This window comes from Leifsonia aquatica, from assembly GCF_014190775.1.
Classification (GTDB): Bacteria; Actinomycetota; Actinomycetes; order Actinomycetales; family Microbacteriaceae; genus Leifsonia; species Leifsonia aquatica.
Window position 1 is genome coordinate 166183 of record NZ_JACHVP010000004.1, and the last position, 55122, is coordinate 221304.

55 protein-coding genes (2 of these 55 cut by a window edge) are annotated in these 55122 nt (G+C 72.2%); 30 read left to right on the forward strand and 25 right to left on the reverse strand.

The annotated features are described in order from the left end of the window. Positions 1 to 55, forward strand: partial view of an ROK family transcriptional regulator gene (locus FHX33_RS16820; protein ID WP_183428751.1) — the final stretch only. Its footprint begins 1154 nt before the window's first position; only the last 55 of its 1209 coding nucleotides appear in the window; its start codon lies off the left edge, out of view; the stop codon is at positions 53 to 55. A gap of 4 nt (positions 56 to 59) precedes the next feature. On the opposite strand, the gene FHX33_RS16825 is transcribed toward FHX33_RS16820, so the two are convergent. Then, positions 60 to 1382 carry a hypothetical protein gene (locus FHX33_RS16825; RefSeq protein ID WP_021765627.1) on the reverse strand — a complete coding sequence of 441 codons (1323 nt, stop codon included), beginning with the start codon at positions 1380 to 1382 and terminating at the stop codon, positions 60 to 62. 220 nt (positions 1383 to 1602) lie between these two features. Between FHX33_RS16825 and alr the strand changes: the two genes are divergently transcribed. The 3 genes from alr to FHX33_RS16840 are packed head-to-tail and all read left to right on the forward strand — an operon-like array spanning position 1603 to position 5910. Next, on the forward strand, positions 1603 to 2778 hold the full coding sequence (gene alr / locus FHX33_RS16830) for an alanine racemase (protein WP_021765628.1): 1176 nt from the start codon (positions 1603 to 1605) through the stop codon (positions 2776 to 2778). Next, positions 2771 to 3760 (forward strand): D-alanine--D-alanine ligase family protein, encoded by a 990-nt coding sequence (locus FHX33_RS16835; protein ID WP_021765629.1) that lies wholly within the window; start codon positions 2771 to 2773, stop codon positions 3758 to 3760. The genes alr and FHX33_RS16835 overlap by 8 nt, the downstream gene beginning before the upstream one ends. Further along, complete coding sequence (locus FHX33_RS16840) at positions 3757 to 5910, forward strand: CapA family protein (RefSeq protein WP_183428752.1); 2154 nt, start codon at positions 3757 to 3759, stop codon at positions 5908 to 5910. The genes FHX33_RS16835 and FHX33_RS16840 overlap by 4 nt, the downstream gene beginning before the upstream one ends. Before the next feature lie 63 nt (positions 5911 to 5973). Here the strand turns inward: FHX33_RS16840 and FHX33_RS16845 are convergent, their stop codons facing one another. The 6 genes from FHX33_RS16845 to FHX33_RS16870 all read right to left on the reverse strand — a co-directional run bounded on the left by FHX33_RS16845 (position 5974) and on the right by FHX33_RS16870 (position 11963). After that, positions 5974 to 6861, reverse strand: coding sequence for a 1-phosphofructokinase family hexose kinase (locus FHX33_RS16845; protein ID WP_021763436.1), 888 nt, complete (start codon positions 6859 to 6861; stop codon positions 5974 to 5976). Then, positions 6858 to 7808 carry a carbohydrate kinase family protein gene (locus tag FHX33_RS16850; protein ID WP_338092042.1) on the reverse strand — a complete coding sequence of 317 codons (951 nt, stop codon included), beginning with the start codon at positions 7806 to 7808 and terminating at the stop codon, positions 6858 to 6860. Before FHX33_RS16850 ends, FHX33_RS16845 begins: the two co-directional genes overlap by 4 nt. A gap of 5 nt (positions 7809 to 7813) precedes the next feature. Beyond that, positions 7814 to 8698: a carbohydrate ABC transporter permease gene (locus tag FHX33_RS16855; protein WP_021764302.1), complete on the reverse strand. Its 885-nt coding sequence runs from the start codon at positions 8696 to 8698 to the stop codon at positions 7814 to 7816. After that, a complete protein-coding gene (locus FHX33_RS16860) occupies positions 8698 to 9651 on the reverse strand; it encodes a carbohydrate ABC transporter permease (RefSeq protein ID WP_021764303.1) in 954 nt (317 codons plus the stop codon). Before FHX33_RS16860 ends, FHX33_RS16855 begins: the two co-directional genes overlap by 1 nt. A 19-nt stretch (positions 9652 to 9670) precedes the next feature. After that, positions 9671 to 10993: an ABC transporter substrate-binding protein gene (locus tag FHX33_RS16865; protein WP_021764304.1), complete on the reverse strand. Its 1323-nt coding sequence runs from the start codon at positions 10991 to 10993 to the stop codon at positions 9671 to 9673. A gap of 88 nt (positions 10994 to 11081) precedes the next feature. Then, on the reverse strand, positions 11082 to 11963 hold the full coding sequence (locus tag FHX33_RS16870; protein ID WP_039923202.1) for an SIS domain-containing protein: 882 nt from the start codon (positions 11961 to 11963) through the stop codon (positions 11082 to 11084). Positions 11964 to 12102: 139 nt separating this feature from the next. Here FHX33_RS16870 and FHX33_RS16875 point away from each other — a divergent pair, with 139 nt between their 5' ends. After that, on the forward strand, positions 12103 to 13185 hold the full coding sequence (locus FHX33_RS16875) for an amidohydrolase family protein (RefSeq protein ID WP_021764306.1): 1083 nt from the start codon (positions 12103 to 12105) through the stop codon (positions 13183 to 13185). A 106-nt stretch (positions 13186 to 13291) separates the two neighbouring features. Here the strand turns inward: FHX33_RS16875 and FHX33_RS16880 are convergent, their stop codons facing one another. Both FHX33_RS16880 and melA read right to left on the reverse strand, forming a co-directional pair. Next, positions 13292 to 14152, reverse strand: a complete 861-nt coding sequence (locus FHX33_RS16880) for a class II fructose-bisphosphate aldolase (RefSeq protein WP_183428754.1) — start codon at positions 14150 to 14152, stop codon at positions 13292 to 13294. Further along, entirely contained in the window at positions 14149 to 15462 is a 1314-nt protein-coding gene (melA, locus tag FHX33_RS16885) for an alpha-galactosidase (RefSeq protein WP_183428755.1), read from the reverse strand. Before melA ends, FHX33_RS16880 begins: the two co-directional genes overlap by 4 nt. Before the next feature lie 141 nt (positions 15463 to 15603). On the opposite strand from melA, the gene FHX33_RS16890 reads away from it, so the two are divergent. Continuing rightward, a complete protein-coding gene (locus FHX33_RS16890; protein ID WP_021765722.1) occupies positions 15604 to 16419 on the forward strand; it encodes a DeoR/GlpR family DNA-binding transcription regulator in 816 nt (271 codons plus the stop codon). An 85-nt stretch (positions 16420 to 16504) separates the two neighbouring features. Here the strand turns inward: FHX33_RS16890 and FHX33_RS16895 are convergent, their stop codons facing one another. Then, positions 16505 to 16975: a hypothetical protein gene (locus FHX33_RS16895; RefSeq protein WP_021765723.1), complete on the reverse strand. Its 471-nt coding sequence runs from the start codon at positions 16973 to 16975 to the stop codon at positions 16505 to 16507. A gap of 354 nt (positions 16976 to 17329) precedes the next feature. On the opposite strand from FHX33_RS16895, the gene FHX33_RS16900 reads away from it, so the two are divergent. Further along, positions 17330 to 17761 carry a hypothetical protein gene (locus FHX33_RS16900; protein WP_021765724.1) on the forward strand — a complete coding sequence of 144 codons (432 nt, stop codon included), beginning with the start codon at positions 17330 to 17332 and terminating at the stop codon, positions 17759 to 17761. A gap of 83 nt (positions 17762 to 17844) precedes the next feature. Here the strand turns inward: FHX33_RS16900 and FHX33_RS16905 are convergent, their stop codons facing one another. From FHX33_RS16905 to FHX33_RS16930, 6 genes are all read right to left on the reverse strand, one after another. Next, positions 17845 to 18366 (reverse strand): hypothetical protein, encoded by a 522-nt coding sequence (locus tag FHX33_RS16905; protein ID WP_021765725.1) that lies wholly within the window; start codon positions 18364 to 18366, stop codon positions 17845 to 17847. Between the two features lie 97 nt (positions 18367 to 18463). After that, positions 18464 to 20089, reverse strand: a complete 1626-nt coding sequence (locus FHX33_RS16910; RefSeq protein ID WP_021765726.1) for an MFS transporter — start codon at positions 20087 to 20089, stop codon at positions 18464 to 18466. Continuing rightward, positions 20086 to 21141 (reverse strand): glutaminase A, encoded by a 1056-nt coding sequence (gene glsA, locus FHX33_RS16915; protein ID WP_051337091.1) that lies wholly within the window; start codon positions 21139 to 21141, stop codon positions 20086 to 20088. The genes FHX33_RS16910 and glsA overlap by 4 nt, the downstream gene beginning before the upstream one ends. Before the next feature lie 143 nt (positions 21142 to 21284). Then, the gene (locus tag FHX33_RS16920; RefSeq protein WP_183428756.1) at positions 21285 to 22526 is read right to left on the reverse strand and encodes an RNA polymerase sigma factor; all 1242 of its coding nucleotides are present in this window, start codon (positions 22524 to 22526) and stop codon (positions 21285 to 21287) included. Positions 22527 to 22731: 205 nt separating this feature from the next. Continuing rightward, the gene (locus tag FHX33_RS16925; protein ID WP_021764218.1) at positions 22732 to 23148 is read right to left on the reverse strand and encodes a YciI family protein; all 417 of its coding nucleotides are present in this window, start codon (positions 23146 to 23148) and stop codon (positions 22732 to 22734) included. A gap of 98 nt (positions 23149 to 23246) precedes the next feature. After that, positions 23247 to 23759, reverse strand: coding sequence for a hypothetical protein (locus FHX33_RS16930; RefSeq protein WP_039923131.1), 513 nt, complete (start codon positions 23757 to 23759; stop codon positions 23247 to 23249). Positions 23760 to 23873: 114 nt separating this feature from the next. On the opposite strand from FHX33_RS16930, the gene FHX33_RS16935 reads away from it, so the two are divergent. The 5 genes from FHX33_RS16935 (at position 23874) to FHX33_RS16955 (ending at position 28024) form a co-directional block, all read left to right on the forward strand. Then, entirely contained in the window at positions 23874 to 24842 is a 969-nt protein-coding gene (locus tag FHX33_RS16935) for a Gfo/Idh/MocA family protein (protein ID WP_021764220.1), read from the forward strand. A gap of 57 nt (positions 24843 to 24899) precedes the next feature. Further along, the gene (locus FHX33_RS16940) at positions 24900 to 25229 is read left to right on the forward strand and encodes a hypothetical protein (protein ID WP_021764221.1); all 330 of its coding nucleotides are present in this window, start codon (positions 24900 to 24902) and stop codon (positions 25227 to 25229) included. A gap of 85 nt (positions 25230 to 25314) precedes the next feature. Continuing rightward, complete coding sequence (locus FHX33_RS16945) at positions 25315 to 26061, forward strand: 3-hydroxybutyrate dehydrogenase (RefSeq protein ID WP_021764222.1); 747 nt, start codon at positions 25315 to 25317, stop codon at positions 26059 to 26061. A gap of 11 nt (positions 26062 to 26072) precedes the next feature. Beyond that, positions 26073 to 26930: an alpha/beta hydrolase gene (locus FHX33_RS16950; protein WP_246397480.1), complete on the forward strand. Its 858-nt coding sequence runs from the start codon at positions 26073 to 26075 to the stop codon at positions 26928 to 26930. A gap of 41 nt (positions 26931 to 26971) precedes the next feature. Beyond that, a complete protein-coding gene (locus FHX33_RS16955; RefSeq protein ID WP_021765225.1) occupies positions 26972 to 28024 on the forward strand; it encodes an alpha/beta fold hydrolase in 1053 nt (350 codons plus the stop codon). A gap of 57 nt (positions 28025 to 28081) precedes the next feature. Here the strand turns inward: FHX33_RS16955 and FHX33_RS16960 are convergent, their stop codons facing one another. Continuing rightward, positions 28082 to 28723, reverse strand: a complete 642-nt coding sequence (locus FHX33_RS16960; RefSeq protein ID WP_183428758.1) for a TetR/AcrR family transcriptional regulator — start codon at positions 28721 to 28723, stop codon at positions 28082 to 28084. 80 nt (positions 28724 to 28803) lie between these two features. Here FHX33_RS16960 and FHX33_RS16965 point away from each other — a divergent pair, with 80 nt between their 5' ends. Together FHX33_RS16965 and FHX33_RS16970 are read left to right on the forward strand one after the other, a co-directional pair. Beyond that, positions 28804 to 29871, forward strand: a complete 1068-nt coding sequence (locus FHX33_RS16965; RefSeq protein ID WP_039922861.1) for an agmatine deiminase family protein — start codon at positions 28804 to 28806, stop codon at positions 29869 to 29871. Continuing rightward, on the forward strand, positions 29868 to 31580 hold the full coding sequence (locus tag FHX33_RS16970) for an amidase (protein ID WP_183428759.1): 1713 nt from the start codon (positions 29868 to 29870) through the stop codon (positions 31578 to 31580). The genes FHX33_RS16965 and FHX33_RS16970 overlap by 4 nt, the downstream gene beginning before the upstream one ends. A 92-nt stretch (positions 31581 to 31672) precedes the next feature. Here the strand turns inward: FHX33_RS16970 and FHX33_RS16975 are convergent, their stop codons facing one another. Continuing rightward, positions 31673 to 32350: a hypothetical protein gene (locus FHX33_RS16975; protein WP_183428760.1), complete on the reverse strand. Its 678-nt coding sequence runs from the start codon at positions 32348 to 32350 to the stop codon at positions 31673 to 31675. Between the two features lie 109 nt (positions 32351 to 32459). Between FHX33_RS16975 and FHX33_RS16980 the strand changes: the two genes are divergently transcribed. Then, complete coding sequence (locus FHX33_RS16980) at positions 32460 to 33026, forward strand: M15 family metallopeptidase (protein ID WP_039922530.1); 567 nt, start codon at positions 32460 to 32462, stop codon at positions 33024 to 33026. A 35-nt stretch (positions 33027 to 33061) separates the two neighbouring features. On the opposite strand, the gene FHX33_RS16985 is transcribed toward FHX33_RS16980, so the two are convergent. After that, positions 33062 to 33682: an NAD(P)-dependent oxidoreductase gene (locus FHX33_RS16985; protein WP_183428761.1), complete on the reverse strand. Its 621-nt coding sequence runs from the start codon at positions 33680 to 33682 to the stop codon at positions 33062 to 33064. A 59-nt stretch (positions 33683 to 33741) separates the two neighbouring features. On the opposite strand from FHX33_RS16985, the gene FHX33_RS16990 reads away from it, so the two are divergent. The 4 genes from FHX33_RS16990 (at position 33742) to FHX33_RS17005 (ending at position 37216) form a co-directional block, all read left to right on the forward strand. Continuing rightward, the gene (locus tag FHX33_RS16990) at positions 33742 to 34233 is read left to right on the forward strand and encodes a MarR family winged helix-turn-helix transcriptional regulator (RefSeq protein WP_021764620.1); all 492 of its coding nucleotides are present in this window, start codon (positions 33742 to 33744) and stop codon (positions 34231 to 34233) included. A 10-nt stretch (positions 34234 to 34243) separates the two neighbouring features. Continuing rightward, the gene (argG, locus tag FHX33_RS16995; RefSeq protein ID WP_039923446.1) at positions 34244 to 35680 is read left to right on the forward strand and encodes an argininosuccinate synthase; all 1437 of its coding nucleotides are present in this window, start codon (positions 34244 to 34246) and stop codon (positions 35678 to 35680) included. Positions 35681 to 36039: 359 nt separating this feature from the next. Continuing rightward, the gene (locus tag FHX33_RS17000) at positions 36040 to 36762 is read left to right on the forward strand and encodes an alpha/beta hydrolase (protein WP_021764618.1); all 723 of its coding nucleotides are present in this window, start codon (positions 36040 to 36042) and stop codon (positions 36760 to 36762) included. Positions 36763 to 36766: 4 nt separating this feature from the next. After that, the gene (locus tag FHX33_RS17005) at positions 36767 to 37216 is read left to right on the forward strand and encodes a MarR family winged helix-turn-helix transcriptional regulator (protein WP_021764617.1); all 450 of its coding nucleotides are present in this window, start codon (positions 36767 to 36769) and stop codon (positions 37214 to 37216) included. Here the strand turns inward: FHX33_RS17005 and FHX33_RS17010 are convergent. Together FHX33_RS17010 and FHX33_RS17015 are read right to left on the reverse strand one after the other, a co-directional pair. Then, positions 37179 to 38156 carry a diacylglycerol/lipid kinase family protein gene (locus FHX33_RS17010; protein WP_021764616.1) on the reverse strand — a complete coding sequence of 326 codons (978 nt, stop codon included), beginning with the start codon at positions 38154 to 38156 and terminating at the stop codon, positions 37179 to 37181. The two genes, FHX33_RS17005 and FHX33_RS17010, sit on opposite strands and share 38 nt — an antisense overlap. A gap of 244 nt (positions 38157 to 38400) precedes the next feature. Beyond that, the gene (locus FHX33_RS17015) at positions 38401 to 39687 is read right to left on the reverse strand and encodes a serine/threonine-protein kinase (RefSeq protein WP_338092043.1); all 1287 of its coding nucleotides are present in this window, start codon (positions 39685 to 39687) and stop codon (positions 38401 to 38403) included. Between the two features lie 150 nt (positions 39688 to 39837). On the opposite strand from FHX33_RS17015, the gene FHX33_RS17020 reads away from it, so the two are divergent. Genes FHX33_RS17020 through FHX33_RS17030 form a run of 3 tightly spaced genes read left to right on the forward strand, consistent with a single transcriptional unit; the run spans position 39838 to position 40833 of the window. Continuing rightward, positions 39838 to 40353 (forward strand): MarR family winged helix-turn-helix transcriptional regulator, encoded by a 516-nt coding sequence (locus FHX33_RS17020; protein ID WP_039923582.1) that lies wholly within the window; start codon positions 39838 to 39840, stop codon positions 40351 to 40353. A 50-nt stretch (positions 40354 to 40403) separates the two neighbouring features. Continuing rightward, positions 40404 to 40568 carry a hypothetical protein gene (locus FHX33_RS17025; RefSeq protein WP_169730356.1) on the forward strand — a complete coding sequence of 55 codons (165 nt, stop codon included), beginning with the start codon at positions 40404 to 40406 and terminating at the stop codon, positions 40566 to 40568. A 13-nt stretch (positions 40569 to 40581) separates the two neighbouring features. Beyond that, a complete protein-coding gene (locus FHX33_RS17030) occupies positions 40582 to 40833 on the forward strand; it encodes a DUF6458 family protein (RefSeq protein WP_021764808.1) in 252 nt (83 codons plus the stop codon). Between the two features lie 81 nt (positions 40834 to 40914). On the opposite strand, the gene FHX33_RS17035 is transcribed toward FHX33_RS17030, so the two are convergent. From FHX33_RS17035 to FHX33_RS17045, 3 genes are all read right to left on the reverse strand, one after another. Then, positions 40915 to 42309 (reverse strand): pyridoxal phosphate-dependent decarboxylase family protein, encoded by a 1395-nt coding sequence (locus tag FHX33_RS17035; protein WP_039923581.1) that lies wholly within the window; start codon positions 42307 to 42309, stop codon positions 40915 to 40917. Positions 42310 to 42430: 121 nt separating this feature from the next. Next, on the reverse strand, positions 42431 to 43783 hold the full coding sequence (locus tag FHX33_RS17040) for an MFS transporter (RefSeq protein ID WP_183428763.1): 1353 nt from the start codon (positions 43781 to 43783) through the stop codon (positions 42431 to 42433). Between the two features lie 53 nt (positions 43784 to 43836). Continuing rightward, positions 43837 to 44388 (reverse strand): XRE family transcriptional regulator, encoded by a 552-nt coding sequence (locus FHX33_RS17045; RefSeq protein ID WP_183428764.1) that lies wholly within the window; start codon positions 44386 to 44388, stop codon positions 43837 to 43839. Positions 44389 to 44419: 31 nt separating this feature from the next. On the opposite strand from FHX33_RS17045, the gene FHX33_RS17050 reads away from it, so the two are divergent. From FHX33_RS17050 to FHX33_RS17065, 4 genes are all read left to right on the forward strand, one after another. Continuing rightward, positions 44420 to 45343, forward strand: coding sequence for a DMT family transporter (locus tag FHX33_RS17050; protein ID WP_039923879.1), 924 nt, complete (start codon positions 44420 to 44422; stop codon positions 45341 to 45343). A gap of 45 nt (positions 45344 to 45388) precedes the next feature. After that, positions 45389 to 46336, forward strand: a complete 948-nt coding sequence (locus tag FHX33_RS17055; RefSeq protein WP_179701138.1) for a GlxA family transcriptional regulator — start codon at positions 45389 to 45391, stop codon at positions 46334 to 46336. Between the two features lie 223 nt (positions 46337 to 46559). Then, positions 46560 to 47558 carry a type I glyceraldehyde-3-phosphate dehydrogenase gene (gene gap / locus FHX33_RS17060; RefSeq protein WP_021765174.1) on the forward strand — a complete coding sequence of 333 codons (999 nt, stop codon included), beginning with the start codon at positions 46560 to 46562 and terminating at the stop codon, positions 47556 to 47558. 69 nt (positions 47559 to 47627) lie between these two features. Then, positions 47628 to 48533: an aminoglycoside phosphotransferase family protein gene (locus FHX33_RS17065; RefSeq protein WP_338092044.1), complete on the forward strand. Its 906-nt coding sequence runs from the start codon at positions 47628 to 47630 to the stop codon at positions 48531 to 48533. Positions 48534 to 48611: 78 nt separating this feature from the next. Here FHX33_RS17065 and FHX33_RS17070 read toward each other — a convergent pair whose 3' ends face one another. Continuing rightward, positions 48612 to 50807, reverse strand: coding sequence for a DEAD/DEAH box helicase (locus FHX33_RS17070; RefSeq protein ID WP_183428765.1), 2196 nt, complete (start codon positions 50805 to 50807; stop codon positions 48612 to 48614). A 263-nt stretch (positions 50808 to 51070) separates the two neighbouring features. Here FHX33_RS17070 and FHX33_RS17075 point away from each other — a divergent pair, with 263 nt between their 5' ends. From FHX33_RS17075 to FHX33_RS17090, 4 genes are all read left to right on the forward strand, one after another. Further along, on the forward strand, positions 51071 to 52534 hold the full coding sequence (locus tag FHX33_RS17075; RefSeq protein ID WP_021764215.1) for a phytoene desaturase family protein: 1464 nt from the start codon (positions 51071 to 51073) through the stop codon (positions 52532 to 52534). Positions 52535 to 52538: 4 nt separating this feature from the next. Further along, entirely contained in the window at positions 52539 to 52997 is a 459-nt protein-coding gene (locus tag FHX33_RS17080; protein WP_183428766.1) for an SRPBCC family protein, read from the forward strand. Between the two features lie 27 nt (positions 52998 to 53024). After that, positions 53025 to 53858 (forward strand): hypothetical protein, encoded by an 834-nt coding sequence (locus FHX33_RS17085; RefSeq protein ID WP_021764574.1) that lies wholly within the window; start codon positions 53025 to 53027, stop codon positions 53856 to 53858. A 63-nt stretch (positions 53859 to 53921) separates the two neighbouring features. Next, positions 53922 to 55122, forward strand: the 5' portion of a protein-coding gene (locus FHX33_RS17090) for an ATP-binding cassette domain-containing protein (protein ID WP_021764573.1). The gene runs 1193 nt beyond the window's last position; only the first 1201 of its 2394 coding nucleotides appear in the window; its start codon is at positions 53922 to 53924; its stop codon lies off the right edge, out of view.

Genomic DNA, 55122 nt, shown 5'->3' on the forward strand with positions numbered 1-55122 from the left:
GGATGCGTTCCCCAGCCCGGCGGAGTCGGTGGAGCTGCTGCGCGCGGCGGGGTGACCGCCTACCGGCACTGCCCCGCGACGGCGATCTGCTCGTCGCTGGGACGCCCGTAAGCCTCGATGCCAGAGCCGCCGGTGTCGAAGCCCATGGCGATCGCCCAGGCTGTCGCCCACATCTCATCGTCCTCATTGAAGGTGGAGCTCCGGAAGAGCGCGTCGCACTCGGGTCGCACGACCTGAGCGTGGCCGACCTCGTGGGTGACGAGCGCTCGCGCGTCGACGTCGCCGCTCGACCAGCCGTCCTGCAGGGGGAAGTTGAGGTCGATGGTCGCCCAGCCGCCGTCCTCCCTGTGGTAACTCGTCGTGCCCGAATACCATCCCTCGCCGAGCCCGCTGACCTGGGCGTGCCACTCGAAGTCGAGGGTGACGCCGTGCGCGATGGACCGCGCGTATTCCTCGATCTGCGCTCGCACGGGGTAGGCCGGGTCCTGCCTTGCCGCCAGCCCCGCGGTGTTCGCGGCATCCACTCCATCGATCGCCGCGATGACCTGCACGAGGCCGGCGCCGCCGAACGTCGAGGTCGTCACCCCGGCCCCGCCGGCATCGATCGCGTGCCGCAGCCCGATCTTGCTGGCGTAGGTGGCGGCGTCGTCGGCGGTCATGACCTGCTCGCCGTGGGCCTTCAGCTCCGCGTAGACCGCGTCCGCGCTCGCGTTCAGAGCCTTCTGCGCCGCGTCGAGCGATGCCAGGTCGGCGGCGCGTGTGCGGCGGTCGGCATTCTCGTCCCGTGTCAGCGTCCGTTTGGCCGCGACGTCGGCGATGACCGTCCAGGGCATCAGATCGGCGCTCGGCGACGACACCGTCGGCGGATCGAACCGCACGGGATCGAGTCCGGCGGTCGCCGCCTCCAGCTTCGTCCGGGCATCGGCGAGTGCGGCCGCCGTCGCCTCTCCGAGGTAGGCCGGCCGGGCGTGGTCGGTGAACTCCTTCATCGAGGTGACCGAGTACTTCGCCTTGCTCAGCGCGGTCCCGCGCGCATCGGTCACCTCCGCCAGCGCCTTCGAAGCGGCCGTGGCCTCCTGATAGGCGACGGCCGTCCGGGAGGTCGCATACGCGTGCCACCCCCACCCGACTCCGGCGATCGCTCCGGCCGAGAGCAGTACCGACGCGACGATCCCGAGCACGAGGCCGTGCCGACGACGCTTCGCAGGTACCGCAGAAGGATCGCCCGGACCGTCGCTGTCGCTCTCGCTCGCGACCACGGCCTCGGGTATCGGCGTCTCCTCGTCGATCCCGTCGATCGCCGCGCGGCCGCCCGCGTCCACCTCGTCCATGTGCTCCCCCGTCACGCGCACCGCCTCCTCGGCGGTGCGGCATACCGTCATCAAAGATAGGACACCGTTGCGCTCCCACCCCGCCGCGGCTCCACCCCTTTCCGAGGGTCCGCCGCACGCGGTGATCGCCCGCGGTACGCAGATGGATCTCGCCCTCGCGGATGAAGCACGTCAACCGCTCGGATGACGATCCCGGCCCCGAAACCCGGAACGCTGAAGCCATGGGAAACGGGATGGTGCGACGGGGCGTCGATCGTGAGCGGGTCGGTTGATGGCCTGGACATCGGAGCTGGTCGTGCACGACGAGGCGATCCGGGCGAACACGGCGTACTTCGCGTCCGCCACGGGCGGTCGGCTGATGGCGGTGCTGAAGGCCGACGCGTTCGGGCACGGGGCGATCGCGCACTCGGTCCTGGAGGCCGGCGCCACCTCCATCGGCGTCACCTCCATCGACGAGGCGCTCGCCCTGCGTGCCGACGGGGTGAGCGCGCCCATCCTGAGCTGGCTCAACCCGGTCGACGCCGACTTCGCCGCCGCGGTGCTCGCGGATGTCGACCTCGCGGTGTCGAGCCCCGTGCTGCTGCACGCGGTCGCGCAGACGGCGGCACGGCTCGGGCGGCGCGCTCGCGTGCACCTGAACATCGATGTCGGCATGGCCAGGGAGGGCGCGCCCGTCGAAGCGTGGCCGGCGCTGTGCGCGATGGCCCGCGAGCTGGAGCACCTGGGCTCGCTCCACGTGGTCGGGGTCATGGCGCACATGTCGTGCGCAGACCGGCCCGGCCATCCCCAGAACCGACGCGAACGACTGCTCTTCGAAAACGCCGTCCGAACGGCGCGGCGTCGCGGGCTCGCGCCGTCGGTCACGCACCTCGCCGCGACCGCCGCCACGCTGACCGGAGTCGCGGAGGGCTTCGAGTTGCACCGCATCGGGGCGGGGCTGTTCGGAATCGACCCGTCGGGCACCTCCCGCGAGCTCCTGCCGGCGCTCTCCCTGACCACGCACGTCGTCACGTCGCGGGAGGTCGGGCCGGGGACCGGCATCGGCTACGGGCTCGACCATGTCGCCGAGCGGCGCACGCACCTCGCTCTGCTCCCGCTCGGATACGGCGATGGACTGCCCCGTGCGGCGTCCGAGCGCGCCGACGTGCTCGTGCGCGGCCGCCGCAGGCCCCTGGTCGGCCGGTTCTCGATGGACATGGTCGTCGTGGACACCGGGGAGGAGGAGGTCGCACCCGGCGAACCGGTCACGGTGTTCGGTCCCGGCGCGCACGGCGAGCCCACGGTCGCCGAGTGGGCCGGCTGGGCGGACACGATCGAGCACGAGATCGTCACGCGAGTGGGGAGCCGGGTGGCGCGCGTCCATCGCACCTCGACCACCGAGACGACAGAGACGGGCCGGACGACCCAGACGCCCGCGTCGACCCGTCAGGAGGCGGTCGATGCGTGAGCGGGAGGCGCTGCGGGTGGCGGTCATCGGCGGCGGGGCGAACGACGAGCACGACGTCTCGCTGGCATCGGCCGCGGCCGTCACGCGGGCCCTGCGCGCGCTCGGCCACGACGCGGTCCCGGTGACCATCGACCGATTCGGAGCATGGCTCGATCCCGACGGCGTCACCACGTCGGCGGTGGAGGCCATCGCGCTCCTCACCGCCTGCGATGTCGCCTTCCCGGTGCTGCACGGGGAGAACGGGGAGGACGGCTCGATCGCCGGCCTCCTGAGCATGACCGGCGTGCCGTTCGCCGGCTCGCCGGTGGGCGCCGGGGCGGTCGCCATGGACAAGTGGGTCACGAAGCTTGTCGCGGAGGCGATCGGGGTGCGCACCGCTCCCGCGGTTCTCGTCCGAGGGTCGGGCGATACCGCGCCCCTCACGCTGGACCCGCCGCTCGTGGTCAAGCCGACGACGGGTGGGTCGAGCAACGGGGTCGCGGTGGTCCGGGAGGCCGCTGATCTGGGCGCGGCGGTCGGTCTGGCCCTCGCGGCGGGTCGTGCCGCCCTGGTCGAGACCTTCGTCGTGGGCCGTGAGATCGACATCGCCCTCTTCCGCGACGCCGGCGGAATCCTCCGCGCCGGCGCCACGCTCGAGATCGGCGTCGCCGACGGCGCTGTGTTCGACCGCGAGCAGAAGTACGACGGCACCGCCTCCTTCACCCTGCCCGCGCGGATCACGGCGGACGAGCACGCCGAGATCGAGAGGGCCGCACGCGCCCTCTACGACACCCTCGGCTGCGCCGGAGTCGCCCGGTTCGACTTCTTCGTGACCGCGACGGGCGTGGTGCTCAACGAGGTGAACACGACGCCCGGATTCACCGAGGCATCGCAGGTGCCGCGGATGTACGCCGCCCTCGGACTCGGCTACGAACAGCTGGTCGAGGCGCTGCTCGACGCGGCCCTCACCGAGAGCCCCACGTCGGTGGAGATCGCTCGATGACGGATGCCACGTCGACCCCGGCCGCACGCGAGGGCTGGGGCGACGCGCTCAAGGGAGTGCTCATCGCGCTCGTCGTGCTGTGGCACGTGATCATGAAGAGCTATCTGAACATCGATTGGCAGCTCGGGGTGCCGGTCCCCGGCGGGTGGGGACTGTTCGGCGACCTGATCTGGCCGTTCCTGATGCCCCTCTTCCTGCTCGTCTCGGGATACTTCGCCGCGAACGCCTTCACCCGCCCGTGGGCGGTCGTCGCCCGCACGCGCGTCGTCCGGTTCCTCTACCTCTACCTGCTGTGGTCGCTCATCCACATGGCGGCGATGTGGGCATTCCCCGACTTCCCCACACTGGTCCCCCGCGGCGTCGCGGAGTTCGTCGAGTCCGTCACGATCAGCCCGCCGAACACCTGGTACCTCTACGCACTCGCGCTGTACTTCCTGGTCGCCAAGGCTCTCTCGCGTCTCCCCGCGTGGATACCCATCGCCGCAGCCGGCATCCTGTCGATCGTCGTCGCGGCCGGTTACGTGGAGGTCGTCAGCAATCGCGGTTCCCTGCTCTACAACTTCACGTTCTTCCTGCTCGGGCTGCACCTCGCGCCGCAGATCCGCCGGCTGGTCGACCGCCTGCGGCTCTCGATCGCCCTTCTGCTCGTCGCCGCCTACCTGGCCGTCTTCGCCGCGATGCGGCTCACCGGCACCGAGACCGTGCCCGGGGTGTGGCCGCTCGTCTCGGTCGTCGGCGTGACGGCCGGGCTCGCCGTCGCGCCGATCATCGCGCGGATGCGGCTCGTCGGGCCGGGGCTGGCCTGGCTGGGGCGCCGCAGCCTCCCGATCTACCTGATCCACATGCCGCTGCTCGCCCTGGCCGACTTCCTGCTGGCGGGCTGGCTGTCGGACTCCCGGGTCGCCGTGCAGCTGGTGGCGGCCGTGGTGCTGCCCGTGATCCTCACGGCCGTCCTGATCGCCGGGAGCCTCCTGCTGTACCGCCTGCTGCTGCGGGATGGGGCGACCTGGCTGTTCGACCTCCCGCGCTGGGCGACGAGGACCGCTCCGGGCGCCGGCCGGAGGTGGCGCGCGCCGTGGCGGACCGCGATGGCCGTCGTCCTGCTCGTGGCGTGCGGTCTCGTGACCGCCGGAGCGACGGCGATCCCCGGCTGCGGGCCGACCCCGCCCACGCAAGCCGCCGCGCGCCCGGGAGAGGTCACCATCGGCGCCACCGGGGATCTGCTCATCCACGACATCGGTCACGGGGTGCCGGAGGACGGCGGGGCGCACCACTTCGACGCGGTCCGCCCCTGGTTCACCGGCGACCTCGTGACGGGGAACCTGGAGCAGGTGATCTCCGACGACACCGGATACGACAAGTGCGGCACCGACGCGGACTGTCTCGCCTTCCGCAGCGACCCCGCGACCGCACAGTACTTCGCCGGGTTCGATCTCCTGAACATGGCGAACAACCACACCAAGGACTTCGGCGACGAGGGCTACGCGAACACCCGGGAGAACCTCGCCGCGAACGGCATCCGCGCCGTGGGCGACCGCGACGAGATCGTGTGCACCCGGATCGGCGACACCACCGTCGCCATGATCGGCTTCGCCCCGTACCAGGGCTTCAACCGGGTGACCGATCTGCGGCACGTCCGGAAGGTGGTGGCCGCGGCCGCGGCATCGGCGGATGTGGTGGTGGTGCAGGCGCACATGGGCGCCGAGGGTCCGAACGCGAACGCCGTCACCCCCGGCGTCGAGCGGATGTACGGCGAGAATCGGGGCGACCCCGTCGCGTTCGCCCACGCCGCGGTCGACGCGGGAGCGGACCTCGTGCTCGGGCACGGGCCGCACACGCTGCGCGGCGCGGAGTTCTACAAGGGACGGCTGATCGCGTACAGCCTCGGCAACTTCGGGGGCGGCGGCGTCTTCGGCGCCGAGCAGGCGACCCGCTACGGGGTCTACCTCGATGTGAGCCTCCACCCCGACGGCACCTTCGCGCGCGGCCGGATGCGCTCCATCCACTTCGCTTTCGAGGGCGGCGCACCCCTCCCGGACCCGGACGGCCGGGCCGCCGCGCTGGTGGACGACTTCAGCCGCCGCGACTTCCCTATGACGGCACCCCGCATCGGCGAGGACGGCACGCTCTCGCCACCGGGCCCGCGCTGATCAGCCGCCGAGGTTCACGTTGTGGCGCTCATTCCGGGCGGAATGAGCGCCACAACGTGAACGTCAGGCGAAGAGCACGGGCGCGTCGAAGACCGCGGCGCCCGGCACCTGCGCGTTGGCCGCACCGATCTCGGCTGCGACGGTGAGCGCGCGCCCGAGGTCGGCGCCGGCGTCGAGCGACCCGACCAGGCCGGCGAGGTAGCAGTCCCCGCTCCCCACGGCGAAGAGCCCGGGGCGGTCGACGGGCGGCACCGCGATGAACTCCCCGGCAGCGGTCGCGGCGACAGAGCCCGCCTCCCCGTCGGTGACGACGGCGATCCCCGCGCCGCGCTCGACGAGCTGGCGGGCGGAGAGTTCCCGATCGGAGGCGCCGGTCAGGTCGGCCGCCTCGTGGCGGTTCACCTTGACGAGCCGCGGGCGGGCCCGGTCGATGATCTCGCCCAGCGCGGGGCCGTGCACGTCGATCGCGAGCAGCACGCCGCGGTCGGCCTCGGCGGCCAGGATGGCGGCGAACTCGGCCGCATCCGTGCCGACGGGCATGGCGCCCGAGACGGTGAGCCACTCCCCGGGCGCAACGGCTCCCAGCCGCTCCGCGACGGCCTCGAGCGGCACGTCGAACTCGGTGACCGGCTCGTAGAACTCCGTCAGGCGCCGCGCACCGGTGTCGCACGCGGTGATGCACAGCCGCGTCTCGACGGCGGTCGGGATGCGGTCGACCTCCACATCGCTGCCGGTCAGCAGGTCGGCGACCAGGTCGCCGATCCGCCCGCCGAGCGGTGCGACGGCGCGGGTCCGCGCCCCGAGCAGAGCGAGCGCCCGGGCGACGTTGAGCGATTTGCCTCCGGCCGAGCGGATGACGACGGGAGGGCGGTGGATGCCGCCGAGCTGCACCTCGTCGAGCACGTAGACGACGTCGAGGGCCGGGGTCAGCCCGAACGTGTGGATGGTCATACTCTCGCCTCCGCGAGCTCGTCGCGGGTGGCCTGCGCGCCGGTCCCGCCGGTCCCGCGCACGGAGAGGGATCCTGCGACCGCGGCCCAGCGCAGCCGGTCGGCCTCCTCCTCCACGCCCTCCAGGACGGCCGCGAGATAGCCCGCGTCGAAGCTGTCGCCCGCGCCGGTCGTGTCGACCACGTCGAGCACCAGCCCGGGAGCCTCGCCGCTGCGCCGGCCGCCCTCGAAGGCGACGCCGCCGTCGGCACCCGCCTTGACGACGACACGGCAGCCCAGAGCGGAGAGCGCGGCGGCGGCCTCGTCGAGGTCGTCGTGGGCTCGCCCGTCGACCGCCGTGGCGATGGCCAGCGCCTCCTCACGGTTGGGCAGGAACACATCCACGCGCGGCAGCACCTCGTGCAGGCCCGCCCAGCGTTCGGCCGGATCCCAGTTGGTGTCCAGGCTGATCGTGGCCCCCGTCGCTGAGATCTCGTCGAGCAGCGCGGGCAGCTCGGCGGCGAGGCCCGGGAGCAGGAAGTACGAGGCGACGTGCACGTGCCGCGGCCGCAACCGGGCGAGCGTCGCGCGCACCGCCTCCGCCGTCAGCACGGGGATGGTGCCGGGCAGCGTCAGGATGGCGCGGTCGCCCGGCTCGGAGAGCACGACCGAGAGCCCGGTGGGCCGCTCCGCGTCGATCTCCACGGCCGACACATCCACGCCGCCGTCGCGCAGGCGGTCCAGCACGACCGAGCCGAACTGGTCCGCACCGACGACCGCCGCGAGCGCCGTGCGCACGCCCAGCCGGGCCAGACCGCACGCGACGATCGCGGCGCTGCCGCCGAGCAGCAGCTCCGCCGAGTCGAGCAGCTGCTCCGCCTGGCCGAACCGCGGCACCGTGTCGCCGGTGAGCAGGAGGTCGGGGTTGGCGTCGCCGACGACCAGCACGTCCACAGCAGCATCCGTCACGCCGGTCATCCCTTGAGTCCCGAGAAGGTCATCGTCGCGATGAACTGCCGCTGCGCGAACAGGAAGAACAGGATGAGGGGAAGCGTGGCGATCACGTTGCCCGCCATGATGAGGCTCCAATCGGTCTGGTGCGCGCCCTGGAAGTTCGCGATGCCCAGCTGCAGCGTGAACGACGACGGGTCGTTGATCGCGATCAGGGGCCAGACGAGGTCGTTCCACGCGCCGAGCAGCGTGAAGATCGCGAGCGTGGCGAGCGCGGGCCGGGCGAGCGGCAGCACGATGCGGAAGAACACCTGCCAGCGGTTGCAGCCGTCGATCGCACCGGCCTCCTCCAGCTCCGCGGGGAGGGAGAGGAAGAATTGGCGCATCAGGAAGATCCCGAAGGCTGTGGCCAGCCAGGGCACGATCGCCGCGCCGAGCCCGTTCAGCAGGCCGAGCTTGGCGAACAGGATGTAGGTCGGGATCATCAGCAGCTGGGTCGGGATCATGATCGTCGCGAGGATCATGAGGAACCCGAAGTTGCGCCCGGCGAACCGCAACCGGGCGAACCCGTAGCCGGCCAGCGAGCACAGGATGATGTTCGACACGATCGCGGTCGCCGACACGACGACGGTGTTGCCGAGCCAGAGCAGGATGTCCGTCTGACCGAACAGCTTCGCGTAGCCGTCCAGCGTGAAGTGCGACGGGATGAACGGCGGCGGGAACGCCACCAGTTCCTTCGCCGGCGAGAACGACGCCAGCGCCATCTGCGCGAACGGCACCAGGAACAGGATCGCGATCGGGAACAGCACGAAGTGCCACCCGCTGAGCTTGCGCTTCCGCGAGCGCGGCTGCGGCTCGTCCGCGACCTGGCGGGCGGCCTGCGAGACCTCGTCGAGAACCGTCGTCATCAGAACGCCTCCGAACCGCGGCGACGCTGGACGACCACGACGCCGATGGTGATGAGCAGCGTCACCGCGAAGAGCACGTAGGCCGCGGCCGAGCCGTAGCCGAACTCCAGCGCGTGGAACGCCTTGTCGTACAGGAAGTAGACGATCGTCTTCGTCGCGTCGAGGGGCCCGCCGCGGGTCGTCGTGTAGACGAGGTCGAAGAGCTGGATCGCCTGGATGGTCTGCCAGACCGCCACGAACGCGGTCACCGGAGCGAGCTGCGGCCAGACGATCCTCCAGAACGTCTGCCACCGGTTCGCGCCGTCGATGCGGGCGGCCTCGATCAGGTCGCCGGGCACATCCTGCAGCGCCGCCAGGTAGATGACGGTCGTGAAGGCCGCGGACCCCCAGAGCGACATGATCGCGATGACGAGCATGGCCTGCTTCGGGTCGTCGAGCCAGCCCTGCTGCGGCAGGTGCAGCACGCGCAGCACGTTGTTCACGAGACCGAACTGCGGGCTGAACAGGTAGGTCGAGAGGATGCCGGTGGAGGCCGCCGACGCGACGAACGGGACGAAGATCGCGGTGCGGTAGAAGCCCATCCACCGGATGCGCCGGTTGAGCGCGACGGCGAGGAAGAGGCCAAGCAGCACCGACGCCGGCACGAACAGGAGGGTGAAGCCCACGGTGTTGAGCACGGCGTTGCCGAACTCCGCGTCGCCGATCAGCTGCGCGTAGTTGTCGCCGCCGACCCAGGTCGCCTCACTGAACCCGTCCCAGTCCTGGAACGAGAGCACGAACGCCCAGACCGCGGGGAAGATCGAGAGGCCGAGGATGATGATGGTCGCCGGGGCGACGAAGCCCCAGCCGGTGAGCGCCGAGGTGAGCCCGCGGCGCCGACGCGCCTTCCGCGCCCCGGCGGCGTCCGAAGACGCGCCGGGCCGCGGGAGCGCATGGGCGGTGGTGTCTGCCATTCGCGTGTCCCCGCCGCTCCTACTTGTCCTTGGCCAGGGCCGCGTCCGCCGTCTTCGCGGCCTGTTCGAGGGCCGCCTTCGGCTCACCCTCGCCCTGGAGCACCTGCGAGATCGACTTGCCGACGGCGACAGACAGGGCCGCGTATCCCTTCGTCGTCGGGCGGGTCTGCTTCACGTTCGCCGAGTTGGCGACGAACACCTCGTAGCCGGGGTACTCCGCGGCCTCCTTGGCGACCGCCTCGGACGACGCCTCCGACGAGCGCAGCGGGAGGTTGCCGATCGCGACGTTGAAGCGCTCGTCCTGCTCGGCCGAGGTCAGCCACTGGGCGAACTGGGTGGCCCAGTACGCGCGGTTCTTGTCGTGGTGATCGAAGAGCGCCCAGATGTCGGGGCCCGACACGGTCTGGTGGTCGCCGTTCGTGCCCGGGAGCGGGACGACGCCGTACTTCGTGCCGCCGGTCTTGAGGTCCGAGAGCTGCCACGGACCGGAGGTGATCATCCCGATGCGGTCGTTGACGAACAGCTGTCCGAACTTCACATCCGTCTGGTCGAGGTAGACGCTTTTGTCGTCGACGGCCATCGAGCGGAGGAACGACAGGGCGTCGTCACCGGCCGGGGAGGCGAACTCCGCCTTGGTGGCGTCGTCGTTCAGGATGGCGCCGCCGTTCTGCCAGAGGTGCGGCCAGTACTGCCAGGTGGTCTCCTCGCTGCCCGACACGGAGTAGCCGTAGCCGTAGATGTGGTTGGCCTCGTCGGTCAGCTTCTTCGCCGCCGTGCGGAAGTCGTCCCACGTCCAGTCGGCCGTCGGGTACGCCAGGCCGGCCTTGTCGAAGAGGGTCTTGTTGTAGAGCAGGCCGATGTTGTCGACGACCGCGGGGAAGCCGATGACCTTCTTGCCCGTCGGCTGCGCGGTGCCGCGGGCGGCCGCGGTGAACTCGTCCCACTTCACCTCCGGCTTCTTCACGTCGGCCGAGATGTCGAGCGTGCGTCCCGAGTCCTCCAGCTGCCCGGCCCACGAGCCGAACGCGTAGGACATGTCGGGGTACTGGTCGCCTGCGAAGCCGGCGGACAGCTTCTGCAGCAGCTGGTCGGTCGAGGAGGCTCCCGGGGAGAGGTTGATCGTGACGTTCGGGTGCTCCTTCTCGAACTCCTTCGCGAGCCCCACGATGACCTTCTGAGCGGCGTCGGCCTGTCCCGACCACACCTCGATCTCGACCTTGGCCTTCGTGTCGAGCGTGGTCGCGCCCTGCGAGCCGCTGCACCCGGCGAGTGCGGCGACGCCCACGGTGGCGGCGAGGACGGCGGTGGCGCGGAGCGCCCTCCGGCGGAATGGGGTCAGCATCTTCGGTTCTCCCTTGTGATTCTGCTGGTGTCGGATTCTGTCCTGCCCGGCTGCGGGTCAGTCGGGCACGACGGAGCGGGCTGCGGGGTCAGCCCAGCACGATGGAACGGGTCAGGTGGCGCGGAGCATCGGGGTTCAGGCCGGCGCGCTCGGCGACGGCGACGGCGAGACGCTGCGCCTGGGCGAGCTCGATCAGCGGGTCGGAGGCGCTCACGCGGACCGTGGCGCCGGTGCGCTCGATGTCGGCGACGAGGCTCTGCTCGGAGGGTCCGATGATCCAGACGAGCGAGCGCTCGTCGGCCACGGCGAGCGGGCCGTGCCGGTAGTCGAGCGCCGGGTACGACTCGGCCCAGGCCTGCGCGGCCTCGCGGATCTTGAGGGCGGCCTCCTGGGCCAGGCCGTAGGTCCAGCCGCTGCCGAGGTAGACGAAGTGCGTGCGGCCGTCGAGGTCGACGTCGAGCGGACGGCCGAGCACGGCGGCGGCCTCGTCGGGGAGAGCGCTGACGTCCTGACCCACGGCGTGGCGGGCGAGGAGGAGGAAGGTGGTCGGGAAGCGGGTCTGCACGACCGACTCCTCGTCGGCGAAGTCGAGCAGCAGCACGTCGTCGGCGCGCTGGGCGACCGGCGAGTCCGCCACACCCGTGACGGCGATGGTGCGCACGCCGGCCGGGATGACGTCGAGCGCATCCAGGACCTCGGTCGTGGTGCCCGAGCGGCTGAGCAGGAGCACGGCGTCGTAGTCGCGCCACGTCCAGGGCTCCGACGCGTAGGCCGCATCGGTGATGCCGAGGCCGGCGCCCTCGCGGAGGTAGGCGAACGACTCGGCGACGAATGCGGAGGTGCCGCAGCCGAGCACGAGCATGCTCTCGCCGGGACGAGCGAGCAGCGCGGTCGCGATGTCGGCGCGGGTGGTGAGCGCTTCGCGCCAGATGTCCGGCTGGCTGGCGATTTCGCTGGAGGTGAGTGTCACGAGGTGCTCCTGTGGGTCGGTGGCGGTGCTGCGCACTCCGTTGCGCGTTGGACTTATCATTGGCGGACATTGAGCGTTTGACAACGAAACTGTGCAGATCGCTCACTATGCCTGATCGTTTGTTACAGAGAGGTTTCGCATGCCCCACAACGACCCGCTCGAGGCCGGCCGCGCGCCGCTCGCCGACCTGCGACTCGCCGACTGGGCGCCCCGCAGCCAGTTGCGTGCCCGGGCGACCGCCGTGCCCCGGCCCGCGCATCCCGTGGTCGACATCCACAACCACCTCGGCCGGTGGCTGACCGACGGCGGATGGATGATCGACGACGTGCCCGCGCTGGTCGCGCTCATGGACGAATGCGGCGTCGAGACGATCGTCAACCTCGACGGGCTCTGGGGCGAGGAGGTCACGGCGAACGTCGAGCGGTACGACCGGGCGTACGACGGCCGGTTCGTCACGTTCTGCCAGCTGGAGTGGGAGCTCCTCGCCGAGCCCGGCGGGGTGGCGCGACTGATCGCGTCGCTCGACGACAGCGCGGCTCGCGGCGCCCGGGGCGTCAAGGTGTGGAAGAGCCTCGGCCTGACCGTGCGCGACGCCGACGGCTCGCTGATCCTCCCGGACGACCCGCGCGTGATCGAGGTGCCGGCGCACGCGGGCGGGCTCGGCCTCCCGGTGCTCATTCACACGGCCGACCCGATCGCCTTCTTCGAGCCGCTCGACCGGCACAACGAGCGGCTCGACGAGCTCGCCGGCGTCCCGGAATGGTGGTTCGGCGATGCGTCGCTGCACCCGACGTTCGACCGCCTGCTGGCGGCGCATGCCGCGCTCGTGCTGGCCTGCCCGGGGACGACCTTCATCGGTGCGCACGCCGGCTGCGCCGCCGAGGATCTCGACCGCGTCGAGCGCCTCCTCGTCGCCGCGCCGAACTACACGATCGACACCGCCGGGCGCATGGCGGAGCTCGGGCGGCAGCCGCGGCGCTTCGCGCGGCTCGTCGCCGACCATCCCGACCGCGTGCTCTTCGGCACCGACATCTACCCGGTGACGGCGGACCAGTACCGCCTGCACTACCGGTTCTTCGAGAGCGCCGACGAGGGCTTCGGCTACGACCCCGACAGCGAGGTGCCGGGCCAGGGCCGCTGGGACGTCTCCGCCCTCGCGCTCGACCCGAGCCTCCTGGAGGCGGTGTACCGCGGCAACGCGCGCCGCGTCCTCGGCCTCTGACCCCGCGCTCTAACCCCCGCGAGATTTGTGCTCGCCGCGTTGCGCATTCGTGCCGAATCGCGGGAAAGCGCATCGCTTTCCCGCGATTCGGCACGAATGTCGCGCGCTAAGAGGCGGGGAGGCGGGAGTCGACGACGCGGCAGAAGCGCGCGACGAGGTCCGCCATGGCGGCGCGCGCGTCGCGCGTGTACTTGCGTGGGTCCACGGCGTCGGGCTGCGCAGCCAGCGCCTCCCGCAGCGATGCCGTGAAGGCGATGTTGAGCGCCGTTCCGACGTTGACCTTGCGGATGCCGGCGGCGACCGCATCCGCGATGATCGCGTCGGCGACGCCCGACGAGCCGTGCAGCACGAGCGGCACCGGGACGGCCACGGCGAGCCGCGCGATCAGCTCGAGGTCGAGCTGCGCCGAGCGGTCGCGCATGGCGTGCGAGCTGCCGACCGCGACGGCCAGGCCGTCCACGCCGGTGGCGGCGACGAAGGCCGCCGCCTCGTCCGGGTCGGTGCGCACTCCGGGCGCGTGCGCGCCGTCCTTGCCGCCGATCTCGCCGAGCTCGGCCTCCACCCAGACCCCCACGTCATGGGCGCGCGCCACGACCTCGCGCGTCGCCGCCACGTTGTCGGCGTAGGGGAGGCGGGAGGCGTCGAACATGATCGACCCGACGCCGAACTCCTGCGCGCGGTCGAGCACGCGCGCGACGAGAGCGCGATCCTCGATGTGGTCGAGGTGGATGCCGAGCGGCGACCCGGAGGCCTCCGCGGCCTCCCGGCACGCGGCCAGCAGCGGCTCCGGAGCACCGCGGAACGCGATGGCGTTCTCGCTGAGCTGCAGGAGCGCGGCCGAGCCGGCCTCCGCCGCCCCGGCCGCCACGGCCTCCACGTGATCGAGCGAGAGCACGTTGAACGCCGCTACGGCGCTGCCGCTGGCACCCGCCGCCGCGACGAGCTCTCGCGTCGGCGCGAGCGTCACCGGGCCGCCTCGAGCGTGCCGCCGAGGGCGACCGGCAGGAGCGCCGCGTGGCGAGCGGTCAGCTCGTCACACAGCGCCCAGATCTGCTCCGGGGTGAGGGACGACGACGCGTTCGGGTCGGTCAGCACGGCGCGGCGCACGAGCTCGGGGTCGCCCGTGCGGGCGGCCTCGATCGCGAGCTCGGCGACCGACAGGTAGGTGCGGTTGAGCGCAGCGCCCTGCACCGGGATGGAGCCGAACGGCAGCGGGTGCACGCCGCTCGCGTCGACCCGGCTGGGCACCTCGACGACCGCCCCCTGCGGGAGGTTGTCGATCAGCCCGTCGTTGACCACGTTGGCGTGGATGATCCGCTCGGTGCCGGTGAGGATCGAGTGGATGACCTGGGGCGCGTACTCGGCGGCGCCCTCCTCCAGCTCCAGCGGCTCCCCCGCGGCGAGTGCGGCCCGGGCGTGCTCGAACTCGGCGACGTTCTCCTCCGAGATGCCGATGTACTCGAGCGGTCGCAGGCGGAACCGCTCGATCTGCTCGGGCGAGCGCAGGAACCAGTCCAGGTACTCGGACGAGTGCTCGCTGGTCTCGGTCGGGTAGTAGCCGATGCGCGTGAAGATCTCGACGCGCACGCGGCGGCGCAGCTCGGGATCGCGCTCGATGGCCTCCCGGAGGCGGGGGTAGAGGTCCTCGCCGTCGCGCGACCACTCGACGAGCCACGCCTGGTGGTTGACGCCCGCGGCGCGGTAGTGGGTCCCCTCCATCGGCACGCCGATCAGCGCGCAGAGGTCGTGGACCGTCCAGTAGACGCTGTGGCAGAGGCCGACAGTCTTGATGGAGGGCGCCACGACCGACATCCACCACACGTTCATCGCCATCGGGTTCGTGTAGTTGAGGAACCAGGCGTCGGGGCAGAGGTCGAGCATGTCGGCGGCGATGCCGGAGAGCACGGGGAAGGTGCGCAGTGCGCGGAACACGCCGCCGACACCGGTCGTGTCGCCGATCGTCTGCAGCAGGCCGGCCGCGGCCGGGACCTCCAGGTCGACCCGGGTGGCGTCGATGCCGCCGACCTGGATCATGTTGACCACGAAGTCCGCGCCCGTCAGGGCCTCCCGGCGGTCGAGCGTCGCCACGATCTCCGCGGTGCGCCCGAAGCGCGCGGCCACCTGCTCGGCGGTGCCCTGGGCGACGTGGAGGCGCTCGGCGTCGATGTCGTGCAGCACGATGCGCAGCGGCGGCAGGTCGTCGAAACGGAACAGGTCGGCGAGGAGCTGGCGGGTGAAGACGACGCTCCCGGCTCCGAGGAAGACAATCTGAGGCATGCTGCGATCCTGCGATAGTGTGTCTACTCCGCGCAACAGATTGAGCGATTCGCAGGTAAAGTGATCATATCGAGTGATCGATTCGCTCCCTCGGTGCCGGACCGACTCTCCGCACCACCCACTCCTCGAAAGGACGGGCCCATGGTCGCACCCGCCGCCGAATCACTGATCGCCCGCGTCACCTCCGGCCGGCGCGCCCAGCGGATGGTCGCCATCCTCGATCTGATCTCCGAGCGCGGCACGATCAGCCTCGCCGAGCTCTCCGAGACCCTCGACATCTCCGCGGCCACCGCGCGCCGCGACCTCTCCGACCTCGCCGATCAGAACCTCATCCTGCGCACCCACGGCGGGGCCTCCGCCCTGGAGCGCGGCCGCGAGATCCCCGTCGCCCTGCGCGACACCCGGTTCCAGGATGCGAAGCGCGCGATCGCTAAGGCGATGGTCAGGAGGCTGCCCGCCGAGCGCCACGTCGTCGCACTGAGCGGCGGCACCACCACCGCGGGTGTCGCCCGCGCGCTCGCCAACCACCGCGACATCGCGGTCGTGACCAACTCCCTCAGCATCGCGGGACTGCTCTCCGGCTATCCCGGGGTGCGCGTCGTGATGACCGGCGGCTTCCTGCGGCCGCAGTCGCTGGAGCTGGTGGGGGCACTCGCCGAGAGCACGTTCAACGCGGTCAACGTCGGCACCGCCATCCTCGGCGCCGACGGCATCAGCGCGACCAGCGGCGTGACGACGCACGACGAGACCGAGGCGCGGACCAACCGCGCGATGGTCGCGAAGGCGCAGCGCACCGTGGTCGTCGCCGACGGCTCGAAGATCGGCGGCGTCGCGCTCGCGCAGATGGCCGACATCGAGCAGGTCGAGATGCTCATCACGGACAGCTCGGCCGACCCCGACGAGCTCGAGCGGCTGCGCGCCGCGGGCGTGCAGGTCGTCCTCGCCGACGAGGAGTGACGCGACTGCTGCGTCGCGGTACGTCTGCGGTCGCTCGCGCCGCCGCCGATGTCCCCGGGAGCAGCAGTCGCTCCTCGGTCAGCGCTCAGGCGGTGGCGAGGCGGGTGTTGATCACGTCCGAGTACGAGTCGATGTAGGAGTGCACGCTCTCGTGGATGTGGAACTGCGTGTGCGCGAGCCGCGCCTCCTGCGACCGGAGCAGCGCACGGGCCGCCGCGCGACGGGAGCGCACCCGCGCGAGCGAGATCGCCGCGCCGGTGAGCACACCTGCTGCAGCGACTCCTGCAGCGATGCCGACCACGAGCGACCACGGCTCGGTGAGCGACGCGGCCGCCGCGGCCCACAGGCCCGCGCCGATCGCGACCAGCAGCACGACATCCACCACGATCGCCGTGCGGACGAGCGCGAACCGGCTCGTCGCGAGCAGGGCCCTCGCCTCGGCGATCTCGCGCTCCTGCTGGCGGCGGCGCTCCTTCGCCCAGTGGAGGTCGCGCTCGTGGCGGCGGTTGAGACGCTGAGCGGCGTCGTGGGCGCGGTCGTAGGCATGCGTGTGCACAGTGTGTCCTTCGGGTAGACGTGACTGCTGTCGGGTATCGGGTGTCGCCGGTGGTGCCGTGGTGCCTGTGGTGCCGTGGTGCCTGGTGCGTGTGCCGGGTGAAGCGGGGGCGTGCGCGGATCGGGTACCGCGCACGATGGCGGCGGGCTCGGCCGGGTTTCGGGTCCGGCGTCGCTCGCGCCAGACCGAGCATAGCTAGACGGACAGGTCTGTGGGCTGTTTGGAGGACACGAATTTGTACCCCAAATCGGGCGACACGCGTGCGGCGCATCATCCTCTGGGCTGACCTCCCCCACCGAGGGTTCGTCCCACCGGGCGACGCGGCGCGACCCGTCCGCGCGATGGACTGGGACCATGAAGACAGCCACCTCTCCCGGCCAGGTCGCCCGCATCATCGCACTCGCCCTTCCGCTCGCCGCTCTCGCCGCCCTCACCGCGTCGAACAGCGGCAGCGTCGTCGCCGTCGTGGTCGCCGTCACCGCAGCCGTCGTCACCCCGATCGCCCTGCATCTGCTGACCCGGGTCGCCACACGGCGGATCGGCTCGGCCTCCCTCCCGCGTGGCGTGTGGATCGCCGTGACCGCCGCGCTGTGGTTCGGGATCGCCGGGGCGCTCGCGATGGGCCAGCACTTCCTGAGCGTGGAGGCCGGCCCCGGCGAGCTGCTGTTCCTCCGGCTCGCGGGTGCGGCCTGGCTCGGCGCGACCGTCGCGCTGCTGCTCTCGCTGGTCTTCGCCGTGGCGATGACCGTGCGCCTGATCGCCGGGCCGCGTCCGGCGCTCGCCTAGCCGCCCTCCTTCCCCACCTCCCGAGGTTGCCGTCGTTGCGGTCATTCCGGCCGGTTTGACCGCCACATCGTGAACTTCGATGGTCAGAGGCGGAGGATCGAGGGACGCGGGAGACCGAGGTCCTCCAGCAGGTCGCCCAGCAGCCGGTCGAGCTCGAAGCCGGCCTGCGTGATCTTGTTGTTGCCGAAGGCCTTCAGCGCCGAGCTGGGCTGGTCGAACGCCACGACGGTGCGCGAACCGCGGGCGTGCAGCTCCAGCCGCACGGGCGTGTACAGCGTGGTGCCGGGATCGTGACGGAACATCCGCGCGGCCGTCACGTAGTCGCCGAGCAGGTACCCGGCGGCCGCCAGGTCGGCACCGCCGACGCGCATCACCGGCGTGGGGTCGTACGTCCAGAACCGCACGAGCGCGCCGGGGCCCGAGACCTCCCGGGTCAGCTGGGCCCAGGAGGCTCCCGACCGCAGCAGCGTGGCCAGCCGCCGCTCGTCGAGGGGCGGGACCTCCCGCTCCAGCGCGGCACGCAGCGCGACGAACGGCGTCTCCGCCTCGAGCTCGACGCGGTTCACGGTCACGGGGACGATGCGCTCGGTCGAGGGAGTGGTCACCCCTCCATCCTCGTCCCCACCTCCCGAGTACGCGAAAAGTGCGCCGAGAACCGCCGAGTACGCAGAGAATTCGCGTACTCGACGGCGTGCGGGCCGCCTACCGCTTCACGTTCGCGGGCTCGGGGATCTCGCCCGGGCGGTACTTCGGCAACCGCGCGGCGGGCACGATCGCGAGCGCCGAGATGCCGGCCAGGATGAGCAGCCCGAGCTTGAGCGCGCTCAGCCGGGCGTCCTCGTTCACCGCGACCGCCGCATCCACCTGGGCCGGCGTCGCGTCCGTGCGCGAGAGCGCCTCGCGCAGGTCGTCGTTGCTGATGAAGTTGACGTTGTCGAGGTCGACCTGCGCGACGATCGAGGGCGGCAGCTCGGAGTGGTCGGCGACGGCCTGCCCGACGTTCAGGCCCAGGATGGTGACGAGCATCGCCCCGGCAAGCGCCGTCCCGACCGCGGAGGCGAGGTTCTGCGTGGTCCCGCGCACCGAGCCGACGTCGCCCGCGAGCTTCTTCGGCGCGGCCGTGACGAGCACGTTGAAGACGAGCGTGACGAGGGCGCCCTGCCCGACGCCGAAGACGATCAGGCCCAGGATGGTCGGCAGCGTCTCCCAGTTGTTGGTCACGACGAACGCGAGCCAGGCGAGGGCGACCGTCGTGAGCAGGAAGCCGAAGACACCGATCGTGCGCGGGGCGAACCTCCCGTAGAAGCGGACGATGAGCGTCGCGACGACGAACACGGTCAGGTTGAACGGCATCATCGCGAGGGAGGTGTCGAGCGGGGTGCGCCCCTGCACGATCTGGATGTAGAGCGGCACGGAGAAGTTGAGCGCGGCCTCCAGCGCCACCACGATGAACATCGCGTAGACCGCCGCGCGCTCACGGGACGAGCCGAGCACCGACAGGCTCACGAGCGGAACCTTGCCGAGCCGGGTGCGCCGGCGCGTCCAGAAGAAGAACGCCTGCCCGAGGATCAACCCGACCACGATGAACACCGGCGCCGGGGACAGGCCCAGGATGTCGAACGGCGCGCTCTCCCGCGCCACCAGCACGCCCCAGGCGTTGAGGTTGTTGAAGCCGAGGGTGAGCAGCACGATCGCCGCGCCGATGAAGAGGGCGGCGACGACGTCGATCTTCACCGCGCGGTCGGCTCCGTCGCTGCGCAGCCGGACGCTGAAGATCAGCACGAGGACGGCGAGGATCAGCACGATGCCGAAGACCGGCCGCCAGCCGACGAACGTGCCGAGCGCGCCGCCGATAAGGAAGGCGCTCACGCCCGAGAGCGCCCGCGCCGACCCGAGCGAGCCGACCGCGGTGGCCTGCTGGGTGCCGTGGTAGTTCTCGGCGATCAGGGCGACGAGGGAGGGGACGATGATCGCCGCGGACGCCCCGGCGAGCGCCTGCGCCGCGATCGCCCAGCCGACCGTCGGCGACAGGATCATCATGAGCGCCGAGACGGCGAAGATGCCGACGACGATGCGGAAGATGAGCACCCAGCCGACCCGCTGGCCGAGCTTCGCGCCGACCATCACCAGCGCCGCGACCGAGAGGCCGTAGGTCACGATCGCCGTGCTGACCGAGGTGGGCGGCACGCCGAAGTCCTGCACCATCCCGCCCAGCGAGACGGGCAGCGCGGCGACGTTGAACGACATCAGCACCTGCGCGAGGAAGAGCCCGACCATCGGCGCCCAGGAGGCGCGGGCGACGGGCTGCTCGGTGGTGGTCGCGGTCATGGTGTGCTCCTGGCGTCGAGGGGGGTGGAGGTGCGGGAGGTCGAGCCAGGCCCGGAGGGGCCGGGCTCGGGCGACGCGAACAGGTTGAGGCCGAGCGTGAGCGACAGGTACGCGGTCGCCCGCTCGCCCCGCACGCTGTTGCCGGCCGCATCGAGGGGTGGCGAGAACGTCCCGATCGCCCCCTTGCCCGGCGCGATCGCGACGATGCCGCCGGAGACGCCGGACTTCGCCGGCAGTCCGATCTGGAACAGCCACTCCCCCGACCGCTCGTAGAGGCCGTTCGCGGCGAGCACGGCGAGGGTGTCGCGGCTGACGTCGGCCGACACGACCCGATCGCCGGTGACCGGGTTCACGCCGCCGTCGGCGAGGGTCGCGCCCATCACCGCGAGGTCGTGGGCGGTGACCAGCAGGGAGCACTGGCGCGTGTACACGTCGACGATCTCGCCGGGGTCGGCGTCGAGCCTCCCGTAGCTCTGCAGCAGGCGGGCGATGGCCTGGTTGCGGGAGTTCGTCTCCGACTCCGACGTGTAGACCCGCTCGTCGACCGCGAGCTCGCGCCCGGCGAACCGTGAGAGGCCGTCGTGCACCGCCCGCCATTTCTCGGCAGCGGTGTCGCCCGCCATCAGCGCCGTGGAGGCGATCGCCCCCGCGTTGACCATCGGGTTCATCGGGTGGCCGCCGTTCAGCTCCAGCGCGATCACCGAGTTGAACGGGAGGCCGGTGTTGTCCACCCCGACCAGCTCACCGATCCGCTCGTGCCCGAACTCCTCGCACACCAGCGCGTAGACGAAGGCCTTCGAGATGGACTGGATGGAGAACGGCACGGCCGCATCGCCCACGTCGTGCAGTCCCCCGGCCGTGTCGGCGACGCAGATCCCGAACCAGTCGGGGTCCGCCTCGGCGAGCGCCGGGATGTAGTCGGCCACCGTGCCGTCGTCGGTGTCGCGGTAGCGGTCGTGGGCGGCCTGCACCAGCTGCTCCACCCGCTCCCATCCGGGGAGCGCGCCGGTGGCCGCCTCCTGGTGGATCCCGTCGGTGTCGGTCTCGAACATCATGCGCCTCCCGGCCCGACGCTAGTGACCCGCGGGCCTCCTCCGCCAGACCCGGCAACAGCCGAGTACGCAGAAAATGGGGGCGGATCCGTCGAGTACGCGGACAATTCGCGTACTCGGGCGCCTCAGGAGGCGGGGGCGGCTCAGGAGGCTGCGGCGGCCTTGGCCTCGAGCACGGCCCGCTCGGCGGCGTTCGCGCAGAGGGAGGCCGCGAGGCGGTACTGCCCGGCAGCCTCGGCTCCGCGCCCCATCCGCGCGAGCAGCTCGGCCCGCACCGCCGGAACGAGGTGGGAGCCCGGCAGCTCGCCGCGCCCGATCAGCTCGTCGACGACGGCGAGCCCGTCCGCCGGCCCGGTCGCCATCGCGACGGCGACGGCCCGGTTGAGGTCGACCACCGGCGACGGCGCCAGCCGCCCGAGCGCCTCGTAGAGCAGCACGATGCGGTCCCAGTCCGTCTCCGCCACGGACGGCGCGACCGCGTGGCACTCGGCGATCGCCGCCTGCAGGCCGTAGGACCCGAGCCCGCGGCCGGCCGTGGCGGACATCGCCAGCGCCGCGCGCCCGCGCCGGATCGCGGAGTGGTCCCAGCGGTGCCGGTCCTGATCCTCCAGCAGCACCGGCCGGCCCTCGGCGTCGAGTCGGGCCGGGAACCGCGCAGAGGTCAGCTCCAGCAGCGCCAGGAGGCCGTACACCTCCGGCTCCGGGGCGAGCCTGGTGAGCACGCGGGCCAGCCGCAGCGCCTCGGCCGCGAGGTCGGTGCGCATCCACGAGTCGCCGCCGGTCGCCGACGACCCCTCGGTGAAGATCAGGTAGATGACGCTCAGCACCGAGCCGAGCCGCTCCCCGCGCTCCTGCGGCTCCGGCACGGCGAAGGGGATGTGCGCGGCCGCGATGGTCTTCTTGGCCCGGGTGATCCGCGCCTGCACGGTGGCGACCGGCACGAAGAACGCCTTGGCGATCTCGTCGGTCGTGAGGCCGCCCACGACCCGCAGGGTCAGCGCGACCCGCGCCTCCTTCGAGACGACCGGGTGGCACGCGGTGAACATGAGCGCGAGCACATCGTCGTCGATCGCGTCCGGGTCGAACAGGGCGTCGACGCCGGGCGCTTCCTCGTCCAGATCGCGGGCGAGGAGCGCGTACCGCTCGTCCCGCCCCGACCGGCGCCGGAAGGCGTCGATCGCGCGGCGCCGGCCCACCGCCAGCAGCCAATTCACCGGCTGCGTGGGCACGCCGCCCGTCTCCCAGCCGACGATGGCCTCGGCGAGCGCCTCCTGCGCCACATCTTCGGCGAGCGCGAAGTCGCCGGTGTAGCGCGCGAGCGCGCCGACGATGCGGGCGGACTCCATCCGCCACACCGCCTCGACGGCGCGTCTCGCCTCAGTCATCACCGGCCGCCTCCACCGCCGCGCCGTCCAGGGCCGCCTCGACGGCGCGTCTCGCTTCAGTCACCGGCCGCCTCCACCGCCGCGCCGTCCAGGGCCGCCTCGACGGCGCGTCTCGCTTCAGTCACCGGCCGCCTCCTCCGCCGCGCCGTCCAGGGCCGCCTCGACGGCGCGTCTCGCCTCGCTCACCCGACCGGGCCCGCCGGGCTCAGAGCTGGCCGGTGGACTCGCGCCAGGCGCGCTCCTTGGCGACCCACTCGTTGTCCTGCGGGAACTCGTCGATCGTGGTCACGCGGCGGATCTCGGCCTTCGAACCGCTCATGTAGGGCATCCGCTTCGCCCACTCCGCGGCCTCCTCGGCCGACGCGACGTCGAGCACGTAGTAGCCGTTGAACAGCTCCTTCGTCTCGCCGTAGGGGCCGTCGGTGACGACGGGCTCGTCACCCGTGAAGTCGACGACGATCCCGGGCGCCGGGTCGAGGCCCTCGGCGGCGAGCAGCACGCCGGCGCGGATGAGCTCGTCGTTGAACCGGCCCATCGCGTCCAGGATGTCGGCGAAGTCGAGGTTCGCGAAGTCGGCGAACGCCTCGTCGGTCGATCGCATGATCAGCATGTACTTGGCCATCGTGTGCTCCTTGTGTCGGGGAAGGCCTCTTCGCGCCTTCCACACCGAGGTCGAACGGCGGGCCCGCGGATCGACACGGTCGCGCCCCGAACCCGATCTTAGGGAGCGGGGTGCGGGATGGCGTCGTGATCCGGATCCGGGATGGTGGCGGGATCCGGCGCGGGATCGGCGCGCCGGGTCGCGCAGATCGCGAGCACCAGCCCACCCCAACCGAGGGCGATCAGGAAGAGCAGGAACGCCGGCCCGATCGGGTCGCCGGCCGTGTTCGCCGCGGCGGTGAGTTGACCGACGGGCCACAGGAGCGTCGCCGCACAGCCGACCGCGGCGAGAGCACCGAACCCCGCCGCGCTCCCCCACCGGCCACTGTCGCTGCGGACGAACGCGGCACAGAAGGCGGCGATCACGACGCACACGAGCGACAGCGCGAGCCCGCTCCAGAAGACCGTCGTCGCGTCCATGTAATTGTCGGCGTGGGAGGTCGTCCAGTGCACCGGGATGCTCGGGGCGGGATGCGTCCACCTCGACACCGTGACGATCGCCGCCGCGACCGGCAGCAGGGTGAGCACGGCAGCGACCACGAACTGCGGGACGACACGACCGGGAGCTTTCACGACTCTGCCACCCTCGCACAGTGGGCCACGCGGTTCAAGGCGAATCCCGGCCGCGGGCGGCTCCACCCCGCCGATAGCATGGCCGGAGAGTTGCGACCCGCGAGAGGAACACGAATGACCACCTGGGGAATCCTCGGCACCGGCGGCATCGCCGCCTCCATGACCTCCGACCTGCAGCTGCACGGCCACGAGGTCGTCGCCGTCGGCTCGCGCACGTCGTCGTCGGCCGCGCGCTTCGCGGCCGCCCACGGCATCCCGCGCTCGCACGGCAGCTACGAGGAGCTGGTCGCCGATCCGCAGGTCGACGTCGTCTACGTCGCGACCCCGCACCCGCAGCACGCGCCGAACGCGTTGCTCGCGCTCGAGGCCGGCAAGCACGTGCTCGTCGAGAAGCCGTTCACGATGGACCGCGCCGAGGCGGAGGCGATCGCCGAGGCGGCTCGCAGCCGCGGACTCGTCGCGCTCGAGGCCATGTGGACGCGCTGGCTCCCCCACATGCAGCGCCTGCACGAGGTGATCGCCGACGGCACGATCGGCGAGGTGCGCGCGGTCATCGCCCACCACTCCCAGAAGGCCAGCGCCGACCCGGCCGGCCGCATGCTGAACCCGGAGCTGGGCGGCGGCGCCCTGCTCGACCTCGGCATCTACCCGGTCTCGTTCGCGTGGGATGTGCTCGGCGCTCCCTTGGGCGTGCAGGCCATCTCCACGCCGACGGCGACCGGCGTCGACCGGCAGACGGCCATCCTGTTCTCCTACGAGAGCGGCGCGCAGGCGGTGCTCACCACCGAGCTGGATGCCCGCGGCAGCAACAACGCCATCGTCATCGGCACCGACGGCCGCATCGAGCTCGACCCGTTCTTCTACTCCCCCACCTCCTTCCGGGTGCTCGACCCCGAGGACAACGTCATCGAGCGGTTCGAGGCGACCATCACCGGGCGCGGGATGCAGTACCAGGCGCAGGCGATCGAGCGGCTCATCGCGGCGGGCGGCGGCGAGGACCCGCGCATGCCGCTCTCGCAGTCCGTCGAGATCATGGGCAGCATGGACGACATCCGGGAGCGCATCGGGCTGCGGTACGCGTAGCGGTTCCGCACACGGTCGGGCATTCGCTTCCGCGACCGCCCGTGCCAGGATGCTGCCGTGCCCCATCTGGTCTTCACGAGCGCGAGCGACTGGCTCGGTGCCGTCGAGCGCCGCGTGAACGATCCCGAGATCGCGGACGCCCTCCGGAGCCGCGACCTGCCGGCCGACACTGTCCTCGCGGTCGCGCGCGCGGAAGCCGAGAACGCCGGGCCGACCGGGCGCGTCACTCTCGACGCGGAGGAGCTCGCGCGCGCCGCCGGCGTGACACCCCGGGATGCCAAGCGAGCGCGCATCGCCCTGATCACCGTGGGCGCCCAGGTCTTCGTCGCGATGCCCGGCTCCACGGGTCGCCCCGTCCGGCAGCTGCAGATGCCGCACCGCCCGTAGGTCGAGCGCGTGCCCTTCCGCTCGCGCCGCCCCCGGCGTTAGAGTGCGGCCAGGGCCGTGCGCGCCCGCCGGGAGGAGCATCGTCGTGACCGATCTCTCGGGCCGCAGGGCCCTCGTCACCGGCGGTGCCAGCGGCATCGGCCTGGCCTGCGCGGAAGCGTTCGCCGCGGCGGGCGCCCACGTCACCATCGCCGATCTGAACGGGGAGGCCGCCCGCTCGGTGGCCGAGCGCATCGGCGGCGACGCGTGGGAGGTCGACCTCTCGCAGACGGACGCGCTCGGCGACCTCCACCTCGACGTCGACATCCTCGTGAACAACGCCGGCATCCAGCACGTGCGTCCGATCGAGGAGTTCGAGCCGGAGAAGTTCCGGCTGCTGCTGACGATCATGCTGGAGGCGCCGTTCCTGCTCGTGCGCGCCGCGCTGCCCGGGATGTACGAGCGCGGCTTCGGGCGCGTGATCAACATCTCGAGCGTGCACGGCCTCCGCGCCTCCGAGTACAAGTCGGCCTACGTCGCCGCCAAGCACGGCCTCGAGGGCCTCTCGAAGGTGACAGCCTTGGAGGGCGGACCGCACGGTGTCACCTCCAACTGCATCAACCCGGGCTACGTGCGCACGCCGCTGGTCGAGAAGCAGGTCGCCGACCAGGCGCGGCTGCACGGCATCCCGGAGGCGGAGGTCGTCGAGAAGGTCATGCTGACCGAGTCGGCGATCAAGCAGCTGGTCGAGCCGACGGAGGTCGCGAGCCTGGCGCTGTGGCTCGCGGGCGAGGACTCGCGCATGGTCACCGGCGCGAGCTACACGATGGACGGCGGATGGAGCGCCCGGTGAGCGGGTACCGCATGTTCGCAGCTCCCGTCGCGGGCGGCGAGCTGGCCGGCGGCATCTGGAACCCGGAGGGGGCGGCCTCGACACTGGTCGGCATCCACGGGATCACCGCCAGTCACCGCGCCTGGGAGCTGGTCGCCGCAGCTCTCCCCGGCACGCGGCTGATCGCGCCGGATCTACGCGGCCGGGGCCGCAGCTCCGGCCTCCCCGGGCCGTACGGGCTCACGGCCCACGCCGACGACGTCGCCCGGGCGCTGGACGCGCTCGGCGTCGACCGCGCACCGGTCGCCGGCCACTCGATGGGCGCGTTCGTGGCGGTGCGGTTCGCCGAGCGGCATCCCGACCGCATCGAGCGGCTCGTCTTGCTCGACGGCGGCCTCCCGCTCGCCCTGCCCGCGGGCATCGCCCCGGAGGACCTGCCCGCGATCGTGCTCGGCCCGGCGCTCCAGCGGCTTCGGATGCGGTTCGCCTCGACGGAGGAGTACCGCGCCTTCTGGCGCGCGCATCCCGCGATCGGCCCGTGGTGGAACGACGCCATCGAGCGTTACGTCGACTACGACTTGGCCGGAGAGCCGCCCGCGCTGCGGTCGAGCGCGAGCGAGGACGCTGTCGCCGTGAACGCCCTGGAGATGGACGGCGGTGCCGGATACGCGGAGGCGCTGGCCGGGCTGACACTGCCGATCTCGTTCATCCGCGCCCCGCGCGGCCTGCTCGACGCCGACCCGCTCTACGACTCGACGGTCGTCGCGGAATGGTCGGGGAGGCTGCCGCAGCTGCGCGTGCACGAGGCCGTCGACGTCAACCACTACACGATCGTCATGACCGAGGAGGGGGTGCGCCAGGTGCTCCCCCTGCTCGCGCCTCCACGCTGAACGCCACCGACTCCCTCCCACACCCGAACCGAGGAGAACCCATGACCGGAACCCTGCTCGCGGGCATCGCCGCCCGCCGCGTGCCCACCGACCGCCTCTCCGCCAATGTGCTCGAACGCCCGTCGTCGGGTGCGGCGGAGGCGACCGTGCTGTTCGTGCACGGCAACGTCTCGTCGTCGCTCTTCTGGCAGCCGCTGATGCTCGCCCTCCCGCACGGCGTGCGCGCCCTGGCGGTGGACCTGCGCGGCTTCGGCGATTCCGAGACGCTGCCCGTGGATGCGACCCGCGGCGTGCGGGACTTCTCCGACGATGTCGCGGCCGTCGCCGACGCGCTCGCCCTTGGTCCCGTGCACCTGGTGGGCTGGAGCATGGGAGGCGGGGTCGCGATGCAGCTGCTGCTCGATCGCCCCGACCTCGTGCGCAGCCTCACCCTCGTCTCCACCGTCTCCCCCTACGGCTTCGGCGGCACCGGCGCCGACGGGAGCCTGCTCAACGCCGACGCGTCGGGCACGGGAGGCGGCGGCGCGAACCCCGACTTCGTCGCACGGCTCGCCGCAGGCGACACCGGCGAGGAGGCCCCGACCTCCCCGCGCGCCGTCTACCGGTCGTCATACGTGGCGCCCGGCTTCGAGAGCGAGCACGAGGACCTCTGGGTGGAGTCGATGCTCAGCACCGCCACCGGCGAGGACAACTACCCCGGTGACGCCACCGGCTCGGAGAACTGGCCGGGCTTCGCTCCCGGCACCCGCGGCGTACTGAACACCATGGCCCCCACGTACTTCGACACCTCCGGGATCGTCGACCTGCCCGAGAAGCCTCCGGTGCTGTGGATCCACGGCGCGCTCGACGCGATCGTCGGCGACGCCTCCTTCTTCGACCTCAACCAGCTCGGCGTGGCCGGCATCATCCCGGGCTGGCCGGGGGAGGCGGTGGCGCCGCCGCAGCCGATGCTCGCGCAGATCCGCTCCGTGCTCGACCGCTACGCGGCGAACGGTGGCAGCGCCCGCGAGGTCGTCTTCGACGAGTGCGGCCACTCCCCGCACATCGAGAAGCCGGACGAGTTCCTGGCCGAGCTGCTCGCGCACCTGGGCTGATCGCGCCCGCGAGATGTGAGTTGTTGCGGGTATCCGGTGCCTGTCACCCGCAACTACTCACACCTCGGCGGTAGTGGAGGTGGCGGGCGCGGGCGCGGCCAGGGCTCCGCGGGGCAGGCCGAGCATCCCCTCGGCCGCGTGGGCGAGCAGCGGGTAGCGGTCGCCGGCGGCGCCCCAGCGCACGAGGCCCTGCGCGTTGAGCCCGTCGATCGCGCCGAGCAGCTGCCACGCCACCGCGGCGGGGTCGGCGACGGTGAAGGCTCCGGAGTCGGCACCCTCCGCCACGACCTCCTGGATGAGGTTCTGCCAGGCATCCATCTGACCGCGGACCGTCTCGGCCAGCCGGTCGTTGCGGCGGCCGAGCGCGAACGCCTCGACCCACACGGTGGTCACGTCGTCGCGCGAGCCGTCGAGCAGGGTGCGCAGCAGGGCGGCCACGCGCGCGACCGGTCCGCGCTGCGCCTCGACCAGGGCGCGCACCTCCGCCACCTCGGGCGAGACCGCCGCGGCGAACGTCGCGGCGACCAGCTCATCCATCACCGGGTGGTAGTGGGCCACGAGCGCGGGCGTGACGCCGGCGCGGGAGGCGACCCCGCGCAGGGTGACCGCCGCGAGCCCGTCGTCGAGCGCCAATTCCCGCGCGGCCTCGGCGATCTCAGCGCGGCGCTCGGCGGGCGGTTTGCGGGGTGCTCTTGACATGGTGGGTTCAGTATAGGTACTTTCGGGACATCTATTGATCAACTGATCAACATGATCGCCGACGACCCATGGAGGTTCGCATGAGCTGGCGCATGCCCGCCGAGACCGCCCCGCACGAGCGCACCTGGATGGCCTTCCCGCGCGCCGGCATCACCCTCGGCGACGACGCCGCGTCGGCCGAGGAGGCCTACGCCGCCTGGACCGCGGTCGCGCACGCGACCGCCGAGTTCGAGCCGGTCACGATGGTCGTCGACCCGAGCGAGCGCGAGCGGGCGGCACGCATGCTCGGCTCGCACATCGAGCAGGTGGAGGCGCCGCTCGACGAGTTCTGGATGCGCGACTTCGGCCCGACCTTCGTCGTCGACGACGAGCGACCCGGTGTGCTCGGCGCGGTCGACTGGGTCTTCAACGGCTGGGGCGACCCGGAGTGGTCGGAGTGGGAGAAGTCGGCCGAGATCGCGCGCTTCGTCGCCGAGCGCACCGGTGCCGAGCTCATCAGCTCGCTGCTGGTGAACGAGGGCGGCGGCATCCACGTCGACGGCGACGGGACCGTGCTGGTCACCGAGACCGTGCAGCTCGACCCGCGCCGCAACAAGTACGCCGACAAGGCGCGCGTGGAGGCGGAGCTCGCCCGCACCATCGGGGCCACCCACGTCATCTGGCTGCCCCAGGGGCTCACCCGCGACTACGACGACTTCGGGACGAACGGCCACGTCGACATCGTGGCGACCATCCCCTCCTCCGGCCGCCTGCTGCTGCACACGCAGCGCGACCCCGAGCACCCGGACTTCGCCGTCTCGCGCGAGCTGCGCGCCCTGCTCGCCGACACCACGGACGCCGCCGGCCGCTCCTGGGACATCGTGGAGCTGCCCGCCCCGGCGACCCTGCGCGACGAGGAGGGCTTCGTCGACTGGAGCTACGTGAACCACCTCGTCGTCAACGACGGCGTCGTCGCGTGCGGATTCGGCGAGGAGCGCGCCGACGCGGAGGCGACCGAGATCCTCGAGGCCGCCTACCCTGGCCGGCGCGTGTCGATGGTCGACGCGCGGCCGATCTTCGAGCGCGGCGGCGGCATCCACTGCATCACGCAGCAGCAGCCCGCCCTGCCCGGCGCGGCGGGGACCGACTCTGCGGAGACCGGCCGATGAGCATCGACGTCGTCGAAGCGGGCATCGCCCGGCTGCGGGAGGCGCTCGAGCGGGGCGAGACCACCTCCGTCCAACTCGTGGAGGCGTACCTCGCCCGCATGGAGGCGTACGACGCCTCCGGCCCGCGCCTCAACGCGGTCGTCGTGCGCGACCCGGACGCTCTCGCCGCGGCCCGCGCCTCGGACGAGCGGCGCGCCCGCGGCGAGACGCTCGGACCGCTCGACGGTATCCCGTACACCGCCAAGGACAGTTACCTCGCGCGCGGCCTGACCGCCGCCGCCGGTTCGCCTGCCTTCGAGCGGCTCGTCGCCCAGCGCGACGCGTTCACGATCGAGCGGCTGCGCGCGGGCGGGGCGGTGCTGCTCGGCCTGACCAACATGCCCCCGATGGCGAACGGCGGCATGCAGCGCGGGGTCTACGGCCGCGCCGAGAGCCCTTACAACGCCGACTTCCTGCCCGCCGCGTTCGGCTCCGGCTCGTCCAACGGGTCGGGCGCCGCGACCGCCGCGAGCTTCGCCGCCTTCGGTCTCGGCGAGGAGACGTGGTCGTCGGGCCGCGCCCCCGCCTCCAACAACGCCCTCTGCGCCTACACCCCGTCCCGCGGCGTCATCTCGGTGCGCGGCAACTGGCCGCTCGTGCCGACGATGGATGTCGTCGTGCCGCACACCCGCAGCATGGCCGACCTGCTCGAGGTGCTCGACGTGATCGTCGCCGACGACGCCGAGACGCGCGGCGACTTCTGGCGCGTGCAGCCGTGGGTCGCCATCCCGCCGGCGTCGGAGCTGCGCCCGGCGTCGTATCCCGCGCTCGCCTCCGACGCCTCGCTCGCGGGCAAGCGGCTCGGCGTCCCGCGCATGTACATCGACGCGGACCCCGAGGCGGGCACCGGGACGGGCGGGCCCTCCGGCCACGGCGGCATCGGCGGCGCGACCGGGCAGCCCATCCGCACGCGCCCCTCGGTGCTGTCGCTCTGGGAGGACGCGCGGCGTGCTCTGGAGGATGCCGGAGCCGAGGTCGTCGAGGTCGACTTCCCGGTCGTCTCCAACTACGAGGGGGACCGTCCCGGCGCGCCCACCGTCTTCACCCGCGGCCTGGTCTCGCCGGAGTACCTGCAGAGCGAGATCGTCGACCTCTCCGCCTGGGGATGGGAGGACTTCCTGCAGGCCAACGGCGACCCCGCCCTCCACACGCTCGCCGACGTCGACGGCGCCACGATCTTCCCGCAGCCGGCCGGCGCGCTGCCCGACCGCTACGACGGCTTCGACGACGACATCGCCGAGTACCCCGGCTGGGTGCGCGCGCATCCCGGAGCGACGCTGGAGAGCATCCCGCACCTGGCCGACGGCCTGCGCGGCCTCGAGGAGACCCGCCGTGTCGACCTCGAGCAGTGGATGGACGGGCTCGGCCTCGACGCCGTGATCTTCCCGGCCGTCGCCGATGTCGGCCCGGCCGACATGGACGTGAACCCCGCCTCGGCCGACCTCGGCTGGCGCAACGGCGTCTGGGTCGCGAACGGCAACCTCGTGCCGCGGCACCTCGGCATCCCCACCGTCACCGTGCCGATGGGCACCATGGCCGACGTCGGGATGCCCGTGGGGCTCACGTTCGCCGGCCGCGCGTGGGACGACGCGGCCCTGCTCGCCCTCGGCGCCGCCTTCGAGGCGACGCACCCGGCGCGCACGACGCCGCCGCGGACGCCCGCGCTCTGAGCGCGCTCGCACACTCGTGCCGAATGTGGACTATGACGGCGCCATAGTCCACATTCGGCACGAATCGCAGCGGCGGTCAGGGGCTCGGGGCGTCACGCCGTGATCCCGCACCCCTCCGCGGTGATGCGGTCGCCGGTGCCGACCTGGATGGTGGCGATCGCCGGATCGGTGCGCCAGGCGCCGAAGACGATCGAGCGGCCGGAGGCGTCGGTCACGGCGTACGTGATGAGGGCCTCCCCCATGCCGGAGGTCTTGCGCGCGTCGGGGTAGGCCGTCACCAGGTCGTCGATGGTGGAGCCGATCCCGATGCCGTTCGCCGTGCGGGGTCCCGTGCCCGCCTCGGCCGGGACCTCGGCGTTGAGGACGATCGACGTGACCCCACCTGCCGCCGACTCGCCGGTCCCGACGCGCAGGCCTGTCGGGGTCGAGACGAAGTCGAGGCCGCAGCCGTCGCCGGCCACCTCGGGCTCGAACGCGGCGAGCACGTCGTGCTGCTCGGTCGACGGCGTTCCGAGGACGATCGGGCCGACGGCGTCGAAGCCGATGGTCCAGGTGGACGGCTGCGCCGGGTCGGCGACAGCGCCCTCGACGTCAGCGTTCGGCGCGGCCGAGGCCGGCGCCGAGCCCGACGAACCCGACGAGCCCGGCGTGCCTTCGACGAAGCCGGGCGTCGACGGCGCCGGCACGCAGCCGGTCAGTGCGAGCGCCCCCGCAGCGAGCCCGACGGCGACGGCGACAACGGCGACGGAAAGTGGACGGTGTTCCCCCATGGTGATCCCCCCTCGTGGATCCCCCGTTTCTATCAGATCCCTCGCTCGACGGACACGGATGCGCCCAGCGGCGGATGACCGGGCCCTCGGCCGCTGCGACGCTGGAATCATGCCCGTACCCCGTCGACGTCTGCTCTGCACCGCCCTCACCCTGTCCGCCCTCCTCACCCTCACCGGATGCGCCGCCTCCACCGCCGAACCGTCTCCTGACGCGGAGCGCGCGACGCAGACCGGGCCGCTGGGCGACGACGACGGGTACATCCCCGAGGGCTCGTCCCTCCCGCTCGACAGCGGCAAGCCCGCCGTGCAGCGCCTCGACCCGGCCCTGCTCGACGCCCTCCGCGCGGCGCAGGAGTCGGCGGCGCGGCGCGGCACCGAGATCACGATCGCGGACGGCTGGCGGTCGGAGCGCTACCAGGAGACCCTGTTCGCGCAGGCCGTGCAGCAGTACGGCAGCGAGGAGGAGGCTTCCCGCTGGGTCAAGCGCGGCACCGATTCCGCCCACGTCGCGGGAGACGCCGTCGACATCGCGACAGCGGATGCCATGGACTTCCTCAACCGCTTCGGGGCGGAGTGGGGGATCTGCCAGGCGTACGCCAACGAGCTGTGGCACTTCGAGCTGCTCACGGCGCCGGGCGACGAGTGCCCGGCACCCGCGGCGGACGGCCGGGGATAGCGCGCGAGTCCCGCCGGGAGGCGGTGCGGCCGCGCTCACCCGGCGATGCCGACCGCCTGCCGGATCGTCTCGGGCCGGTCGAGGCACGCCAGCATCCCGGCGGCCAGGTCGGCCCGCGACACCGTGAAGCCGCGCGGGACGCTGCCGCCGATGCGCGTGCGGTAGCGCCCCGTCGCGGCGCGGTCGGTCAGCATCGGCGGCCGCAGGGCGGTCCAGGCCGTGGAGGATGCACGGAGCGCAGCCTCCATCTCGCGCAGGTCGTCGTAGACGGGGCGCAGGATGCGGCCGATCAGCGGCAGGGCGATGCGACGACTGAGGAAGCCGTCGTCGGCCGGAGGAGGCTCGACAGGCGCGGCGCTGATGACGACCAGACGGGCGGGCTCGGCGGCCAGGATGTGCCGCGTCGCCGGTGCGGCGACCGGTGCGTCCTTCCGCGACCGCGGCCCGATCGCCGACAGCACCGCGTCGGCGCCCTCGATCGCCGCACGCAGGGCAGCGGTGTCGGAGAAGTCCGGGATGACGCGGACCGCGACGCGCCGATCCGTATCGGGAGTCGGGCGGCGCAGCACGGCTGTGACAGCGTCGCCGCGCTCGAGGGCCTGTGCGACCAGGAGGCGTCCCGTGCGGCCTCCGGCACCGAAGATGGTGAGTCTCATGTCGTCATAGTAAGTGATGATCACAACACCGTGCAATCACTGATTGGTACGATGTCGGGATGCCGCCCGCCGACATCCCCGCGCTCGAGACGCGCGCCAGCTTCCTGCTCTCGCAGCTCGGCCTCCAGAGCGCCCAGCGCTTCACCGCCGCGCTCGCGCCGCTCGGGATCACGCCCAACCGCTTCGGGGTCCTCGCCCACCTCTCCCACCAGGAGGGTCGCACGCAGCAGGAGCTCGCCACCGCACTCGGGCTGCACCGCAACTCCATGGTCGGGATGATCGACGACCTGGAGGCGCGGGGGCTGGTCGAGCGGCGGCGGCACCCGGACGACCGCCGCGCCTACGCCATCCACCTGACGCCCGCGGCTCGCGAGGTGCTCGTGGCCGGCGACGCGCTCGCCGACGAGCTGGAGCGGACCACGCTCGCCGCGCTCGACGAGGCCGAGCGCACCACCCTGATCGCCACCCTCACGAAGCTGGCGGCGACGTCCGGATACCCCGCGGGCGTCCACCCCGGACTCGACGCCCCCGGCCGCAGCACGCCCCACTAAACTGGAGCGCGTGTCCAAAGTCTTGAGCAGTCTCCCGGTCGGTGAACGAGTCGGCATCGCGTTCTCGGGAGGTCTCGACACCTCCTGCGCGGTCGCCTGGATGCGCGAGAAGGGTGCGATCCCCTGCACCTACACCGCCGACATCGGGCAGTACGACGAGCCGAACATCGGCGAGGTCCCGGGCCGCGCCCACGAGTACGGCGCGGAGATCGCGCGCCTGGTCGACGCGAAGGCCGCGCTCGTCGAGGAGGGCCTGATCGCCCTCCAGTGCGGCGCGTTCCACATCCGCTCCGGCGGCAAGACGTACTTCAACACCACCCCCCTCGGTCGCGCGGTCACCGGCATCATGCTGGTGCGCGCGATGATGGAGGACGGTGTCGAGATCTGGGGCGACGGCTCCACCTACAAGGGCAACGACATCGAGCGGTTCTACCGCTACGGGCTCGTCGCCAACCCGCGCCTGCGCATCTACAAGCCGTGGCTCGACTCCGCGTTCGTCGAGGAGCTCGGCGGCCGCAAGGAGATGAGCGAGTGGCTCGTCGCCCGCGGCTTCCCGTACCGCGACGCCACCGAGAAGGCGTACTCGACCGACGCGAACATCTGGGGTGCGACCCACGAGGCCAAGCGCCTCGAGGAGCTCGATGCCGGTCTCGACATCGTCGACCCGATCATGGGCGTCGCCGCCTGGCGCGAAGACGTCGAGGTCGTGCCCGAGACGGTGTCCGTGCGCTTCGACGGCGGCCGCCCGGTCGCCCTCAACGGCGTCGAGTTCAGCGACGCCGTCGCCCTCGTGCTCGAGGCGAACGCGATCGGCGGCCGTCACGGCCTCGGCGCGTCCGACCAGATCGAGAACCGCATCATCGAGGCCAAGAGCCGCGGCATCTACGAGGCGCCGGGCATGGCCCTCCTGCACATCGCCTACGAGCGCCTCCTCAACGCCATCCACAACGAGGACACGGTCGCCAACTACCACAACGAGGGCCGCCGCCTCGGCCGCCTGATGTACGAGGGCCGCTGGCTCGACCCGCAGTCGCTCATGCTGCGCGAGTCCCTGCAGCGCTGGGTCGGCTCCGCGATCACGGGCGAGGTCACCCTCCGCCTGCGCCGCGGCGACGACTACACGATCCTCGACACCACGGGCCCGGCGCTCAGCTACCACCCGGACAAGCTGTCGATGGAGCGCGTCGGCAACGCCGCGTTCGGCCCGGCCGACCGCATCGGCCAGCTCACCATGCGCAACCTCGACATCGCCGACTCGCGCTCGCGCCTCGAACAGTACGCGGCCTCCGGTCTCATCGGCGGCCCGACCGCCGAGCTCGTCGGGACCCTGGAGGCCGGCAGCGCCCGCGCCATCCTGGAGCTCGACGTCGACGAGACCGACGACGCCCTCTCGCGCGAGATCGACGCCAGCTCCGAGGGCGCCGCCTTCGACTCCGGCACCGACTGAGCGGAGCTCCCGCATCTCGCGAGGTGAGAGTAGTTGCGGGTATTCGGGGTGCTATACCCGCAACAACTCACCCCTCGCAGGAGCTCATCCACACGCACGCCTCCCGGATCTCGCGAGGTGAGAGTAGTTGCGGGTATTCGGGGTGCTTTACCCGCAACAACTCACCCCTCGCGGAAGCGCGAGCGCGAGCGCGCCCACTCGTGCCCAGCCGCAGCTCGCGAGGTGAGAGTAGTGGCGGGTACTCGGGGTGGTTTACCCGCAACAACTCACCCCTCGCGGAAGCGCGCGGGCGGGCGCGCTCACCCACGCGCGCGCCCCGAGATAGTCAGCTAGCTGAGCATCCGGCGTAGGGTGGGGGCATGGGAAAGCGGATCGGGATCATCGTGAGCTGGGTCGCGGCCGTGCTGGTGCTCGTCGTGATCGGGTTCCTCGGCTGGGCGAACACGCCGATGATGGGCGAGCGACCGGCGGCCATCGCGGCGTGGACGGATCCGGCGGTGCAGATCCGGGATGCGGGCGACGCGGTGGTCATGGCGCCGACGGGCGAGGCGTCCGGCGAGGGCCTGGTGTTCATTCCGGGCGCGCGCGTCGATCCGTACGCCTACCTCTACAAGCTCTCGGGCGCAGTGGCCGAGACGGGGCTGACGGTCGTCATCACCAAGCCGACGCTCAACCTCGCCTTCTTCGACACGCGCCCGCTGAGCACCTTCACGAGCCTCGCGCCGGGCGTGACCGATTGGGCGGTCGGCGGCCACTCGCTCGGCGGCGTGCGCGCCTGCCAGCTGGCCGACGACAAAGCGGTCAGCCGGCTCATCCTGTTCGGCAGCTACTGCGCGAACGACCTCTCGACGACCGACCTCGAGGTGCTCTCGATCGGCGGCGGGAACGACGGCCTCAGCACTCCCGCGAAGATCACGGATGCGGCGCATCTGCTGCCCTCGGACGCCACCTTCGTGGAGGTGCCGGGGATGACGCACGGCCAGTTCGGCGACTACGGCCTCCAGCCGGGCGACGGCACGGCCACGATCAGCGACGACCAGGCCCGTGACGCGATCACCGAGGCGCTCGCCTCAGTATTCTGAGGCGATGGACGCACGCGCCGAGGAGGATCAGCAGCGACCCGAGAACTGGCCGCTCGGCCGGCTGCTCGGCGCCGCCTCCCGTGCCGTCGAACGGGCCTGGGCCGAGGCGCTCGACGCGCGCGGCCTGACCCACGCGGGGCTGATCGTGCTGCACATGCTGGAGCTCGGGGTCGTCTCGCAGGCCGACCTCGCCCGCATCGCCCAGGTGGAGGCGCAGACCATGTCGCGCACCGTCGACCGGCTCGAACGCGAGGGACTCGTCACGCGCGAGCCCGACGCATCGGACCGGCGGCGTCACGTGCTCGCGATCACGCCTGCCGGCCGCGCCGCCTTCGAGCAGGTGCGCGGACTGGAGGACGAGGTCTTCCCGGAGGTCGACGACCCGGCCGCGCTCCGCGCCGCGCTCGTCCGGATCGTCACCGCGCCGCAGGCTCCCGGTCCGACGGCACCCTGACGACCAGGCTTAGCGGGTCGATCCGCGTGCGCATGGCGGTCACCTCGCCGAACAGGTCACCGTCGAGGTCGACGGGCTCGGGTCGGTCGAGGCGGAGGACGAGCTCCTTGCCCTTCAGGTAGTTCATCGCCTGGATCTCGTGACCGGAGCCCATCAGGCGCCGGCCCGCGCTGGTGCGGCGCAGGACGCCGTTCTCCCAGAACACCTTCGCGACGATCTGCACCCAGCCGAAGAACCCCTCGGGACGCAGCACGACGATGTCGAACTGCCCGTCGTCCACCGCCGCGTCGGGCAGCAGGAGGATGTTGGCGGGCAGCGAGCCGCAGTTCCCGACGATCACCGTGTGCGCACGCACGGAATGCACGCGGCCGCCATCGAGGCTGTAGCGCAGCCGCAGCTCGTTCTTGTCGCGCAGCACGGTTCCGATCGCCTTTACGTAGGCGAGCCAGCCGGCCTTGGCCTTGAGGTCGTCGTCGGTCGCCGCGATCATCTGGGCGTCGATCCCGAAGCCGGCCATGACGAGGTAGGCGTGCTCGCTCCTCTTCCCGGCGGCGTCGCGCAGCTCGGCGACGCCGACGTCGATCGGGCGGTCGTCGCCGCCGAAGGCGCTGTCGAGCGCGTTCTCCACGTCGTCGAGGGTGAGGCCGAGGTTGCGGGCCAGGAGGTTGCCGGTGCCGGAGGGCAGCAGGGCCAGCGGGGTGCCGTGCCCGCGGAGCGCCTCGGCGACCGTGCGAACGGTGCCGTCACCGCCGGCCGCGATCACCACATCCACCCCGCGCTCGAGCGCCTCCCGGGTCTGGCCGGCGCCGGGGTCCTCCTCGGTCGTCTCCAGCCAGAGGGTCGGCTCCCAGCCCCAGCGCTCCTCGGCGGCGCTCAGCGCGGCTCGGAGGGCGGGCTCGTCGACCTTCACAGGGTTGACGACGATCGCGGCGATGCTCATTCAGGTCCTCTCGTTGCCTCGACCGTACCCGGTGGACTAGCGGTCGGCGACATCCCGCAGCACGACCTCCACCAGCACGACCAGGCACACGGCCACGATCGCCCAGGCGAGGAGAGTGAGAACCATCACGCTCCCTTCCTACCGGAGCGGTGGCGGCCGGGTGCCGAAACGCGGCAACTCGTAACATGCGGGACGGAAACGTCACACGCCGGAAACGCGGGAGGCCGCGCGGCGAGCGGGCGGGTCAGCCCTTGCCCTTCCCCTTGTTGCCGTTGTTCCCGTTCCCGTTGTTGCCGTTGCCGTTGTTCCCGTTGCCCTTGCCGTTCCCGTTGTTCCCGTTCCCGTTGCCCGTGTTCCCGTCGTCCGGGGCGGTCGTCTCCTGCGCGGGAGCAGGCGCGGGAGTCGGGACGACAGCCGGGGCGACGTTCTGCGGCGGAGTCTGCACGCTCGGCGTGGGCCGCGGCGTCGGGCCGGTGTCGGCCGTCTCCCCTCCGGGTGCCAGGAGCGCGCCGAGAGCGAGCGCGCCCGCCACGACGACGGCGGCACCCGCCGCGACGAGGACGGTCGCGAGACGGCGGCGCCGGCGCGGAGGAGCGGCAGCCGGCTGCGTCGGCGCGGTCGCGCCGGGTCCGCCGGGCTCAGCGTTCCCGGCGGGCATCGCCACGGTCGGCACGTCCTCCACCACCGGCGCCGCCTCCACCGCCGGCACCCACCCGGCCAGCTCCGGCCCCATCACCGCCGCCATCGTGGCGACCTCGGCGGCGGTCGGCCGGAGGTCCGGGTCCGCGCTGGTCATCGCCAGCAGCATCCCGCGCCATCCGTCGGGGAGGTCGGCCGGCACGGACGGATCGTGCGCCGCACGGGCGGCGACGGCCTCCACCGGCGTCCCCGGATACTGCCGCACGCCCGTGAGGGCTTCCAGCACGACGAGCCCGAAGGCGTACACGTCGGCCGCCGGGCCGGGGTCGGCTCCGCGCAACTGTTCGGGGCTGAGGTAGCCCGCGGTGCCGATGACGGTCCCGGCTGTCGTCACGCGGTCGGCTCCGAGGAGGTGCGCGATGCCGAAGTCGGCGAGCTTCACGATCGGCGCACGCCCCGGCACGCTCGAGGTCGCCAGGAGGATGTTGGCCGGCTTGAGGTCGCGGTGCACCATCCCGGCGCCGTGCACGACGGCGAGCGCCTCCGCCACGTCCGCGGTCAGGGTCGCGACCTGCTCCGGCGGGAGCGGGCCCTCGTCGAGCCGCGACCGGAGGTCCTGCCCGTCGACCAGCTCCATCACCAGGAAGCTCGGGGTCGTCTCGCCGTCGCCCGCGAGGTGCGCATCGAACAGCGTGACGAGATGGGGGTGCGACAGGCGCGCGAGCGCGGTCGCCTCCCCGCGGCGCCGGGTGTCGTCGGCGGCCGTCCCCGCGGGGAAGAGCTTGATCGCGACGAACCGGCCGAGCTGCCGGTCGTAGGCGCGATAGACGGTCGCCATGCCGCCGCGACCGAGCCGGTCGCGCAGCTCGTACCGGTCGAGTAGCGGATCCACCGTGCGAGCATACGCGCAGCCGAGACTCCAGGCAGCGGGAGGGGTCGATCGCATTCCCCACCGTGAATACGCTCAGAATCGCGACCGGGGCCCTTGAACCGGCGGCGGATGAGGGCCTGGCTGGGGAGAGTGGGAGATCGGGAGCAGCAGGTGGCAGGCGTCGGGGGCGAGACACCCCGGCCCGACACCGGTGTGCTCGAGGCGCTGCAGGTGTACCGCGCGGCGGAGGCGGCGATGCGGCGCCGCACGGGTGCCGCGATGGGCATGGGCGACAACGACCTCCTGGCCCTGCGGCTCATCCTCGACAACACGGCCGCGGGCCGCCCGACCGCGGCGAAGGACCTGAGCCGGTATCTCGGGATCTCCAGCGCCTCGACCACGGCGCTCATCGACCGGTTGGAGGGGGGCGGTTTCGTCGAGCGACGCCGCAGCGTGACGGACGGCCGCTCGATCACCCTCCTGCCCACGCGCGCCGCCCTCGGCGAGACGGGACCGCTGCTGGCCGAGGCCAACGCGCAGCTTGCCGCCGCCTCCGCCGAGCTGAGTCCCGACGAGGCCGAGACGGTCACGCGGTTCCTGACGCGGATGCGCGAGACCGTCGATCGCATCTCGGCCGATCGCGCGAGGGTTAGACCCGAAAGACGTCGCAGTCAAGGGGATTACTAGGCAACCGAAACAGTTGTTCGATGGTGTGCGTCAAGGAAAGGACACTCTCCATGAACATCCTGCTCATCATCATCGCGATCATCGCGATCGTCCTGCTGCTCACCGGAGGCTTCGTCCAGTCGCTGAACTTCCTGCTGTGGGTCGGCATCATCCTGCTCGTGCTGGCGGTGATCGTCTGGCTCGTGCGCATGCTGACCGGCAGTCGCCGGGTCTGATCGGAGACGTCGCATGAGCCTCGGTACAGGTATCGTCCTGCTCGTCATCGGTGCGATCCTGGCGTTCGCCCTGAACGTCCAGGTCGACTGGATCGATCTGCACCTCGTGGGCTACATCCTGATGATCGCCGGCGCCGTCGGCATCATCCTCGGGATCGTGCTGCTGTCGCGCCGCCGCCGAAGCGTGGCGACGACGCGCACGGCTGTAGACCCCACGACGGGCGAGCGTGTGACCCGCCGGACCGGCGAGTCGGACCAGCTCTGACGTCACCCCCGAAACGACAGGAGCCCCGCACCATTCCGGTGCGGGGCTCCTTCGCGTTCGGGCGGCGGAAGGCCGGCTGCCTCACATGGTGTCGAGGATGGCGACCAGGTCCTCGAAGGTCGTCAGCGGGTTCAGGATGGCGAACCGGGTGTTCGGGCGCCCCGCGTGCGAGCTCGGGGTGACGAACGCGCGCTGCTCCTCCAGCAGGCGAGCCGACCACAGGGCGTAATCCTCGCGGGTCCAGCCGTCGCGCTCGAACACGACGACGGAGAGCTGCGGCTTGCGGACGAGCCGGAAGCCGTCGCGCCGTTCGATCTCGGCCGCGATCCTCTCCGCGAGGCGCAGGGAGGCCGTGACGGCATCCCGGTACGCCGCTGCGCCGTGGCTCGCGAGCGAGAACCAGAACGGGAGTCCGCGCGCGCGGCGGGTGAGGTGGATCGCGTAGTCGGACGGGCTCCACTCGGCGGCGTCCGTCAGGGTGTCGAGGTATTCGGCGTGCTGCGTGTGCGCGCGGCGGCCGGCCTGCGGGTCGCGGTAGATCAGGGCGCAGGCGTCGAACGGCGCAAAGAGCCACTTGTGCGGGTCGACGATCACCGAGTCGGCGTGCTCGACGCCGGCGAACAGGGGACGCGCGAGCGGGGACAGCATCCCGGCCAGGCCGTAGGCGCCGTCGATGTGCAGCCAGAAGGGGAACTCGCCCTTGAGCGCGGCGATGGAGGCGATGTCGTCGACGATGCCGAAGTTCGTGGAGCCGCCGGTCGCGACCACGGCGAAGACCGCGTCCCCGTACTCCTCCAGCGCGGCACGGACGGCCTCGCCGGTCAGGACGCCGGACTCGCCGGGCGAGACGGGGACGACGTCCACATCCATCACCCGCGCCGCCGAGGCGACGGAGGAGTGTGCCTCCGCGCTGCAGACGATCACCCAGCGGTCCGACGGGGAGTGGCCCTCGGCCCGGGCGTGGTCGCGCGCCGCGACGAGCGCGGACAAGTTGCCCAGCGTCCCGCCCTGCACGAACACGCCGCCCGCGGTCGCCGGGAGGCCGAACTCGGCAGCCAGCCACGAGAGCACCTGGTTCTCGGCGTACACCGCGCCCGACCCCTCCAGCCACGATCCGCCGTAGACGGCGCTGGCCGAGACGACGAGGTCGAACGCGGTCGCGGCCTTGGTCGGCGCGGTCGGGATGAACGACAGGTACTGCGGGTGGTCGGTGGTGATGCAGGCCGGGGCGAGCACATGCTCGAAGACGGCGAGCGCGCGCTCGGCGCCCATCCCGCTCTCGGAGACGGTCTGGCCGGCGAGGCGGCGCAGCTCGTGCTCGGGCAGCGGCTTGTCGAGCGGGGTGTCGGTGCTCAGGATGCGGCGGCGCGAGTAGTCGAGCACGAGGTCGACGAGGTCGCGGGTCTCGGGGGTGACGGCGTGCATCCGGTCGGCGGACAGTGGGGACTGGGTGTTCATGGGACCTCCGCGGACCATGCTTTCACACGGAATGAGCAGGAGTGCGGCATTGGACGCAGGATTCGTGCGCCGTATTCCGGCGGAGCGCATCGATCCTGTGCGAACTCTCGCCAGGGCGGCGATACCGATCCCCGTCGCGCTATCCGGCGACGGATTCCTCGACGGCGGCCTCGTCCGCTCCTCCGGCCGCGCCGGCGGCGAGCCCCGAGGGGTCGATCGGGTCGCGCCGGTCGCGCAGGAAGAGGGACGCGACGAAAGCCACGACCAGCGCCGCGGCGATCACGACGAAGACGATCGTGATCGACGACCCGTCCGCGATCGCCCCGAGAGCGGGAGCGAGGAATCCGCCGAGAGTCGTCGAGAGCCCGAGGGTGATCCCGCTCGCCGTGCCGATGTGCCGGGGCAGGTACGCGTGCGAGAGCGTGACGTGCAGGGCGAACGGCACGAACAGGGCGACGCCCAGCAGCGCCGTCGCCACGATCGCGACACCCGCGGACGGCGCCGCGACGATGGCGCCCGCCGCGAGAGCCGCCACCGCGTAGCCGAGGGGGATGACGATCCGGCGCCCGAAGCGATCGGCGAGGAACCCGCCCAGCAGCGTCCCGATCGCGCCGGCCGCGGGGAACACGGCGAGCGCGACCGCCCCCACACCGGCTCCTGCCTGGAAGCGCTCGGCCACGTAGAGCGCGATGAAAGACGTGGTGCCGATGTACGCGAGCGACCAGAACGAGATGACGACGAGCAGCCAGGCGAAGCGACCCCAAGCATCCGCCGCGGCGGCGGGGAGGGCGGCCGTGACCGTCGTGGAGGGAGCGACCTCTTCGTGCGCCTCCTGCACGGGATGAGCGGGCGCCACCTCCCTCGCGCGGTGGCGACGGACGGCGAGGTAGACGACGATGACGGCCGCCGTGGGCACGAGGAGCAGCGGCGTCGAGCCGAGTCCGAGCGTGCCCGCCGTCAGCCCGACGAGGAGCGGCGCCAGAGCGACGCCGACGTTGCCACCGACGGAGAAGATGCTCATGGACCGGTTGGTGCCGCCTCCGGTCGCTCGGGCCTCGACGGTCGCGGGCGGGTGATAGGCCGCGACGCCGACGCCGGACAGCGCGACGATGACCCAGGTCAGCCAGTAGCTCCCCGAGGTGAGGCCGGCGGCGGCGACGCAGAGCGCGGCGAAGGCGAGGCCCGCCGGCACCATCCACCGCAGGTCGAGCCGGTCGCTGAGCCAGCCGAAGACCGGCTGGGTGATGCTCGAGAGCGCGGTGGAGGCGAGCACGATCCCGGCGGCGGCCGCGTAGTCGTAGTGCTGCTGCGCGATCAGGGAGGGCAGCATCGCGGCGACGGCTCCGGTCTGGAAGTCGTTCATGGTGTGCGTCGACACCAGCGACCAGAAGCGGGCGCGGCGGCGCGGTATGAGGGTCGGGGTGGGCACGGCATCCTCCACGGTTCGAGCGGGCAGGATGCGACCGTATTCGATGCGCAACTCCTCAGACAAGCTGAGGAGTTGATTCGCGACACGACATGGCGGATCCGCGCTATCGGCGCCCCTCAGGAGACGACGAGCCGCACGAATCGCGCGGTCTCCGCCCCGACTGCGGCATACGAGTACCGCTGGGCGCTGGAGTAGATCGCGTGCTCTCCGACACCGAGTTCGGAGACCCCGTCCTCGCGCTCGATGCGCAGCCTCCCGGCGGTGACGAAGACGATCTCGTGCCAGCCGGCCGGGTCGGGCTCGGCGTCGTAGCGTTCGCCCGCGGCCAGCGCCCACGTCCAGAGCTGGGCGTCCGTCCGGGCGGGGACCGCGCCCACGAGCGCGGCGACGCTCTCCGCCGAGGCGCCGCGCCAGGCGACCGCGTTCACGGCGGTCGGCAGCGCGGACGGCTCCGCGACGAGCGTGACGAAGTCGGTGTCGAGTGCCTCGGCGACCCGGTCGAGGCCCGAGAGGCTGATGTTGGCCTCCCCCGCCTCCAGGTTGATGATCGTGCGACGGCTGATCCCGGACCGCTCGGCGAGCGCGGCCTGGCTGAGGCCGCGCTCCTGGCGCAGGCGGCGGAGGTTCCCGGCGACCTGGGCGAGGACGTCGGCGCCGTGTTCTGGCATGTGCATCATTCTGCACCATAGGATGTGCAGGATGCTGCACACACCGGATCGGACCCGCGACCCCGCGCGGCGGCGCTTCGCCGTCAGCCGGCAGGAGGGCGCGCTCCTCGCGATCACGGCCCTCTGGGGGTCGACGTTCCTCATCGTGCACCTGGCGATGGAGCACAGCGGTCCGTGGTTCTTCGTCGGGCTGCGCTTCGGGGTCGCCGGGCTGCTCGGCCTCGTGATCTTCCACCGATCGGTGCGCGGGATGCGCTGGCGCGACGTCGGCGCGGGCGCGGCGATCGGCGTCTCCATCGCGCTCGGCTACGGGCTGCAGACGATGGGCCTGCAGACGATCAGCAGCAGCACCTCCGCCTTCATCACCGCCCTGTACGTGCCGCTCGTCCCCCTGCTCCAATGGCTGGTGTTCCGCCGGGCGCCGCGGCCGCTCACCCTCGTCGGCGTCGGGCTCGCCTTCGTCGGACTGCTGCTGCTCGCCGGACCGGACGCGCTGACCGTCGGGCTCGGCCCCGGCGAGATCGCCACCCTGGTGAGCACGCTGCCGATCGCGGCCGAGATCCTCCTGATCGGGCTGTTCGCGAAATCGGTCGACGTGGGCCGCGTCACGATCGTGCAGCTGCTGGTGGCGGGAGGCGCCGGGTTCCTCGCCATGCCGATCGTCGGGGAGGCCGCACCCGCGTTCTCCTGGGCGTGGCTGCTGCCCGGCGTCGGGCTGGGCGTCGCGAGCTGCGTCATCCAGCTCACGATGAACTGGGCCCAGCGCTCGGTCTCCCCCACCAGGGCGACCATCATCTACGCGGGCGAGCCGGTCTGGGCCGGTGTCATCGGCCGCATCGCCGGCGACCGGCTGCCCCCGATCGCGATCGCCGGGGCCGGGCTCATCGTGGCCGGCGTGATCGTCAGCGAGCTGCGACCGGCGAAGCGCCGTGAGACCCCACCCGGCCTCGGCTAGACTCCGGCGCGCGGGCGTCTCCTCGAGCCCGCGGAAGGAGCTCCGATGACCGCCCGGGACCACCGCGTCGCCGTCCTCGTGCTGGAGGGCGCGAAGCCGCTCGACGTCGGCATCCCGTCGCAGGTGTTCGCGCACCGGCCGAGCATGCCGTACGAGGTGCGCGTCTGCGGCGCGGAGCCGGGGCTCGTCACCGGAGGCGACGGGCTCTCGTACCACGTGGCCGAAGGGCTGGACGCGCTCGAGCGCGCCGACACGGTCTTCGTCCCGGGATACCGCGAACCGGCGAGTACGGAGCCTCCCGCCGCCGTCGTCGCAGCCCTCCGCCGCGCGCACGAGCGCGGTGCCCGCCTGGCCGCGATCTCCACCGGCGCCTTCGCCCTCGCGGCCACCGGACTGCTCGACGGCCGCCGGGCGACCACGCACTGGCACTACACGCGGGCCCTCGCCGAACGGCATCCCCTCATCCGCGTGGACGAGAACGTGCTGTTCGTCGACGAGGGCGACGTGCTGACGTCGGCGGGCGCCGCCTCCGGGATCGACCTCTGCCTGCACCTGGTGCGCCGGGACCACGGGGTCGGCCTGTCCAACCACGTCGCGCGGCGGCTCGTCGCCGCGCCGTACCGCAGCGGCGGCCAGGCGCAGTACGTGCCGCGCAGTGTGCCGGAGCCACTCGGCGACCTGTTCGCCGAGACGCGCGAGTGGGCGCTGGGACGACTCGGGGGACCGCTCACCCTGGCCGAGCTCGCGCGCAACGCGAACGTCTCGGAGCGCACCTTCTCGCGGCGCTTCGTCGAGGACACCGGCTACACGCCGATGCAGTGGGTGCTCCGCGCGCGCGTCGACCTGGCACGGGAGCTGCTGGAGCGCAGCGACCTCGGCGTCGAGCAGATCGCGCACCGGGTCGGGCTCGGGACGGGATCGAACCTGCGCCTGCACTTCCACCGCATCCTGGGCACCTCCCCGACGGAGTACCGCCACACCTTCTCGGCCTGACGCCGACCGCCGAGTACGCAAATTGTCTGCGTACTCGGCGGTTTCTGCCCGACTTTCTGCGTACTCGAGGGTTTGGGCGGGTCGCGCGGCGCTGGCGGGATCCTCGCGAGGGGTGGCACACACACTGGCGCGATGCTTGCGTGCGCTGTCGTGGGAGCCACTTTCGGGTCTGTGCGGGGCGACGGAGCATGGATGGCGGACCGGGAACGAAAGGAACCACCCCATGACCCGCATCGCCATCAACGGCTTCGGCCGCATCGGCCGCAACACCCTCCGCGCCCTCCTCGAGCGCGACACCGACCTCGAGGTCGTCGCCGTCAACGATCTGACCGCGCCCGACGCCCTCGCCCAGCTGCTCCGCTTCGACAGCTCCCTCGGCCGCCTCGGCCGCACGGTCGAGGTCGACGGCAGCACCCTCGTCGTCGACGGGCAGCGCATCGAGGTGCTCGCCGAGCGCGACCCCGAGAACCTGCCGTGGGCCGACCTCGGCGTCGAGATCGTGCTGGAGGCCACCGGCCGCTTCACCTCCGCCGACGCGGCCCGCGCGCACCTCCGCGCCGGCGCGAAGCGCGTGCTCGTGAGCGCCCCCTCCGACGGCGCCGACGTGACGCTCGCCTACGGCGTGAACACCGACGAGTACGACCCGGCGTCGCACACCATCGTCTCCAACGCCTCCTGCACCACGAACGCCCTCGCGCCGCTCGCCAAGGTGCTCGACGACCTCGCCGGCATCGAGCACGGCTTCATGACCACCGTGCACGCCTACACGCAGGAGCAGAACCTGCAGGACGGCCCGCACCGCGACCCGCGCCGTGCCCGTGCCGCCGGCGTGAACATCGTGCCGACCACGACCGGCGCCGCCAAGGCGATCGGCCTCGTGCTCCCCGGCCTCGACGGCAAGCTGTCGGGCGACTCCATCCGCGTGCCCGTGCCGGTCGGCTCCATCGTCGAGCTCAACACGACCGTCGCGCGCGAGGTCACCCGCGACGAGGTGCTCGCCGCCTACCGCGCCGCTGCCGAGGGGCCGCTCGCCGGCATCCTCGAGTACTCGGAGGACCCGCTGGTGTCGAGCGACATCACCGGCCAGCCGGCGTCGTCGATCTTCGACTCGGCGCTCACCCGCGTCGACGGAAAGCACGTGAAGGTCGTCGCCTGGTACGACAACGAGTGGGGCTTCTCCAACCGCGTGGTGGACACCCTCACCCTGCTCGCCCGGTCCTGAGCCCGGGTTCGCCCGCGAGAGGAGAGCGGCACCTCCCCTCTCGCGGGCGTGTCTGTTAGCGTCGAGCGCGTGAATCAGAGCTCGACCCCTGTTGCGGACATCTCCGCCGACGCCGACCTGGTCGGCCGGATGATCGCCGAGCAGCACCCGGATCTCGCCGGGCCGCTCCGGCTCGTCTCCGACGGCTGGGACAACCGCATCTTCCGCCTCGGCGACGACTTCGCGGTCCGCGTGCCGCGCCGGGAGGTGGCGGCGCACCTGATCGAGCACGAGCAGCAGGTGCTCGGCGCGATCGCCGAGCGGGTCGCGGTGCCCGTCCCCGCGCCCGTCCGCGTCGGAGTGCCGAGCGCGATCTTCCCGTGGCCCTGGAGCATCATCCGGTGGCTGGAGGGCATCGACGGCGCCTCGGTCGACGCACCCGCCCGGGCCGTGATCGCCGAGCCGCTCGCGGCCTTCGTGCGCGCTCTGCACATCCCCGCGCCCGCCGATGCCCCGGTCAACCCCGTGCGCGGCGTCCCGCTCGCCACGCGCGACGCGGCCGTCCGCGAGCGCATCGCCCTGCTCGCCGCCCGCCGCGACACGACCGCGCTCACCGCGGCGTGGGAGGACGCGCTGGCCGCACCCGTCTGGGACGGCCCGGCGCTCTGGCTGCACGGCGACCTCCACCCCGGCAACCTCGTGCTCCACTCACCCGACGGCACGGCGGAGGGCGTGGACGGACTCGCCGCTGTCATCGACTTCGGCGACGTGACGGCCGGCGATCCCGCGACCGACCTGGCGACGGCCTGGCTCACCTTCGACGGCCCGGCGCGGGAGGCGTTCCGCGCCGCGTTCGACGACTCCGTCGACGACGCGACCTGGCGGCGCGCCCGCGGTTGGGCGGTCACCATGGGCACGGCCCTCGCCGCCCACTCGGACGACAACCCCCGCATGGGCGGGATCGGCCGGCACGCGCTCGCGCAGCTGGCCGGCTGAGACCGCGTCCGGTTCCGCGCACGCAGAAGCCCCCGCCCGCTGTGCAGCGGACGGGGGCTTCGTGGTGCGAGCGGTCGCTTACGCCTCGGCGGCGGCGAGCGCGCCAGCCTGCGCGAGGTCGGTGAGCAGCTGGTCGCCCGGGATCGCGGGGACGAAGTCCGCCTCGATCTCGGCGCGGTCGAGCAGCTCGTTCATGCGGCGCTGACGCTGGCGCGGGATGAGCGTGACGACCGTGCCCTGCTTGCCGGCGCGGCCGGTGCGGCCCGAGCGGTGCAGATAGGTCTTGTACTCGTCCGGGGCGTCGGCCTGGATGACCAGGTCGATGTCGTCGACGTGGATGCCGCGGGCGGCGACGTCGGTCGCGACCAGCACGTTCACGCGGCCGCTGGTGAGCTGCGCGAGGTTGCGGGTGCGGCGGGACTGGTTGAGGTCGCCGTGCAGGCTGACGGCGGGGATCCCGGCGTCGTCGAGCTGGTCGGCGAGCATCTCGGCGAACGCGCGGGTGCGGGCGAAGATCAGCGTCTTGCCCTCGCGGTCGGCGAGCTGCTCGATGATGGCGGGCTTGTCGCGGTGCTCGATGACGAGCACGCGGTGGTCGATCGTCGAGGACGCCTGGTCCTCGCCGGCGACCTCGTGCACGGCGGGCTCGACGAGGAACTCGTCGACGAGCTGGGCGACGCCCTTGTCGAGGGTCGCCGAGAAGAGCAGCTTCTGGCCACCTTCCGACGTCTCGCGCAGGATGCGCTGCACCGGCTCCAGGAAGCCGAGGTCGCACATGTGGTCGGCCTCGTCGAGGACGGTGATGACGACCTCGCTGAGGTCGAGACGACCCTGCTCGAGGAGGTCCTCGATGCGGCCCGGGGTGCCGATCACGATGTCGACGCCGCGCTGCAGCGCGCCGACCTGACGGCCCTGGGGCACGCCGCCGTAGATCTGCGTGGTGAAGAGGCCGACGCTGCGGGCGATGGGCTGCACGGTGCGATCGATCTGGAGGGCGAGCTCGCGGGTCGGGGCCAGGATCAGCGCGCGCGGGGCACGGCCGATCTGACGCTTGCCGCCGGCCTTGCCCGACTCGGCCCAGAGCGCCATGAGGCGCTCGACCATGGGGGCGCCGAACGCGATGGTCTTGCCGGAGCCGGTGCGGCCTCGGCCGAGCACGTCCTTGCCGGAGAGCACATCGGGCGCGGTCGCGGCCTGGATCGGGAACGGCTTGTCGGCGCCCAGCTCGGCGAGCGCACGCACGACGTTACCGCCGAAGCCCAGGTCGGCGAAGGTCACGCCGTCGACGTCCGCGGCCTGGATGGCCTCGGCCTCGAGGCGCTCGAGCACGACGTCGTCCTGCGCGTTGAACGACGGCTTGTCGTCGCGCGACGGGTAGAAGGAGGAGTCGCGGCGCGGGCGGTCGTCGTGGTCGCGACGCGGGGCACGGTCGCCACGGTCGTCGAACGAACGACGGGGACGGTCGTCGCTGTCGCGACGGGGAGCGCGGTCGCCACGGTCCTCGATGGAGCGGCGGGGACGGTCGGAGAAGTCGCGGCGCGGGCGGTCGTCGTTGTCGCGACGCGGGGCACGGTCGCCACGGTCGTCGAACGAACGACGCGGACGGTCGTCGGCGTCACGGCGCGGACGCTCGGGACGGCTGCCACGGTCGTCGAAGGAGCGACGCGGACGGTCGTCGCTGTCACGACGCGGGGCACGATCGCCACGGTCGTCGAACGAACGACGGGGACGGTCATCGTCGCGACGCGGGGCGCGGTCGCCACGGTCGTCGAACGAACGGCGCGGGCGATCGTCGTTGTCACGACGCGGAGCGCGGTCGTCGAAGGAGCGACGCGGGCGGTCGTCGTAGTCACGACGCGGGGCACGATCGCCACGGTCGTCGAACGAACGACGGGGACGGTCGTCGTCGCGACGCGGACGGTCGGCGCGGTCGTCGAACGAGCGGCGGGGGCGCTCGTCGGCGTCGCGACGGGGGCGCTCATCGCGACCGGCGCGGCCGCGGCTGTCCCACTCGCGCTCGGTGCGGCGCGCGTCCTTGCCGCGGGGCTCCCAGTTCGGGCGCTCGCTGCGGCCGCGGCCGGCGGCGTCGGAGCTGCCGCCACGGGTGCCGTAGACGGCACGGCCGCGCTCGGCGCTGCCGCCACGGGTGGCGCGGTCCTCGGCGGTCCAGCGGGCCTTCTTGCCGGCGGTCTGCTCCTCGGCGCGGTAGCCGCGGTGCTTGGGGCTCTTGCTGCCGACCTGCTTGGGTCGGTCGTTCTTCTTGTACGGGGGCATGCGTGATTCTTCCTGGGTTATCTCAGGTGCGCGGCGGCACGCAGAAGCGCACCGGGGAATCCCCGTCGAACATCGTCCGGGGCCGTTCACATCGTGATTGTCCGCACCGCTGATCGGGTGCAGAACCGGCCCGCTTGACTTACAAACCCATCCGCGCGACATGCGCGGTGTCAAGAGCCGACCTCCCAACGATACAGGACGCAGGCTGTGAAGCGGCTGCCGATCCCGGAACCCGTTTGGAGGGCACGGGGTATACAGGAGGTATGCCCTCCGCCTCCTCGCTCGACGCCGTCGTGATCGGCTCCGGCCCCAACGGGCTGTCGGCCGCCGTCACCCTCGCCCGCGCGGGCCTGTCGGTGCGGGTGTACGAGCGGAACGCCACCGCCGGCGGCGGGATGCGCACGGAGGAGATCACGCTCCCCGGCTTCCGGCACGACATCTGCTCGGCGGTGCACCCGCTGGCGTTCGCGTCCGGCTTCTTCCGCCGGTTCGAGCTGGAGAAGCGGGTGCGGTTCGTCACCCCGACCGCGTCGTACGCCCATCCCCTGGACGGCGGCCGCGCCGCGGTGGCGTACCGCGACATCGAGCGCACGGCCGACGCACTCGGCCGCGACGGAGCGGCCTGGCGCGCACTCATCGGACCGCTGGCCCGGCACGCGGACGAGGTGGCGCAGTTCACCGGTTCGGCGATCGTCGGCCTCCCGCGCCATCCCCTCGTCGCCGCCCGGCTCGGGGCGACCGCGCTGCTCCAGGGCGGTCCCTGGTGGAACCTGCCCTTCCGCACCGAGGAGCCGGGGGCGCTGCTGACGGGCGCGTTCGCGCACACGACCCTCGCGCTCCCGAGCGTGGCAGGTGCCGCCGCGGGCCTGACGCTCGCCGCCTACGGCCACGCACGCGGCTGGCCCGTGCCCATCGGCGGTTCGCAGAGCATCGCCGACGCCCTGGTCGCGGATCTGGAGGCGCACGGCGGCGAGCTCGTCACCGGCACCGAGGTCACGAGCCTGGCCGACCTCCCGGAGTCGCGCATCGTCGTCTTCGACACGCACGTGCGTGCGGCCGCCCGGCTCGGCGAAGACCGGCTCGCGCCCTCCTACCAGCGCAGCGTCTCCCGCTTCCGCAGCGGGAATGGCGTCTGCAAGGTCGATTTCGCGCTCTCGGGGCCGGTGCCGTGGGCGAACCCCGAGCTCAACGAGACCGCGACGGTGCACGTGGGTGGCACCCGCGCCGCCGTCGCCCGCTCCGAGCGCGAGGTGGCGCGCGGCGCGATCGGCGACGACCCGTACGTGCTCGTCTCGCAGCCGTCGCTCTTCGACGACACCCGCGCCCCCGCGGGCAAGCATGTCCTCTGGGCGTACACGCACGTCCCGCACGGCTCCGCTGCTGACCGGACCGAGGCCGTCATCCGACAGCTCGAGCGCTTCGCGCCGGGCTTCCGCGACCTCATCCTGGCCAGCACCTCCCGGACCGCCGATCAGATGGAGTTGTACAACCCCAACTACCTCGGCGGCGACATCTCCACCGGGATGCCCGACCTGCGCCAGCTGATCGTCCGGCCCGTCCTCTCCCCCGACCCGTGGCGCATGCCCGGTCGCGGGCTCTATCTCGCGTCGGCGTCCGCCGCCCCCGGACCGGGTGTGCACGGACTCGGCGGGTACTACGCGGCGCGCAGTGCGCTGCGCCACGAATTCGGTGTGACCCACATGCCGTCTCTCGCCCCCGAGGAGTGACGACATGTCCGTGACCGTCCGACGATTCCGCTGCACGCCCGACCAGGTCTTCGCCGTGCTCGCCGACCCCTGGGTGTACCCGAGCTGGGTGGTCGGAGCGTCGCGCATGCGCGCGGCCGACGACACCTACCCGGCGGCCGGCTCCAAGCTGCACCACTCCATCGGGGTCTGGCCGTTCGTGCTGAACGACGAGACCCGCGTGGACGAGTGGGATCCGCCGCGCCGGATGGTCCTGCAGGCCAAGACGCGCCCGGTCGGCGAGGAGCGGGTCGTGATCGACGTGCGCCCGCACCGCGACGGCTGCCTCGTGCGCATGGAGGAGCATCCCGTCGCCGGCCCGGCCCGGCTGATCCCCGCGCCCCTCGCGGACGTCGCGCTGCACGTGCGCAACCGCGAGTCGCTGCGCCGGCTGGAGTGGGCGGCGCGGGGATGGCGGAGCGCGGGACCGGGCATACTGGCCTGAACAGCGGTCGGGGGATCGGGGGATGGGATGCGTCGGATCGTCGGCGCCGTGCTGCTGAGCACGGCACTCGTCACGGGACTGTCGGGATGCGTCGGGCCTCTCGGCTCGACGAACGGGGATGCCCGTGCCCACGACGCCGCACGGCACGAAGCCGACCGCGTCGCCGCCGCCATCGACGACGCACGTCCACGCAACGTCCTGGCCTCCGACTTCGCCTACAGCTACTCTGACGCGTCGGATTCCTGGAGCTCGTCTCGCGTGGGCGAGTTCACCTCCGACCTCACGAGCGAGGCGATCGCATGGGACGGCATGACCAGGGATCCCGGCGGTGCGCGGTTCGTCCTCCGGATCTCGGCGCACGTGCCCGCGCACTCCTCCTCGAGCTTCGGCGGCGCGAGCTGGTCGGAGGGCGTGTGGTCGGGATGCTACGCGTTCCAGGTCTTCGCGTTCTTCGAGTGGCGGCCGACCGGGGTCGACGAGGTCGGCTGCCTCCCGTCACCGCCGTCGCCGCCTCCCTCCCCCGCCCCCGTCCCCGCGTTGCCCGACGACACCGAGACGCGCCTCACGGCGGTCCTCTCCGCGGCGACGCGGGCCGGCCTCGCGAACGACCTCGAGAAGGCGTTCCCCGACGGGTCCGTCCGGTCGGACGAGGTCACGGGTGCGCGGCTGACCCGCGACTCCGGAGCGGAAGGGGACGTACTCGGCGCCGCAGTCGGCATCGCGGGCACGAAGGACTGCCTCGTGGGCACGCGGGATGCTGACGGCACCGTCCACGTCCGGCATCCGCAGAACGTGACCCTGGAGCCCGGCGAGGCGGGTTGCACGCTGTCTAACGCGCTGCATCCCGTCACCACGCACTGAGCGCCGCTGTGGGCGTCGGTCCCAGGCGCTAGCGTGGGTGGCGCCGGACCGAGGGAGAGATCGATGAGCACGCCCACCACGCCTGTCGGAGACACGCGCATCGCCGACACGCACGTCGCCGACTCGCACGACCTGCTGCGGGTGCAGGGCGCCCGCGAGAACAACCTCAAGGACATCAGCGTCGACCTGCCGAAGCGGCGGCTCACCGTCTTCACGGGCGTCTCCGGCTCGGGCAAGAGCTCGCTGGTGTTCGGGACGATCGCGGCCGAGTCGCAGCGGATGATCAACGAGACCTACAGCGCGTTCGTGCAGGGGTTCATGCCGTCGCTGGCCCGGCCCGACGTGGATGTGCTGGAGGGGCTGACGACCGCGATCATCGTCGACCAGGAGCGGCTGGGCGCCAACGCGCGCTCGACGGTCGGCACGGTGACGGACGTCAACGCGATGCTGCGCATCCTGTTCAGCCGCCTGGGGCAGCCGCACGTCGGGTCGCCGCAGGCCTTCTCGTTCAACGTCGCGTCGGTGCACGGCGATCGCGCGGTCACGATCGAGCGCGGCACCGGCAAGGAGGCGGCGGGCAGCTTCACCCTCACCGGCGGGATGTGCCCGCGCTGCGAGGGGATGGGGACGGTCAACGAGATCGACCTCGCGGAGCTGTTCGACGAGACGAAGTCGCTCGCCGAGGGCGCCATCACCATCCCCGGCTACACGGCCGACGGCTGGGCGGTGCGGCAGTACGCCGAGTCCGGGTTCCTGGACGCGTCCAAGCCGATCCGCGACTACACCGAGACCGAGCGCAACGACTTCCTCTACAAGGAGCCGACGAAGGTCAAGATCTCGGGCATCAACCTGACCTTCGAGGGCCTGGTGCCCAAGATCCAGAAGTCGTTCCTCTCCAAGGACCGCGACGCGCTGCAGCCGCACATCCGCGCCTTCGTCGACCGGGCCGTGGCCTTCACCGTCTGCCCGGACTGCGGCGGCACCCGGCTGAACGAGGGCGCCCGCTCCTCCCGCATCGATGGCGTGAACATCGCCGACGCGTGCGCCATGCAGATCAGCGATCTGGCGGAGTGGGTGCGGGGCATCCAGGATCCGACGGTGGCGCCGCTGCTGGCGAACCTGCGGCACACGCTCGACTCGTTCGTCGAGATCGGCCTCGGCTACCTGTCGCTCGATCGGCCCTCCGGCACGCTCTCGGGCGGGGAGGCCCAGAGAACCAAGATGATCCGGCACCTGGGGTCGTCCCTCACCGACGTCACGTACG

Excerpts from the sequence above, each read along its gene's own strand:
- FHX33_RS16845 (WP_021763436.1), bottom strand. The coding sequence starts at position 6,861 with ATGACCATCCACACGTTCGGGCTGACCCCGGCCCTCGACGTCGTCTAC.
- FHX33_RS17035 (WP_039923581.1), bottom strand. The coding sequence starts at position 42,309 with ATGGTCCGCGGAGGTCCCATGAACACCCAGTCCCCACTGTCCGCCGAC.
- FHX33_RS16970 (WP_183428759.1), top strand. The coding sequence starts at position 29,868 with ATGAGCATCGACGTCGTCGAAGCGGGCATCGCCCGGCTGCGGGAGGCG.
- FHX33_RS16935 (WP_021764220.1), top strand. The coding sequence starts at position 23,874 with ATGACCACCTGGGGAATCCTCGGCACCGGCGGCATCGCCGCCTCCATG.
- FHX33_RS16900 (WP_021765724.1), top strand. The coding sequence starts at position 17,330 with ATGAAGACAGCCACCTCTCCCGGCCAGGTCGCCCGCATCATCGCACTC.
- FHX33_RS16990 (WP_021764620.1), top strand. The coding sequence starts at position 33,742 with ATGCCGCCCGCCGACATCCCCGCGCTCGAGACGCGCGCCAGCTTCCTG.
- FHX33_RS17030 (WP_021764808.1), top strand. The coding sequence starts at position 40,582 with ATGAGCCTCGGTACAGGTATCGTCCTGCTCGTCATCGGTGCGATCCTG.
- FHX33_RS17045 (WP_183428764.1), bottom strand. The coding sequence starts at position 44,388 with ATGCCAGAACACGGCGCCGACGTCCTCGCCCAGGTCGCCGGGAACCTC.
- FHX33_RS16855 (WP_021764302.1), bottom strand. The coding sequence starts at position 8,698 with ATGACGACGGTTCTCGACGAGGTCTCGCAGGCCGCCCGCCAGGTCGCG.
- FHX33_RS16955 (WP_021765225.1), top strand. The coding sequence starts at position 26,972 with ATGACCGGAACCCTGCTCGCGGGCATCGCCGCCCGCCGCGTGCCCACC.
- FHX33_RS17050 (WP_039923879.1), top strand. The coding sequence starts at position 44,420 with ATGCTGCACACACCGGATCGGACCCGCGACCCCGCGCGGCGGCGCTTC.
- FHX33_RS16835 (WP_021765629.1), top strand. The coding sequence starts at position 2,771 with ATGCGTGAGCGGGAGGCGCTGCGGGTGGCGGTCATCGGCGGCGGGGCG.
- FHX33_RS16965 (WP_039922861.1), top strand. The coding sequence starts at position 28,804 with ATGAGCTGGCGCATGCCCGCCGAGACCGCCCCGCACGAGCGCACCTGG.
- FHX33_RS17085 (WP_021764574.1), top strand. The coding sequence starts at position 53,025 with ATGCGTCGGATCGTCGGCGCCGTGCTGCTGAGCACGGCACTCGTCACG.
- FHX33_RS17070 (WP_183428765.1), bottom strand. The coding sequence starts at position 50,807 with ATGCCCCCGTACAAGAAGAACGACCGACCCAAGCAGGTCGGCAGCAAG.
- FHX33_RS17005 (WP_021764617.1), top strand. The coding sequence starts at position 36,767 with ATGGACGCACGCGCCGAGGAGGATCAGCAGCGACCCGAGAACTGGCCG.
- FHX33_RS17075 (WP_021764215.1), top strand. The coding sequence starts at position 51,071 with ATGCCCTCCGCCTCCTCGCTCGACGCCGTCGTGATCGGCTCCGGCCCC.
- FHX33_RS16860 (WP_021764303.1), bottom strand. The coding sequence starts at position 9,651 with ATGGCAGACACCACCGCCCATGCGCTCCCGCGGCCCGGCGCGTCTTCG.
- FHX33_RS16975 (WP_183428760.1), bottom strand. The coding sequence starts at position 32,350 with ATGGGGGAACACCGTCCACTTTCCGTCGCCGTTGTCGCCGTCGCCGTC.
- FHX33_RS16980 (WP_039922530.1), top strand. The coding sequence starts at position 32,460 with ATGCCCGTACCCCGTCGACGTCTGCTCTGCACCGCCCTCACCCTGTCC.
- FHX33_RS16825 (WP_021765627.1), bottom strand. The coding sequence starts at position 1,382 with ATGACGGTATGCCGCACCGCCGAGGAGGCGGTGCGCGTGACGGGGGAG.
- FHX33_RS17010 (WP_021764616.1), bottom strand. The coding sequence starts at position 38,156 with ATGAGCATCGCCGCGATCGTCGTCAACCCTGTGAAGGTCGACGAGCCC.
- FHX33_RS16910 (WP_021765726.1), bottom strand. The coding sequence starts at position 20,089 with ATGACCGCGACCACCACCGAGCAGCCCGTCGCCCGCGCCTCCTGGGCG.
- FHX33_RS16950 (WP_246397480.1), top strand. The coding sequence starts at position 26,073 with ATGTTCGCAGCTCCCGTCGCGGGCGGCGAGCTGGCCGGCGGCATCTGG.
- FHX33_RS16865 (WP_021764304.1), bottom strand. The coding sequence starts at position 10,993 with ATGCTGACCCCATTCCGCCGGAGGGCGCTCCGCGCCACCGCCGTCCTC.
- FHX33_RS16925 (WP_021764218.1), bottom strand. The coding sequence starts at position 23,148 with ATGGCCAAGTACATGCTGATCATGCGATCGACCGACGAGGCGTTCGCC.
- melA (WP_183428755.1), bottom strand. The coding sequence starts at position 15,462 with ATGCCTCAGATTGTCTTCCTCGGAGCCGGGAGCGTCGTCTTCACCCGC.
- FHX33_RS16985 (WP_183428761.1), bottom strand. The coding sequence starts at position 33,682 with ATGAGACTCACCATCTTCGGTGCCGGAGGCCGCACGGGACGCCTCCTG.
- FHX33_RS16875 (WP_021764306.1), top strand. The coding sequence starts at position 12,103 with ATGCCCCACAACGACCCGCTCGAGGCCGGCCGCGCGCCGCTCGCCGAC.
- gap (WP_021765174.1), top strand. The coding sequence starts at position 46,560 with ATGACCCGCATCGCCATCAACGGCTTCGGCCGCATCGGCCGCAACACC.
- FHX33_RS16890 (WP_021765722.1), top strand. The coding sequence starts at position 15,604 with ATGGTCGCACCCGCCGCCGAATCACTGATCGCCCGCGTCACCTCCGGC.
- alr (WP_021765628.1), top strand. The coding sequence starts at position 1,603 with ATGGCCTGGACATCGGAGCTGGTCGTGCACGACGAGGCGATCCGGGCG.
- FHX33_RS17000 (WP_021764618.1), top strand. The coding sequence starts at position 36,040 with ATGGGAAAGCGGATCGGGATCATCGTGAGCTGGGTCGCGGCCGTGCTG.
- FHX33_RS16840 (WP_183428752.1), top strand. The coding sequence starts at position 3,757 with ATGACGGATGCCACGTCGACCCCGGCCGCACGCGAGGGCTGGGGCGAC.
- FHX33_RS17055 (WP_179701138.1), top strand. The coding sequence starts at position 45,389 with ATGACCGCCCGGGACCACCGCGTCGCCGTCCTCGTGCTGGAGGGCGCG.
- FHX33_RS16920 (WP_183428756.1), bottom strand. The coding sequence starts at position 22,526 with ATGACTGAGGCGAGACGCGCCGTCGAGGCGGTGTGGCGGATGGAGTCC.
- FHX33_RS17080 (WP_183428766.1), top strand. The coding sequence starts at position 52,539 with ATGTCCGTGACCGTCCGACGATTCCGCTGCACGCCCGACCAGGTCTTC.
- FHX33_RS16960 (WP_183428758.1), bottom strand. The coding sequence starts at position 28,723 with ATGTCAAGAGCACCCCGCAAACCGCCCGCCGAGCGCCGCGCTGAGATC.
- FHX33_RS17025 (WP_169730356.1), top strand. The coding sequence starts at position 40,404 with ATGAACATCCTGCTCATCATCATCGCGATCATCGCGATCGTCCTGCTG.
- glsA (WP_051337091.1), bottom strand. The coding sequence starts at position 21,141 with ATGTTCGAGACCGACACCGACGGGATCCACCAGGAGGCGGCCACCGGC.